General features: G+C 69.1%; 38 protein-coding genes and 1 tRNA gene (1 of these 39 running past the window's edge). 18 read left to right on the top strand and 21 right to left on the bottom strand.

What is annotated here, in order from left to right:
- The 6 genes from AC3EO7_RS29695 to AC3EO7_RS29720 all read right to left on the bottom strand — a co-directional run.
- Window positions 1–13,806, bottom strand: a 13,806-nt coding sequence (locus AC3EO7_RS29695) for an amino acid adenylation domain-containing protein (protein ID WP_435593032.1), incomplete at its 3' end; no start/stop codon positions are given.
- Window positions 13,807–13,840: 34 nt separating this feature from the next.
- Entirely contained in the window at window positions 13,841–14,590 is a 750-nt protein-coding gene (locus tag AC3EO7_RS29700) for a DUF6875 domain-containing protein (protein ID WP_431964501.1), read from the bottom strand.
- 398 nt (window positions 14,591–14,988) lie between these two features.
- Complete coding sequence (locus AC3EO7_RS29705; protein WP_431964499.1) at window positions 14,989–16,149, bottom strand: acyl-CoA dehydrogenase; 1,161 nt, start codon at window positions 16,147–16,149, stop codon at window positions 14,989–14,991.
- A gap of 157 nt (window positions 16,150–16,306) precedes the next feature.
- Window positions 16,307–16,996 (bottom strand): TetR family transcriptional regulator, encoded by a 690-nt coding sequence (locus AC3EO7_RS29710; protein ID WP_435593033.1) that lies wholly within the window; start codon window positions 16,994–16,996, stop codon window positions 16,307–16,309.
- Window positions 16,997–17,064: 68 nt separating this feature from the next.
- A complete protein-coding gene (purE, locus tag AC3EO7_RS29715; protein ID WP_431964495.1) occupies window positions 17,065–17,565 on the bottom strand; it encodes a 5-(carboxyamino)imidazole ribonucleotide mutase in 501 nt (166 codons plus the stop codon).
- Window positions 17,558–18,730 carry a 5-(carboxyamino)imidazole ribonucleotide synthase gene (locus AC3EO7_RS29720; RefSeq protein ID WP_431964550.1) on the bottom strand — a complete coding sequence of 391 codons (1,173 nt, stop codon included), beginning with the start codon at window positions 18,728–18,730 and terminating at the stop codon, window positions 17,558–17,560. Before AC3EO7_RS29720 ends, purE begins: the two co-directional genes overlap by 8 nt.
- An 87-nt stretch (window positions 18,731–18,817) precedes the next feature.
- Between AC3EO7_RS29720 and AC3EO7_RS29725 the strand changes: the two genes are divergently transcribed.
- Window positions 18,818–19,360 (top strand): GtrA family protein, encoded by a 543-nt coding sequence (locus tag AC3EO7_RS29725; RefSeq protein ID WP_431964493.1) that lies wholly within the window; start codon window positions 18,818–18,820, stop codon window positions 19,358–19,360.
- Window positions 19,361–19,364: 4 nt separating this feature from the next.
- Here AC3EO7_RS29725 and AC3EO7_RS29730 read toward each other — a convergent pair whose 3' ends face one another.
- Genes AC3EO7_RS29730 through AC3EO7_RS29740 form a run of 3 tightly spaced genes read right to left on the bottom strand, consistent with a single transcriptional unit; the run spans window position 19,365 to window position 21,928 of the window.
- Window positions 19,365–20,672, bottom strand: a complete 1,308-nt coding sequence (locus tag AC3EO7_RS29730) for an ATP-binding protein (protein ID WP_431964491.1) — start codon at window positions 20,670–20,672, stop codon at window positions 19,365–19,367.
- Window position 20,673: 1 nt separating this feature from the next.
- A complete protein-coding gene (locus AC3EO7_RS29735) occupies window positions 20,674–21,351 on the bottom strand; it encodes a response regulator transcription factor (protein WP_431955974.1) in 678 nt (225 codons plus the stop codon).
- A 37-nt stretch (window positions 21,352–21,388) separates the two neighbouring features.
- The gene (locus AC3EO7_RS29740) at window positions 21,389–21,928 is read right to left on the bottom strand and encodes a PH domain-containing protein (protein WP_431964489.1); all 540 of its coding nucleotides are present in this window, start codon (window positions 21,926–21,928) and stop codon (window positions 21,389–21,391) included.
- A gap of 202 nt (window positions 21,929–22,130) precedes the next feature.
- On the opposite strand from AC3EO7_RS29740, the gene AC3EO7_RS29745 reads away from it, so the two are divergent.
- The gene (locus AC3EO7_RS29745; protein WP_431964487.1) at window positions 22,131–23,084 is read left to right on the top strand and encodes an acyl-ACP desaturase; all 954 of its coding nucleotides are present in this window, start codon (window positions 22,131–22,133) and stop codon (window positions 23,082–23,084) included.
- An 8-nt stretch (window positions 23,085–23,092) separates the two neighbouring features.
- On the opposite strand, the gene AC3EO7_RS29750 is transcribed toward AC3EO7_RS29745, so the two are convergent.
- Both AC3EO7_RS29750 and AC3EO7_RS29755 read right to left on the bottom strand, forming a co-directional pair.
- A complete protein-coding gene (locus tag AC3EO7_RS29750; protein ID WP_431964485.1) occupies window positions 23,093–23,914 on the bottom strand; it encodes a biotin--[acetyl-CoA-carboxylase] ligase in 822 nt (273 codons plus the stop codon).
- Window positions 23,915–23,965: 51 nt separating this feature from the next.
- Window positions 23,966–24,154: a hypothetical protein gene (locus AC3EO7_RS29755; protein ID WP_431964483.1), complete on the bottom strand. Its 189-nt coding sequence runs from the start codon at window positions 24,152–24,154 to the stop codon at window positions 23,966–23,968.
- Between the two features lie 257 nt (window positions 24,155–24,411).
- Here AC3EO7_RS29755 and AC3EO7_RS29760 point away from each other — a divergent pair, with 257 nt between their 5' ends.
- The 3 genes from AC3EO7_RS29760 to AC3EO7_RS29770 all read left to right on the top strand — a co-directional run bounded on the left by AC3EO7_RS29760 (window position 24,412) and on the right by AC3EO7_RS29770 (window position 27,144).
- Window positions 24,412–26,052, top strand: coding sequence for an acyl-CoA carboxylase subunit beta (locus AC3EO7_RS29760; RefSeq protein ID WP_431964481.1), 1,641 nt, complete (start codon window positions 24,412–24,414; stop codon window positions 26,050–26,052).
- 133 nt (window positions 26,053–26,185) lie between these two features.
- The gene (locus AC3EO7_RS29765) at window positions 26,186–26,509 is read left to right on the top strand and encodes an acyl-CoA carboxylase subunit epsilon (protein ID WP_431964479.1); all 324 of its coding nucleotides are present in this window, start codon (window positions 26,186–26,188) and stop codon (window positions 26,507–26,509) included.
- On the top strand, window positions 26,506–27,144 hold the full coding sequence (locus tag AC3EO7_RS29770; RefSeq protein ID WP_435593034.1) for a nucleoside triphosphate pyrophosphatase: 639 nt from the start codon (window positions 26,506–26,508) through the stop codon (window positions 27,142–27,144). Before AC3EO7_RS29765 ends, AC3EO7_RS29770 begins: the two co-directional genes overlap by 4 nt.
- Here the strand turns inward: AC3EO7_RS29770 and AC3EO7_RS29775 are convergent.
- Window positions 27,070–27,861 carry a helix-turn-helix transcriptional regulator gene (locus AC3EO7_RS29775; protein ID WP_435593035.1) on the bottom strand — a complete coding sequence of 264 codons (792 nt, stop codon included), beginning with the start codon at window positions 27,859–27,861 and terminating at the stop codon, window positions 27,070–27,072. The genes AC3EO7_RS29770 and AC3EO7_RS29775 overlap by 75 nt on opposite strands.
- 166 nt (window positions 27,862–28,027) lie before the next feature.
- Here AC3EO7_RS29775 and AC3EO7_RS29780 point away from each other — a divergent pair, with 166 nt between their 5' ends.
- The 3 genes from AC3EO7_RS29780 (at window position 28,028) to AC3EO7_RS29790 (ending at window position 32,167) form a co-directional block, all read left to right on the top strand.
- Window positions 28,028–28,936: a sulfurtransferase gene (locus AC3EO7_RS29780; protein ID WP_431964473.1), complete on the top strand. Its 909-nt coding sequence runs from the start codon at window positions 28,028–28,030 to the stop codon at window positions 28,934–28,936.
- A gap of 365 nt (window positions 28,937–29,301) precedes the next feature.
- Window positions 29,302–31,107, top strand: coding sequence for an acetyl/propionyl/methylcrotonyl-CoA carboxylase subunit alpha (locus AC3EO7_RS29785; RefSeq protein ID WP_431964471.1), 1,806 nt, complete (start codon window positions 29,302–29,304; stop codon window positions 31,105–31,107).
- Window positions 31,108–31,243: 136 nt separating this feature from the next.
- Entirely contained in the window at window positions 31,244–32,167 is a 924-nt protein-coding gene (locus AC3EO7_RS29790) for a patatin-like phospholipase family protein (protein WP_431964469.1), read from the top strand.
- 126 nt (window positions 32,168–32,293) lie between these two features.
- On the opposite strand, the gene AC3EO7_RS29795 is transcribed toward AC3EO7_RS29790, so the two are convergent.
- Entirely contained in the window at window positions 32,294–34,237 is a 1,944-nt protein-coding gene (locus tag AC3EO7_RS29795; RefSeq protein WP_435593036.1) for a serine/threonine-protein kinase, read from the bottom strand.
- A 312-nt stretch (window positions 34,238–34,549) separates the two neighbouring features.
- Between AC3EO7_RS29795 and AC3EO7_RS29800 the strand changes: the two genes are divergently transcribed.
- Window positions 34,550–34,897, top strand: coding sequence for a hypothetical protein (locus AC3EO7_RS29800; RefSeq protein ID WP_431964465.1), 348 nt, complete (start codon window positions 34,550–34,552; stop codon window positions 34,895–34,897).
- Window positions 34,898–34,975: 78 nt separating this feature from the next.
- On the opposite strand, the gene AC3EO7_RS29805 is transcribed toward AC3EO7_RS29800, so the two are convergent.
- The 3 genes from AC3EO7_RS29805 to AC3EO7_RS29815 all read right to left on the bottom strand — a co-directional run bounded on the left by AC3EO7_RS29805 (window position 34,976) and on the right by AC3EO7_RS29815 (window position 38,151).
- Window positions 34,976–36,181, bottom strand: a complete 1,206-nt coding sequence (locus tag AC3EO7_RS29805; RefSeq protein WP_435593037.1) for a YncE family protein — start codon at window positions 36,179–36,181, stop codon at window positions 34,976–34,978.
- 103 nt (window positions 36,182–36,284) lie between these two features.
- A complete protein-coding gene (gene lat / locus AC3EO7_RS29810; protein WP_431964461.1) occupies window positions 36,285–37,634 on the bottom strand; it encodes an L-lysine 6-transaminase in 1,350 nt (449 codons plus the stop codon).
- A gap of 64 nt (window positions 37,635–37,698) precedes the next feature.
- Entirely contained in the window at window positions 37,699–38,151 is a 453-nt protein-coding gene (locus AC3EO7_RS29815; RefSeq protein ID WP_040686931.1) for an Lrp/AsnC family transcriptional regulator, read from the bottom strand.
- A 121-nt stretch (window positions 38,152–38,272) separates the two neighbouring features.
- Between AC3EO7_RS29815 and amaB the strand changes: the two genes are divergently transcribed.
- Window positions 38,273–39,802 carry an L-piperidine-6-carboxylate dehydrogenase gene (gene amaB / locus AC3EO7_RS29820; RefSeq protein ID WP_435593038.1) on the top strand — a complete coding sequence of 510 codons (1,530 nt, stop codon included), beginning with the start codon at window positions 38,273–38,275 and terminating at the stop codon, window positions 39,800–39,802.
- 63 nt (window positions 39,803–39,865) lie between these two features.
- A tRNA-Met gene (locus AC3EO7_RS29825) sits at window positions 39,866–39,939 on the top strand.
- Window positions 39,940–39,980: 41 nt separating this feature from the next.
- Here the strand turns inward: AC3EO7_RS29825 and AC3EO7_RS29830 are convergent.
- Window positions 39,981–40,592 carry a site-specific integrase gene (locus AC3EO7_RS29830; protein ID WP_435593039.1) on the bottom strand — a complete coding sequence of 204 codons (612 nt, stop codon included), beginning with the start codon at window positions 40,590–40,592 and terminating at the stop codon, window positions 39,981–39,983.
- Window positions 40,593–40,859: 267 nt separating this feature from the next.
- Between AC3EO7_RS29830 and AC3EO7_RS29835 the strand changes: the two genes are divergently transcribed.
- On the top strand, window positions 40,860–43,487 hold the full coding sequence (locus AC3EO7_RS29835) for a GmrSD restriction endonuclease domain-containing protein (RefSeq protein ID WP_435593040.1): 2,628 nt from the start codon (window positions 40,860–40,862) through the stop codon (window positions 43,485–43,487).
- A gap of 64 nt (window positions 43,488–43,551) precedes the next feature.
- On the opposite strand, the gene AC3EO7_RS29840 is transcribed toward AC3EO7_RS29835, so the two are convergent.
- Entirely contained in the window at window positions 43,552–44,274 is a 723-nt protein-coding gene (locus tag AC3EO7_RS29840) for an NUDIX hydrolase (RefSeq protein ID WP_431964454.1), read from the bottom strand.
- A gap of 117 nt (window positions 44,275–44,391) precedes the next feature.
- On the opposite strand from AC3EO7_RS29840, the gene AC3EO7_RS29845 reads away from it, so the two are divergent.
- Complete coding sequence (locus AC3EO7_RS29845) at window positions 44,392–45,267, top strand: 5'-methylthioadenosine/S-adenosylhomocysteine nucleosidase family protein (protein WP_435593041.1); 876 nt, start codon at window positions 44,392–44,394, stop codon at window positions 45,265–45,267.
- A complete protein-coding gene (locus AC3EO7_RS29850; protein WP_435593042.1) occupies window positions 45,264–47,312 on the top strand; it encodes a hypothetical protein in 2,049 nt (682 codons plus the stop codon). The genes AC3EO7_RS29845 and AC3EO7_RS29850 overlap by 4 nt, the downstream gene beginning before the upstream one ends.
- A 549-nt stretch (window positions 47,313–47,861) precedes the next feature.
- Here AC3EO7_RS29850 and AC3EO7_RS29855 read toward each other — a convergent pair.
- Entirely contained in the window at window positions 47,862–49,052 is a 1,191-nt protein-coding gene (locus AC3EO7_RS29855) for a hypothetical protein (protein WP_431964448.1), read from the bottom strand.
- A gap of 185 nt (window positions 49,053–49,237) precedes the next feature.
- On the opposite strand from AC3EO7_RS29855, the gene AC3EO7_RS29860 reads away from it, so the two are divergent.
- On the top strand, window positions 49,238–49,462 hold the full coding sequence (locus AC3EO7_RS29860; protein WP_431964446.1) for a hypothetical protein: 225 nt from the start codon (window positions 49,238–49,240) through the stop codon (window positions 49,460–49,462).
- A gap of 23 nt (window positions 49,463–49,485) precedes the next feature.
- Here the strand turns inward: AC3EO7_RS29860 and AC3EO7_RS29865 are convergent, their stop codons facing one another.
- Entirely contained in the window at window positions 49,486–52,959 is a 3,474-nt protein-coding gene (locus tag AC3EO7_RS29865; RefSeq protein ID WP_435593043.1) for an indolepyruvate ferredoxin oxidoreductase family protein, read from the bottom strand.
- A 797-nt stretch (window positions 52,960–53,756) separates the two neighbouring features.
- Here AC3EO7_RS29865 and AC3EO7_RS29870 point away from each other — a divergent pair.
- The 3 genes from AC3EO7_RS29870 to AC3EO7_RS29880 are packed head-to-tail and all read left to right on the top strand — an operon-like array spanning window position 53,757 to window position 56,891.
- Window positions 53,757–56,117, top strand: a complete 2,361-nt coding sequence (locus AC3EO7_RS29870; protein WP_431964442.1) for a sensor histidine kinase — start codon at window positions 53,757–53,759, stop codon at window positions 56,115–56,117.
- Window positions 56,095–56,520, top strand: coding sequence for a roadblock/LC7 domain-containing protein (locus AC3EO7_RS29875; protein ID WP_068061101.1), 426 nt, complete (start codon window positions 56,095–56,097; stop codon window positions 56,518–56,520). Before AC3EO7_RS29870 ends, AC3EO7_RS29875 begins: the two co-directional genes overlap by 23 nt.
- On the top strand, window positions 56,517–56,891 hold the full coding sequence (locus AC3EO7_RS29880; protein WP_431964439.1) for a DUF742 domain-containing protein: 375 nt from the start codon (window positions 56,517–56,519) through the stop codon (window positions 56,889–56,891). Before AC3EO7_RS29875 ends, AC3EO7_RS29880 begins: the two co-directional genes overlap by 4 nt.
- 9 nt (window positions 56,892–56,900) lie before the next feature.
- Here the strand turns inward: AC3EO7_RS29880 and AC3EO7_RS29885 are convergent, their stop codons facing one another.
- A protein-coding gene (locus tag AC3EO7_RS29885) for an FAD-dependent oxidoreductase (RefSeq protein WP_435593044.1) crosses the window boundary here: on the bottom strand, window positions 56,901–57,671 show its 3' end. It continues 1,185 nt past the right edge of the window; 771 of the gene's 1,956 nt are visible here — the last part of the coding sequence; the start codon falls outside the window, past its right edge — the gene reads right to left on this strand; it ends in the stop codon at window positions 56,901–56,903.

The raw sequence follows: 57,671 nt of genomic DNA on the forward strand, positions 1-57,671 counted from the left end.
CAGCGCGCCATCCGGCCCAGCGCCCAGCGCGCCATCCGGCCCAGCGCCCAGCGCGCCATCCGGCTCAACGCCGAGGGCGCCATCGGGCGGCGCGCCCACCATGCCATCCGGCCCAGCACCCGAAGCGCCATCCGGCCCGGCGGCCGAGCCGCCATCCGCCACGGCGGCCAAGCCGCCACCTGTCATTGCGCCCAAGGCGTTCTCGCCACCGCGTAGAAGTTCGGCGGCGCGCTCGGCCAGCGGCTGCTCTCCGGCGAGCAGGTCTGGATCGATGCCGCCGAACTCGGCGAGCAGAACCTCCGGCGGCGGCATCTCCGTGGCGCTCTCGGGTTCCACGTCGGCGCGACCGTCGATGATGACCAGTGCCGATACCGTCGCGCCGCGGCGCTGGAGTTCCACGGCAACCGCGTGCGCGAGCGGTCCGCCCGCCGAGTAGCCGAGCACCCGGTACGGACCGTCGGGCTGGACGGCCTGCATCTCGTCGGCGTAGCGCGCCGCGCGTTCGGTCAGCGACATGTCCGGCTGCTCGGCGGCGACGCCGGGCGATTGCAGACCGTACACCGGATGGCCGGGATCCAGATGACGCACCAATCCCGCATAGCCCCAAGCCAATCCGATCGCCGGATGCACGCAGAACAGCGCGGGTCCGCTGCCCGAGGGCCGCAACGGCAGCAGCGGAAGCAGCGCGGGATCCACGGCGTCCGGCCCGGCCTCCCGCTGTTCGACGATGCGCTGGGCGAGCGCCCCCGGCGTGGGATCGCCGAACATCCACTGCACCGGCACGGCGCAGTCGAGTCGTTCCCGAAGCTCGGCGCACAGGCGGATCGCCACCATGGAGGTGCCGCCGAGCTCGAAGAAGTTGTCGTCCAAGCCGACCCGGTCGGCGCCGAGCACGGTCTCGAAGGCGCTGACCACCTCCTGTTCGGTCCGGGTGACGGGCGGCCGGTAGGGCAGGTCGGTGCGCCGCTGGGTCAGGTTCGGCGGCGGCTCGTAGACGACCGTTCCCGGCGGGGCCGTGACGTCCAGTTCACCGAGCAGCAGACCCGGGTTCGCGGTGACGGCGTCGAGCACCTCGACGTATCGGTCGGCGAAGGTCTGCGCGGTGGACGCTTCGAACAGATCGAGGGCGAAGGTGAGGCTGCCGCGCATACCCGCGGGCGCGCCCTCCTCGTCGAAGCGCTCGGCGAGCATCCACTCCAGATCGAACTTCGCTCCCACCGTGGGCATTTCGAGCGGACGGATGTCGAGGCCGGGCAGCGCCCCCGGTTCGCGCTCGAAGTTCTGGAAGACGAGCAGCACCTGGAACAGCGGATGGTGGGCCGTGGAGCGAGCCGGGGCGAGCAGCTCGACCAGCCGCTCGAACGGCAGGTCGGCGTTGCCGAAGGCGTCCAGATCGCTGTCTTTCGTTGCGCCGAGCAGGCTTTCGAAGGTGTCCTCGGGACGCACCCGGCTGCGCAGCACCAGTGTGTTGACGAACATGCCGACCAGCTCGTCGAGTTCGCCGTCGCCGCGCCCGGCGATGACCGAGCCGATCGCCACGTCCTGCTCTTCGGAGAGCCTGCCGAGCAGCACGGCGAGCGCGGCGTGCGCGACCATGAAGATGCTGACTCCGTGCCACCGGCACATCTGCTGAATTCGTTGCTGCACAGCGGCATCGATGTCGAACTCGACCACGCCCGCGCGGTGGGTGGACACCGCGGGCCGCGGATGGTCGCTCGGCAGGGTCGAGACCTCGGGCAATCCGTCCAGCGCGGCGCGCCAGTACTCGAGCTGCCGGTGCGCGACGCTGTCGGGATCGTCGTCGGCGCCGAGCAGTTCGTGCTGCCACAGGGCGTAGTCGGCGTATTGCAGTGACAGCGGCGACCAGAACGGCGCGGCGCCCGCGCGGCGGGCCACGAAGGCCATCATCACGTCGCGGGTCAGCGGCGCCAGCGACCAGCCGTCGGAGGCGATGTGGTGCATGACCACCACCAGTACCGCCCGCCGCGCGTCGAGCCGCAGCAGCGAGACGCGGATCGGGAGCTCGGTGGTGAGATCGAAGCCCTGCGCGATGGCCGCGGCGACGCGCCCCGGCACCGTGTCCGGGTCGACGTCGGAAATACGCACCGGCACATAGGCTTCCGCGAGACCGCGGACGTCCTGGTACGGCTCGCCTTCGGCGTCCACCGGATACACGGTGCGCAGCGACTCGTGGCGAGCCAGCACGTCCATCAACGCCGTCTGCAGGACCGCCGGATCCAGTTCGCCTTCGACCTCGACCGCGATCGGCACGTTGTGCGCCGGTGACGCGGGGTCGTACCGATTGAGGAACCACATCCGCCGCTGCGCCGCCGAGAGCGGAATACGGGCGGGGCGATGACGCGGACCCGGCCGCGGACCGGGAGCCGCGGCCGCGGTACGCACCGCCTCGGCCAGTTCGACGACGGTCGGGGCGTCGAAGACCATCCGCACCGGAACGCGGGTGTCCAGCGCGGCGCCGAGACGGGCCGCGATGCGGGTCGCGATCAGCGAATTGCCGCCGAGCGCGAAGAAGTTGTCGTCCAGGCCGACCCGTGGCACACCGAGCAATTCACCGAAGGTGTCGGCGACGACGCGCTCGGCGGGCGTGTTCGGCTCGCGGAACCGCCCCGCCCTGATGTCAGGGGCCGGGAGGGCGCTCCGGTCGAGCTTGCCGTTCGCGGTGCGCGGCAGGGCGTCGAGCACGACGAGCGCCGACGGCACCATGTACGACGGAAGCCGCTGGGCGATCGAGGTTTTCAGCGCCTCGAGGTCGATCGTGGAGAGGTTGGACGGCTCGCCGTCGTGCGGTTGCGCGGCGTGCGCCTCAGCCTCGAATGCCGCAGACTCCTGTACCTCCGTGTCAACTGCCGCAGCTCTGTGCGCCTCTGCCTCAGCCTCGCGCACCCCAGCGTCAACTGCCGCAGCCTTGTGCGCCTCTGCCTCAGCCTCGCGCACCCCAGCGTCAACTGCCGCAGCCTTGTGCGCCTCTGTCTCAGCCTCGTGCACGCCGTCCTCGAGCGCCTCAGCGCCGAGCGGCTTCGCCCCACGCGCTTCTGTCTCAGCGTGCACCTCGGCCTCGAGCGCCTCAGCGTCGAGCGGCTTCGCCCCACGCGCCCCTGCATCGACTGTCTCCGCCGTACGTGCCTCCACTCCGAGCGTCTTCGCGTCGTCGGTCTCCGCCTCGCGCGTCGCGGCGTCGGCTGCCTTCGCCTCGAGCGTCTCCATGCCGTGCGCCTCCGCATCGCGCACCTCGGCGTCCAGAGCCTTCGCCTCGTTCGACCCGGCCCCGTGCGGCACTACGTAGCCGACCAGCAGCTCGCCCACGGCCGGATCGGTGTACACCGTGACAGTCGCCTGGTGCACCGCGGGATCGCTGGCCAGCGCGGACTCGATCTCGCCGAGCTCGATGCGCAGCCCGCGCAGCTTGACTTGCAGGTCGCCGCGGCCCAGGTAGTCCAGTGCGCCGTCGCGCCTGCGCACCAGGTCGCCGGTGCGGTACATGCGTTCGCCCGGCGCGCCGTAGGGATCGGGGACGAATCGGGCGGCGCTCAGCGCGGGTCGGCCGTGGTAGCCGCGCGCGAGGGCACGGCCGGACAGATACAGTTCGCCGGCGACGCCGTCGGGCACCGGGTGCAGCCGCTCGTCGAGCACGCGGGCCGCGAGGCCGGGGGCCGGGCCGCCGATGGTGATCTCGTCGCCGGGACGCAGGGCCTCGCTGCCCGTCGCCCAGATCGTGGTCTCGGTGGGGCCGTAGTCGTTGAAGTGCAGGCGATCCGGCGCGGCCCACCGCTCGACCAGTTCTGGCGGGCACGGCTCGCCGCCGGTGATGATGGCGCGCAGCGCGGGCTCGGGGCCGAGCGCGGCGGCATCGACCGAGCCCAGCGCCGACGGCGTCAGCGCGATGTGCGAAACACGTTCGCGGGCAAGCAGTTCACCGAGTTCCGGCCCGCCGAACGCGGTGGAACCCGCGATCACGAGCGTGGCCCCTGAGCCGACGGCCATGAGCAGTTCGAGCACCGCGGCGTCGAAGCTCGGTGACGCCACGTTGAGCACGCGCGAGTCCGCCGTAATGCGCATCCGATCGCGTTGGGCGGCGGTGAGATTCGCCAGGCCCTCGTGGGTGACGACGACGCCCTTCGGCCGTCCGGTGGACCCCGAGGTGAAGATGACGTAGGCCGGGTTCTGCCAGCGCACCGGCGCCGTGCGTTCGGCGGCGTCGATCGGCGCACCGGCGGCCGAGTTCACCAGCTCGGTCGTCGCCGGATCGTCGAGCGCGAGCCAGTGCACCTGCGGCTCGCCGGAGGTCTCCGCGGATTCGTCGAATCCCGAGCCCGGCAGCGACGGCGCGACGGCGCGGACCGTCACCCCGAGCCGCGCCCCGGAATCGTCCAGGATCTGGGCGATCCGCTCGGCCGGGTAGGCGGGGTCGATCGGCACGAACGCGGCGCCGGTCTTGGCCACCGCCCACACCCCGAGCACCGCGTCCAGCGAGCGCCGGATGGCGACCGCGACCAGCCCTTCCGGGCCCGCTCCCGCGCCGATGAGCACCCGGGCCAGCCGGTTGGCGTGCTCGTCGAGTTCGCGATAGGTGAGCCGGGTGACGCCGTCGACCACCGCGACGCCGTCCGGATTGGCGGCCACCGCGTCGGCCAGCAACCGCGGCAGCACGGTCGGTTCGGCCACCGAAGGGCGAGCCGGGATCGCGAGGGCCGTGCGCTCTTCCGGGTCGAGCAGGTCGACATCGCCGACGGGTGCTTCGGGATCGGCGGCGACGGCGCGCAGCAGCCGCAGCCAGCGGTCCGCGAAACGCTCGACGGTCTCGTGGTCGAACAGATCGGTGGCGTAGCCGAAGCGGATCGTCAGGCCGGACGTCTCGTCCGCCGCCACCGTGACGCTGAGGTCGAAACGCAGGCTCTGCTGTTCCAGTTCCATCGCGGCCACGTGCAGATCGGGCAGGGTGAGTTCCACCGGCGCGAGATTCTGGAACACCAGCATCACCTGGACCAGCGGGTGCCGCGCCGCCGAGCGGGCCGGATCGAGCACGTCGACGAGGCTCTCGAACGGAATGTCGGCATGCGCGAAGGCGTCCAGATCGGTGCGCCGGATCCCGGCCAGCAGTTCGGCGAACGACGCGGCGGAGTCGATCTCGGTGCGCAGCACGACGGTGTTGACGAACATGCCGACCACGTCGTCCAATTCGGCCGCGCCGCGACCGGCGACCGGCGTGCCGATCGCGATGTCCGGTGTGCCGCTGAGCCTGGCGAACAGGGCCGCGAGCGCGGCGTGCAGCACCATGAACAACGAACTCTGGTGCGTCCGGCCGAGTTCGTCCAGCGCGGCGGCCGATTCGGCGTCGAGGGTGCGCAGCACGGTGCCCGCGCGCAGCGACGGGATGGCCGGACGCGGCCGGTCGGCGGGCAGCTCGAGGCGGTCGGGCAGGCCCTTCAGCGTGGTGGTCCAGTAGTCCAGCTGGGCGGTGAGCAGGGATTCCGGGTCGTCGGGGGAACCGAGCCGTTCCCGTTGCCAGAGTGTGTAATCCGCGTACTGCACGGGCAATTCGGTCCAGTCGGGAACGACGCCGTGGGACCGCGCCGCGTAGGCCGCGAGCACGTCCCTGGCGAGCGGGCCCATGGAGAAGCCGTCCGCGCCGATGTGGTGCACCACCACGACGAGGACGTGCTCGTCGGCGGCGATGCGGAACAGGCGCAGCCGCAACGGGACCTCCGACGCCACGTCGAAACCCTTGGTGACGCAGTCGAGTACCGCGGCGGGCAGCTCGTCGGCCGCGATCGCGGTCGGCTCCGGATCCAGTTCGAGCGCGTCCGGCGGCAGCACGACCTGGTAACCGACGCCGTCGCGCGCCGGGTACACGGTGCGCAACGCCTCGTGCCTGGCCAGCACATCGGACAGCGCCGCGCGCAGTGCGGCCACGTCCAGGGCGCCGCGCAGGCGGAGCACCGCGGGGATGTTGTACGCGCCCGATTCCGGGTCGTACTGGTTGACGAACCACATCCGCTGCTGGGCGGGCGCGAGCGGAATCCGCTCGGGTCGCGGCCCGGAGCGGGGTCCGATGCTCGGCCGCGCGCCGTCGCCCGCCGCGGGCAACCGAGCGGCCAGCGCACGCACCGTCGGCGCCTCGAACAGCAGCCGGACCGGCACCTGGATGTCCAGTGCGGCGCCGAGCCTGGCGGTCACCCTGGTCGCGGACAGCGAATCGCCGCCGAGTGCGAAGAAATCGTCGAACGCGCCGACGCCGGGACGATCGAGCACCGCACCGAAGACCTCCGCGACGACGCGCTCGACGCCGATCGGGGCCACGTATTCCACGGCGACGCTCTCGGGTTCGGGCAGCGCGCGCACGTCGACCTTGCCGTTGCCGGTCACCGGCAGGACGTCCAGCACGGTCACCGCCGCGGGCACCAGGTGGCGGGGCAGGCGGCGCACCAGATGGTCGCGCAGGCGCGCGGCGTCCAGTTCGGCGCCCGCCGTCGGTGCCACGTAGGCCGCGAGCGCCAGATCGCCGGTGGGGCCGCGCCGCGGCACGGTGACCGCGAGCCCGACGCCGGGCAGGTCGCGTAGCGCCGCGTCGACCTCGCCCGGCTCGACCCGGATGCCGTGCAGCTTCACCTGGGAGTCGTTGCGGCCCACGTATTCCAGGCCGCTGTGCGAGACGCGCCGGACCAGGTCGCCGGTGCGGTACATCCGGTCGCCGGGGGCTCCGAACGGGTTGGGCACGAACCGCGCGGCCGTGAGCCCCGCACGACCGTTGTAACCGCGCGCCAGGCCGGGACCCATCAGGTACAGCTCACCGACCGTCCCGACCGGTGCGGGCCGCAGCCAGCGGTCGAGCGCGACCAGCCCGAATCCGGGCATCGGCGCGCCGAGACCCGCGACCTCGCCGGGAACGAGCGCCCCGCTGAAGGTCGCGGCGACGGTCGCCTCGGCCGGGCCGTAGGAGTTCATCATCGACCGCCCGGCGCCGACCCGGGCGGTGAGCTCGGGCGGACAGACCTCGCCGCCGGTGACCACGGTGCGCACGCCGTTCCACGACGCGGTGGAGAGCGTGGCCAGCACGGCGGGGGGCGCGATGACGTGGGTCACCTCGTTCGACACGATCACGGACGTCAGCTCGTCGCCCGCGGTCGCCGCCGCGGGCGCGACCACCAGTGTGGCGCCGTTGTAGAAGGTGGACAGCCACACCAGCATCGCGGCGTCGAAGTTCGGGTTCATGCTGAGCAGGACGCGATCGCCCGGCCTGGCCCGCATGCGCGCCGAGGTCCCCACCGCGAGTCCGGCGAGTCCGACGTGGGTGACCATGACGCCCTTGGGCGTTCCGGTGGATCCCGAGGTGTAGATCAGGTAGGCCGGGTGTTCCGCGCGCAGCGGACGCGACCGGTCGGCGTCGGTGACCGGCGCGTCGGAATGCTCCGGCAGCTCGGCGACCAGCGCCGGATCGTCGAGCAGCAGCCAAGACACGGTGCCGGGCAGTCGATCTCGGTGTTCCGCAGTGGTGATGCCGAGCGGCGCGGCGCTGTCGGCGGCGAGCGTCGCGAGGCGATCCTCGGGATGGTCGACGTCGACGGGGACGAACGCGGCGCCGGATTTCGCGATCGCCCAAACCGCCACGAACCAGTCGACGGACCGCGGCAGCGCGAGCAGCACCCTGGTCTCGGGGCCGGCCCCGGCGGCGATGAGCTTGCGGGCCAGGCGATTCGAGCGGGCATCGAGTTCCACGTAGTCCAGTGACGCGCCGTCCTCGATCGCGACCCGTCCCGGGCGCACGCCGCAGCGCAGCAGATCGGGCAGCAGCCGCGCCGGCTGCGGGCGGGAGCGCAGCACCTCGGCGCGATCCACGCCGGACACCGCGGCGACCTGCCGCGCCGGGTCGGTGGCCATGCGGTCGAGCATCCGCACCAGGCGCGCGCCGATCGCGCGCGCCTCGTCGGCGTCGAAGAACCCGGTGGCGCAGTTCAGGATCAGCCGCAGGGTGTCGCGCGCGTGGGCGGCCAGGGAGAGCGGATAGTGGGTGCCGTCGCGGCCGCGGAAGTCGCGGACCCGCAGTGCCGCGTGCTCGGCGGCGCCGCGCAGCGCCGCCGCGTCCACCGGATACGACTCGTAGACGATGGCGGTGTCGAACAGTACGCCGAGCCCGGCGGCGGATTGGATCTCGGTGAGCCCCGCGGTGTGGTGGTCGAGCAGTGCGCCCTGCTCGCGCTGGACCCGGCGCAGCAGGTCACCGACCGACTCGGCCGGATCGAGGGCGATGCGCACCGGAAGGGTGTTGACCATCATGCCGACGATCCGCTCCGCGCCGGGCAGATCGGCCGGGCGACCGGAAACCGTTGCGCCGAAGACGATGTCGGTCTCGCCGGTCAGCTCGGCGAGCAGCATGCCCCATGCGCACTGCACCACCGTGTTGAGGGTGACGCCCTGGTCTGCCGCCATGCGCTGGAGGACGAGGGCGCTCGCGGGCGCGAGCGGCAGCTCCAGATCCAGCTTCCCCGCGCCGGTGCGCAGCGGGGTGCGGCCCGCGGTGACCAGCGTCGGGCCGGACAGTCCGGACAGCGCGTCCGTCCACGCCGCCATCGCCGCGGCGCGGTCCCGGCGCGTCAGCCATTCCAGATAGTTGCGGTAGGAGACCGACGGCGGGAAACCCGCTCCGTCCCCGCCGCTTTCGTATCGCGCGAGCAGCTCGGCGAGCAGCAGCGGCATGGACCAGCCGTCGAGCACCAGGTGGTGGTTGGTGACGAGCAGCCGGATGTCGTCGTCGCCGCACCGCGTGCACACGAACCGAACCAGCGGCGGCCGCGCCGTGTCGAACGGCGCCGCCAGCTCGCGCGCCGCGAACGCGTCGAATTCGGCGGGATCGACGTCCACCGTGCGCCACGGCACCTCGACGTCGGCGAGCACGATCTGCACCGGCTCGTCGGCTCCCGCCACGAACGCGGTGCGCAGCGCCTCGTGTGCCCGCACGGTCGCGGTGGCGGCGGCCGCCAAGCGCTCGATGTCCACGGCGCCGTCGAATTCGAACACGGCCTGCACCGCGTACTCGTCGGTGTGGCCCGCGGACAGTTGCGCGTGGAAGAGCAGACCCTGCTGCAGCGGGGCCAGCGGCCACACGTCCGTCATGTCGGGATACCGTGCGGCCCAGGCGTCCAGCTGTCGCTGACCGACCGCGACCAGGGGCAGATCGGAGGCCGTCAGCTTGCCCGCATCGGGCTCGGCCAGCGCGCCCGCCAGCTCCTCGAGCGCGGAGATCCATTTCCCGGCAAGGGCTTCCATCTCCGCACCGTCGACGATCCCCGAGGCGTAGCGCCACACCGCGTGCAGCACCGAACCTTGCGGGCCCTCGACGACCACCGCGTCGATCGCCAGGACCGCCGAGGCGGGCAGTTCGGCGCCGCCGCCACCGCCCAGGCTCGCCGCGAGCGAGACCGGAAGCCACGGCACCGCGTTCTCCGTCGCGTCGGATTCGCCCTCGGCCACCTGGCCGAGATAGTTGAATCCGAGCTGCGGATGCGGGGCCGCGCCGAGGACGGCGGCGGTCTGCGGGTTCGAGTGGCGCAGCAGGCCGAAGCCGATGCCGCCGCGCGGGACGGCGCGCAGCTGTTCCTTCACGGTGGCGAGCGCGTCCAGCGGACCGGTGTCGCCGATCTCGAGCCGGACGGGGAACTGGCTGGTGAACCAGCCGACGGTGCGGGAGAGGTCGGCGCCGGGGACGGCGGCCTCGTCGCGGCCGTGCCGCTCCAGCATGACGAGCGCGGGACCGGTCGCCGCGCGGTGTTCGGCGAGCGCCGTGGCCAGCGCGGCGAGCAGCGCCTCTTCCATGCCACAGCGGTAGGTCGCGGGCAGCCGGTCGAGCAGCGTCGCCGTGGTCGCCGCGGGCAGGCGCAGCTCCAGCCGGTCGAGGGTGTCGCCGGTGTCGACGACCGGGTCGAGCGCGCGGCGGCCGAGCGGCGGATCGGGAGTGGTGAGCACGGCGGCCCAGTAGTCGGCCTCGGCGGTCCACGTCTCGGTCGTCGCCGCCTCGGTGAGGGCGTGCGCCCACGTGCGCATGGAGGTGCCGACGGACGGCAGCTCGGGCGTCTCGTCGGCGCGCACCTGCGCCCAGGCGGAGATCAGATCGGCGATCAGGATGCGCCAGGACACCGCGTCGACCGCCAGGTGATGGACGACGAGCACGAGCAGGCCCGCGCCATCCCGGCCCGGATCCAGCCAGGTCGCCGCGACCATGACGCCCGCGTCGGGCGCCAGCCGCGCGGCGACCGCCTCGACCGCGGATTCGGTATCGACGCTGTCGATTTCGTGGCACGGGACGCGAACGAGCACCGACTCGGGCGCGATCGTCGCGGGCGGCGCGACCTCCAGGCCGCCGCGAACGACCCTGGCGCGCAACATGTCGTGCCGATCGAGCACCGCGCCCAGGGTGCGCACGAGTTCCGACTCGCTCAGCCCGGCGGGCAGCGCGAGCACCATGGATTGACTGAACCGCTGCCACCCCGGCTGCTCGAGCAGCCAGTCCACGATCGGCGTCCGAGGCAGGAAACCCACGCCGCCGCCGGGCAGTTCGGCCAGTACCGTCCGCTCGCCGGGCGCGGTGACCACCGACGCCAGCGCGGCGGGCGTCGGATGCTCGAACACGTCACGCGCGGAGAACACCAGACCGGCGGCCCGGCCGCGGGCGACCAGCTGGATGGACAGGATCGAATCGCCGCCGAGCGCGAAGAACGAGACGTCCGCTCCGACCGCGGGCACGCCGAGTACCTCGGCGAACAGCGCGCACAGTGCGCCCTCGGCTTCCGTCGCCGCCGCGCGCGGCGCCGTGTCGGCCGTCGGCTCGGGCAGCGCCCGCCGATCGACCTTGCCGTTGCTGGTGAGCGGCAGGGCGTCGAGCACGGTGATGGTGCCGGGCACCATGTGGCCGGGCAGCCTGCGCATGCAGAATTCCCGCAGCCGGGGCACGTCCAGCTCGGTGAGCTGCGAATCACGGTGCACCGGAACGATATACGACGCCAGCATGGCACGGCCGGACGCACCGGTGCGTACGACCGTGACGGCGATCTCCACCTCGGGATGCGAATCGAGCACCGCGTCGACTTCCCCCGGCTCGACGCGCATTCCGCGCAGCTTGACCTGGAAATCGCTGCGGCCCAGGTAGTCCAGCACCACACCGTCGGAACTCGCCCGCGCCGTGTCATCGAACGGTTCGACCGAACGCCAGCGGACCAGGTCACCCGTGCGGTACATCCGGCTTCCCCACGGGCCGAACGGATCGGCGACCAACCGGTCCGCCGTCAAGCCGGGGCGTCCCGCGTAACCGCGGGCCACGCCGGGTCCGGCGATGTAGAGCTCTCCCGGCGTGCCGATCGGCACCGGGCGCAGCCTGCGGTCGAGCACCATCAGCCGGGCGCCGGGCACCGGCCTGCCGATGCCGGAGGGGCGCTCCGGGTCCATCGCGTCGGTGAAGGTGGCCGCGACGGTGGTCTCGGACGGGCCGTAGGAGTTCACCAGCCTGCGGCCGGGACCGAAGCGCGCCACCAATTCCGGCGGACAGATCTCGCCGCCGGTGGAGACGGCGACCACGCCGTCCAGCGCACCCTCCGGCAGCGTCGCGAGCACGGCGGGCGTCGAGCACACCTGGGTGATCCCGAAATCGGCGACAGCGGTGGACAATTCGACGCCCGCCATGGACTCGCCGCGGCCGATCACCATCGTCGCGCCGTTGCCGAAGGCGATGAGCAGTTCGAGCATGGATGCGTCGAAGCTCGGGTTCAGACAGTGCAGCACGCGCGAGCCGACCTCCGGCCGGTAGGCCTCGCGCACGGCGTCGGCCAGGCCCGCGATGCCCGCGTGGGTGACGACGACGCCCTTCGGCACGCCGGTCGACCCGGAGGTGAAGACGATGTAGGCGGTGTGGTCGAGGCGGACGTCGGCACGCGGCCGGAATCCGGTCGAATCCTCCCCTGCGGCTTCACCTTCCCCAGCTTCTCGCGCACCGTCGCCGGGTTCGAGGGCCGCGAGAACCGCCGCATCCGTATCGATCTCGAGCCACTGCACCCCATCGGGCAGCAGGGACGCCTGATCACTGGTCGTAATACCAATGCGCGCACCGCATTCCGCCGCCATCTTGGCGACCCTCTCGGCTGGATTCCCGGTGCCGACGGGCACATACGCCGCGCCGGAACGCACCACGCCCCAGAACGCGAGCACCGATTCCACCGAGCGCGGCAGGGCGACGAGCACGGCGTCGTCCGGTCCCGCGCCCAGCTCGGCCAGCCGTCCGGCCAGCACCGCCGCGGCACGGTCGAGCGCGCCGTACGTCACGGTGCGGGCGCCGTCCACCACGGCAGCGGTGTCCGGACCCGCCGCGCGCAGCCCCTCGTCGAGCACATCGGAGAGCAGCCTGGGAACGGACGGCATCGGCCCGTGCGCGCCCGTGCGCAGTGCGAGTTCGTCGTCGAGGAAGTACTCGACGTCCCTGACCGCGGCGTCGGGCTCGGCCTCGAGCAGACCCTCGAACAGCTTCACGAACCGCAGGTGATGGCGGGCCAGCGTCTCCTCGTCGTAGAGATCGGGATTGGCGGTGAAATCGAGGTGGACCGGCGCCTGCGCGCCGTGCTGGTAGATGTTGACGAACAGGTCCTCGATCGGGCCCGAGGTGAGCACGTGCAGGCTGGTCTCGATGCCGGTGAACTCGACCTCGCCGGGGAACAGCATGATGTTGACCACCGGGCCGACGAGATTGCGTCCGCCCGTCGCCTCGACCTCGCCCGTCGCCTGCCGGATCTCCTCGTGCCGGTACCGCTGGTGGCGCAGCGCGCCGGAGACCTCGATGCGGATCGCGTTCACGATCTCGGCCAGCGTGGTCCGCTCTCCGACCGTGACGTGCAGTGGAACGACATTGGCCAGCATGCCGCTCGACCGGCGCAGCATCGCGGTGGTGCGCCCGGAGACCGGCAGGCTCAGCACCACGTCGTGCGCACCGGTGGCCTGCGCGTAGTAGACCGCCAGCGCCGCCATCACCAGCCCGGGGGCACCGACGCCGAAACGCGTTGCCGCGGCGTCGAGTCGAGCCTTCACCTCGTCGGACAGCTGGTGCCGGTGATCACGCCCGAGCGCGTGGGCGGGCGCGACGCCCGTCACCAGGCTGCATCGCTGCGGCATCTCCGCGATGCGCTGCTCCCAGTACTCCGCGTCGGCGGTGAACCGGCTGGACTCCCGATAGCTCATCTCCGAGTCGTAGATCTCGCGCAGCGTGGCCGCCTTGTTCGGCTTCGGCTCCTCGCCCGCCAGCGCCGCGTTGTACAGCTCGGCCACGCGGTACAAGCCCGTCACGGAGGCGAACCCGTCCACCGCGATGTGGTGCGCGCGCCCGTACCACAGCACCCGATCGGGTGCGACGCGGATCAACACCGATGCTCCTGGCCGCTCACCCAACAGGTCCACCGGTGCGGCGAGGTCCGCCCGCATCCACCGCATGGCCTCGGCGTCCGGATCCGCGGAATCGCTGAGATCCACGTAGGACAGCGTGGTGTCGAGGCTGTGGTCGACGACCTGATAGGGACGCGAGTCGCGCTCACCGAAGCGCAGCAGCACCGATTCGAACTCGCGCGCGGCGCGGCCCGCGACCTCGACGAGGGTGTCGACGTCCAGCGGGCCGCGCATCTCGATGTACTGGGCCTCGTTGAGCGGCACGGAAGGATCGAGCTGCTGGGCGTACCACATGCCCAGCTGCGCGGGCGAGAGCGGGAACTCCCCGTTCTGGCCCGTGTCGATCCCCCGCGCGGCCGAAAGTCCGTGCGTCATAAGTCGATCCCTTGGTCGTCGATCGCTGTCTGTCTCAGCTGGCTTTCCGCGGCCCCAGATGGACCGGCCTGCCGTTCTTGGTTGCCGTCGCCGGGCCGCCCTGCTCCGATTGCAGCTGGTAGGCGGGCACATCGAGGTTCGAGCTCGCGGTCAACCGGCCGACCACCACGTGCCGGACGTGGGCGGGCAGACCTGGCGCGAACTTCTTGACGTACGCGGCCATCCACTCCGGCCGCCCCAGCAGGAACGGGAAGTCGGTGGCCATCATGGTGCGCACCACGATCATCGGAATCGGCGAATCGAGCGGGTGGAAGTCCTTGTTCCACAACCCAGGCTCCTTGCACCCGGGGTAGAACTGCCCGAGCATGAAGCCGCGCTCGACGAATCGCGTCTTGAGTTCCGCGTGCAGGTTGTCGATCAGCGAGAACTCCCGCAGATCAGGCAGCGCGGTGACGAGGGCGCGCAGGACGGCCCCGCCGCCGTCTTCCGGTGGCAGACGCTCGAATACCTCGAGCGCGTCCTCGATGACCAGTCGCACGTACGACGGCCACGGACGCACGCCGGATACCCGGCCCACCCACATCAGATCGCGGCGCAGCGACGGTCCGACATAAGGACAGACCGGCCCGTCGCGGCCGAGCTCCGGCTCGGTACCGGTCAAATAGTCCTCGGACCAGGTCCGCACAGCGTCCACCGTGGACTTGGTGTGCGGACACGGGATCTCGGTGTCGGACAACGGGAACCATTCCATCCCCGACCGCGGTCCGATTACGATCTCGGACATGACTCACCTCGTCGCGATACGAGGTCGTGCATCGCTCCGCGAGTCTGCGCGGTCGGCGATCGACGAATCACCCCATTTTCTTCTACTCGAGTGACTCTCAACAGTGAATTCAGTATGGCGTAACATGCCGTCAACTCCTGCCGACGTACCGTCGAAACGCCTGTTCAGACGCTTCCTATCAGCGAGGATCGACGTCAGCCACAAACAAAGCCCCGACCGGCTTCCGCAAAATCCAGCTATCAATGTTTATGGCGCTGGAGGTCTCGAATCGAGCTGTGGCATGGACACGATGAGGCAACCGATCGAACTCGAATGGATTTCGCCGGACGGCCGCTCGTAGAAAAGAAGGGACGGCCGGGTAACAACCCGGCCGTCCCTGAATTCGCAGTGCGCAGGCGTCAGCCGCGCAGCAACGCCCTGGACATCACCACGCGCTGGATCTGGTTGGTGCCCTCGTAGATCTGGGTGATCTTCGCGTCGCGCATCATCCGCTCGACCGGGAAGTCGGTGGTGTAGCCCGCTCCGCCGAACAGCTGGACGGCGTTGGTGGTGACCTCCATGGCCACGTCCGAGGCGAAGCACTTGGCGGCGGCGGAGATGAAGCCGAGGTTCTTCTCACCGCGCTCGGCGCGGGCGGCCGAGGTGTAGACCATGAGGCGGGCGGCCTCGATCTTCATCGCCATGTCGGCCAGCATGAACTGGGTGTTCTGGAAGTCGGCGATGGCGGTGCCGAACTGCTTGCGGTCCTTGGTGTAGGCGATGGCCGCGTCCAGCGCGCCCTGGGCGAGGCCGACGGCCTGCGCGCCGATGGTGGGGCGGGTGTGGTCGAGGGTCTGCAACGCGGTCTTGAAGCCGGTGCCGGGCTCGCCGATGATGCGGTCGCCGGGGACGCGGCAGTTCTCGAAGTACAGCTCCGCGGTGGGCGAGCCCTTGATGCCGAGCTTGTGTTCGAGCGGGCCGACCACGAAGCCCTCGTCGTCCTTGTGCACCATGAACGCGGAGATGCCGTTGGCGCCCTTCTCGGCGTCGGTCACGGCCATCACGGTGTACCAGGAGGACTTGCCACCGTTGGTGATCCAGCACTTGGAGCCGTTGATGACCCAGTCGTCGCCGTCCCGCTTGGCGCGGGTGCGCATGGAGCCGGCGTCGGAGCCCGCCTCGCGCTCGGACAGCGCGTAGGAGGCCATCTCGCCGTTGACGATGTCGGCAAGCACCTTCTGCTTCAGCTCCTCGGAGCCGTTCAGGATCAGACCCATGGTGCCGAGCTTGTTGACCGCGGGGATGAGCGAGGAGGAACCACAGACGCGGGCGACCTCTTCGATCACGATGCAGGTGGCGACCGAGTCGGCGCCCTGGCCGCCGTAGGCCTCCGGCACGTGCACGGCGTTGAAGCCGGCGGCGTTCAGCGCGGTGAGCGCCTCCTCAGGGAAGCGGGAGTTACCGTCGACGTCCTTGGCGTACGGCGCGATTTCCTTCTCCGCCAGACCGCGGATGGCCGCCCGCAGTTCGTCGTGGAAGTCCTCGAGCTTGAACAGGTCGAAATCGGGGTTTCCCGCCATGGGACACGCTCCTGGGTGATGGTCTTAGGCCGCGGTCGGCGGCTTTCAACAGGTCGGCACTGAGTGCCACTTCGAGTGCCAGTATACGCACGAGATTCGCCACAACATGCGGATACCTACTGGCACTGAGTGTCAGACGGTGGCACTGTAGGCCAAATCACAGACTGCCCAGCTTGCGGGTCAGCAGATCGACCACCTGGCGCGACGACATGTCCCTCGGGAAGACCGCGACCACCATCTCCTCCGCGTCGCAGATCCGGCCGTGGCCGCGGGGAATGGCCGCCAGCTCGACCCGCAGATCCGCCGCGCCCGCGTCCGACTCGCCGCGCACCATGCGGCGCAGCAGATAGTTGTGCGTCGCGGTGACCGCCGCGGCGAACTGCACCCTGGCGAGGTCGGGCACCTCGGGCAGGCGCTCGCGCAGATAGTCGGTGAACAGGCGCTCGTACCGGAACACCGTGACGATCTCGCGCTCGCGCAGCGCCGGCACCCGGCGGACCACCTGGTAGCGGCGCGCCGCGATCTCCCGCCACTGCGTGAATCGCTCGAAGACCTGCACGACGGCCGCGCACACGGCCTCCCACGGATCGTCGTCCCGCGCGCCGGCGAGATAGGCCGCCGCCTGCGCCAACTGCGACTCGTGATCGGCGAAGATCACGTCCTCCTTCGACCGGAACTGCCGAAAGAACGTCCGCCGCGAAATCCCGGCCGCCTCCGCGATCTCGTCGACCGTCGTCGCCTCGTACCCCTTGTCCGCGAACAACCGCAGCGCCTGATCCACCACCGTCAGCCGAAACCGCGCCGGATCCTCCCCGGCCCGGGCCCGCGCGTTCTCCTCAGTTGCCACGGCAGTCACCGTAGTAGCGACCGACGCGAGACGACCGACGCCCGCGCGCCGGGTGATACGGCCGCACGTCAGCCGAGGAGTTTGGTGCGGAGAGCTTCGTCCTTCTCGAGGACCAGCTTTTCCAGGTCGGACTGGAACTGGGTCATGCGGGTGCGCAGGGCCGGGTCCGCGGCGGCGAGGATGCGGACGGCGAGCAGGCCCGCGTTGCGGGCGCCGCCGATGGAGACGGTCGCGACCGGGACGCCCGCCGGCATCTGCACGATCGACAGCAGCGAGTCCATGCCGTCGAGATACTTCAACGGGACGGGGACGCCGATCACCGGCAGCGGGGTCGCGGAGGCGACCATGCCCGGCAGATGGGCCGCGCCGCCCGCGCCCGCGATGATCACCTGGATGCCGCGGTCGGCCGCGTCGCGCGCGTAGTCGAGCATGCGCTGCGGCGTGCGGTGCGCGGAGACGACGCCCACCTCGAAGGGCACGCCGAACTCGGCCAGCGCCTCGGCGGCCGCCTCCATGGTCGGCCAGTCGGAGTCGCTGCCCATGATCAGGCCAACTCGAGGATTACTCATGGGGGTCCCATCCGTCGGTCCACACCGCGTGCGACATCCAGTGCGCCGCCCGCTCTGCCTTCTCGCGCACCTCGGCCACGTCGTCGCCGAGGATGTTGATGTGCCCGATCTTGCGATCGAGGCGCTCGCCCTTGCCGTACAGGTGCACCTTCGCCTCCGGCAGCCTGGCGAAGAGGTGATGCAGCCGCTCGTCCATCGACATCTCGGGCGCCTGCGCCGCACCGAGGATGTTGGCCATCACGGTGACCGGAGCCAGCGGACTGGTGTCGCCGAGCGGATAGTCCAGCACCGCGCGCAGATGCTGCTCGAACTGCCCGGTGCGCGCGCCGTCCATGCCCCAGTGGCCGGAGTTGTGCGGGCGCATCGCCAGCTCGTTCACCAGCAGCGCGCCGTCGTGGGTCTCGAAGAGCTCGACGGCCATGGCGCCGACCACGCCGAGCTGGGCGGCCAGGTTCAGCGCCAGGGTCTCGGCCTCGGCGGCCTGCGCGTCGGCCAGATCGGGCGCGGGCGCGATCACCACCGCGCACTGACCGTTGCGCTGCACGGTCTCCACCACCGGCCAGGTCGCGGCCTGACCGAACGGCGAACGGGCCACCATCGCCGAGAGCTCGCGCTTCAGATCGACCTTCGCCTCGGCGAGCAGCCGCACCCCGTGCGCGAGCTGATCGGTGACGATCCGCTCGGTCTCGTCGGCATCGGCGGGCATCCAGACGCCGCGGCCGTCGTAACCGCCGCTCACCGCCTTCAGCACGAACGGCCAGCCGTGCTCGTCGCCGAAGCGCACCGCGTCGGCCGCCTCGGCGACCGTGGTGAACGCGGGCACCGGAACGCCGAGCTCGGCGAGCTTGGTGCGCATGGCCAGCTTGTCCTGGGCGTACACCAGGGCCTGCGGCGGCGGCTGCACGTTGACGCCCTCGGCGACCAGCGCCGCGAGGTGTTCGGTCGGCACGTGCTCGTGATCGAAGGTCAGCGCGTGCGAACCGACCGCGGCCTTGCGCAGCGCGGCGAGATCGGTGTGGCTGCCGAGCACCACGTCGGGACTGACCTGTGCGGCCGGGTCCTCTGGGTTCTCGGCCAGCACCCGTAGCCGCTGGCCGAGCGCGATTGCGGCCTGATGGGTCATCCGCGCCAACTGACCGCCACCGATCATGGTGACGGTGGGCATGGCGGCTTGGTCGAAGGAACGGGTGCTCACGTCGTGCAATCTTGTCATGTCCGGCCGCCATGACCGCTACCGGTACACTCGGCTCTCGTGTCTTTCGTCGACGGCGTGGTCAGCGTCCTCCCCCAGCCCCTGCGGGAGATGGCCTACCGCCATCACGAGCTGATCAAGTTCGCCATCGTCGGCGCGACGACCTTCGTGATCGACAGCGGCATCTTCTACGCGCTCAAATGGACGGTGCTGACCGAGAAACCGGTCACCGCGAAGATCATCTCGGGCGTCATCGCCGTGATCGCCTCCTACATCCTGAACCGGGAGTGGTCGTTCAAGAACCGCGGCGGCCGGGAACGCCACCATGAAGCCCTGCTGTTCTTCGTGGTCAGCGGCGTCGGGGTGGTGTTGAGCAACATCCCGCTGTGGATCTCCAGCTACGTGTTCGACCTGCGGCAGCCGAACGTCAGCTTCACCGTCGAGAACGTCGCCGACTTCGTCAGCGCCTTCGTCATCGGTAACTTCCTGCAGATGGCCTTCCGCTTCTGGTCGATGCGCCGCTGGGTCTTCCCAGACGAGATGACCGAGCTGGAGGCCGAGCTCGAGGAGCTCATCGAAGAGGAACAGCTGGGACGCAGCTGACGTCTCAGCGCGGCTCGGGGACCGTGCCCGCCGTCCGTGCGGACACCCACGACCCGAGGAACACCGCGAACAGCGCGGGCCTGCGGCGCTGCAATTCCAAGCGACCGCCGTCCGCCTCGATCAACGCGCGCGCCAAGGCCAGGCCGACACCCGTCGACCCGCCCGCCGAGAAGCCGCGATCGAAGATGTGCGGCGCCAACTCGTCGCGCACGCCTTCCCCCTCGTCGGCCACTTCCACGCACACCAGCGGCTCGCGGGCATTGCCTGGACGGACCGTGCGCACCGACACCGTGCAGGTGCCGCCGCCGTGCATGAGCGCGTTGTCGATGAGCACCGTCACCGCCTCCCGCAGGCGCGACGCGGTGATCGGCGCGCGCAGCGACGCGTCACCGGTCAGCACCAGGTTGCGGCCCGCCTCGGCGAACGGGTGCGTCCACTCGGTGACGATCCCGCACAGCTCGTCCATCACCGGGATCGGATCGCGGTCGGCGGCGTCCTCGTCGCGGGAGGCGCGGACCAGTTCGTCGATGGCGTCGGTGAGCCGGTCGACCTGCGCCATCGCCTCCTCGGCCTCGTGCACCACCTCGGGGTCGGCGTGCGCGGAGAGTTCGTCGAGCCGCAGCCGCACCGCCGTCAGACGGCTGCGCAGCTGATGGGAGACGTCGGCGACCAGCGCGTGCTCGCGTTGCAGCCTGCCCGCGATCTCGACGGTGGCCGAGTCGAGCACGTCGGAGACCCGGTCCAGTTCGGAGATGCCGTGGCGGCGCGGATCGGGGCGGAAATCGCCCATAGCCAGCCGCGCCGCGCGCGCCGCGACGTCGCGCAGCGGGTCGGCGACACGGCGCGCGGTCACCACCGCGACCGTGACGGCCGCGCCGAGCGAGGCGAGCACGGCCAGCGCCACGACCGCGACAGCCTGCCGCTGCCGCGCGTGCATCGGTCCCGCGGGCACCTCCAGGCGCAGCGATCCCGAGGTCCCCATGGACAGCGACTCCACCAGCGGGTCCGGCACCGAGTCCGCGCCGATGTCGAGACGCGAGGCGTTGTCCTGCGGGCTCGGGTAGACGATCGTGAGCTTGCCGTCCTCCGGCACCAGCGGGCGCACCACGCGCACGTCGAGGCCGCCGCGCACCAGGCCGTCGCCCTGCTCCTGGGTGATGACCTCGGTGGCGATCCGGTCCAGCCTGCTCTGCAGGTCGTTGCGGGTGATGTCCTCGACCCACAGCCAGGCCGTGTAGGTCAGCGGCACGCCGAGCACGACCGTCGTGATGGTCAGCACGGTCAGCATCGACCGCAGGATCCGGCGCCGCACGTCAGTCGGTGTTCAGCCGGAAGCCGACGCCGCGCACCGTGACGATGCGCCGCTCGGCCATCGGCCCCTCGTCACCGATCTTGCGGCGCAGCCAGGACATGTGCATGTCCAGCGTCTTGGAGCCGCGCAATTCGGCGTCGCCCCAGACCTCGCGCAGGATCGTCTCGCGCGGCACCACCTGACCGGCCCGGTCGATGAGCACCTTGAGCAGTTCGTACTCCTTGTTGGCCAGACCGACCTCGGCGCCGTTGACCAGCACCCGGCGCGCGGCGGGCTCCAGCCGAATGCCGCCGACCTCGACGGCCTCGTCACCGATTCCGCTGCGGCGCAACAACGCTCGCACGCGGGCCAGCAACTCGGCGAGCCGGAACGGCTTGCCGACGTAATCGTCGGCGCCCGCGTCCAGCCCGACCACGAAATCCACCTCGTCGGTGCGCGCGGTGAGCATCAACACGGCCAGATCGGCGCCGCGGGCGCGCACCTGCCTGCACACCTCCAGCCCGTCCATGCCGGGCAGGCCGAGGTCGAGAATCAGCAGGTCGTGGTTGCCCTCGAGCGCGCGGCGCAGCACGGCGGGGCCGAAGCTCTCCACGGTGACGTGATAACCCTCGCGCCCCAACGCGCGCGACAGCGGGGCGGCGATGGCCTCGTCGTCTTCGGCCAGGAGTACGGCGGTCATGCAAACAGATTACGGATCGTCGGCGACGACGCCGGACTCATCGATAGCCGCCCGCCTGACCGTACCCGTGCTGATTGCTCGATCGGCTCACCTCGAACACCTGGTGGTAGAGCAAGGCGTGCACCTCCTGCACGCCGGGGATGTCGTCGTATTCGAGCGGCTCCTCCGAGGACGAGCCGATGATCAGGGTGCCGGTGCCGAGCATCCTGTCGAACAGCCCGTGCCGGAACTGGACGCTGGAGATGCGGCTCATCGGAATGTCGATGCCGGTGTGGGTGAGCACGCCCTGACGGACGAGCACGCGCCGCTCGGTGACGATGAAGTGCGTCGTCTTCCAGCTGAGAATCGGTGCGACACAACGCCATAGGACGATCGCGAGCCAGATGGCGAAGACCACGACGAGCACCGCGGTCCTGGCGCTCTCCGGGGTGTTGCGGTATGCCAGACCCCCCGCGAAACCGGCCAGCGCCGTGGCCGCGATGAGCGTCACGATGGGCCAGAAGAGCATCTTCCAATGCGGATGGCGATGGAGTATCAACTGCTCGTCGGGTGCGAGCACATCCTCCGGATAACCCATGGAGGGAACCCTACCCCGGCAAGATGCCGAAATGCCTGACACCGGCCCCCGTGTGCTGCACAATCGTCAGCTTGCGGGAGACCGCGTCACTCGGCTGTTTTCGCACTGCGCTCGACCTGATTCGCCTGCTCTACCAGCTCGGCCCCGACCAGCAGACAACCGCTCGGCAAGACGTGCACCGACGACGACTGTGGAGGCGTGTGTGACCAGGGATCTGACTCAGCTCGAAATTCTGATCGAACTCGAACCGGTGGCCGAACAGAACGTGCACCGGCACCTGTCGATGGCGAAGGACTGGCACCCGCACGACTACGTACCGTGGAACGAAGGACGCAACTTCGCCGCGATGGGCGGCGTCGACTGGGATCCCGAACAGTCCACGCTGAGCGACGTGGCCAAGGCCTCGATGATCACCAACCTGCTCACCGAGGACAACCTGCCCTCCTACCACCGCCTGATCTCGGAGAACTTCAGCAGCGACGGCGCGTGGGGCACCTGGGTGGGCCGCTGGACCGCCGAGGAGAACCGGCACGGCATCGTCCTGCGCGACTACCTGGTGGTCACCCGCGGCGTGGACCCGGTCGCACTGGAACAGGCCAGGATGATCCACATGACCCAGGGCGTCCACGCGCCGGCGGATTGGGGCGGCTTCCTGGTCAACGTCGCGTACGTGACCTTTCAGGAGCTCGCGACCCGGGTCAGCCACCGCAACACCGGCAAGGTCTGCGACGACCCGGTCGCCGACCGCATGCTGCAGCGCATCGCCGCCGACGAGAACCTGCACATGATCTTCTACCGCAACATGTGCGGCGCGGCCCTCGACCTGGCTCCCGACCAGGCGATGATCGCACTGACCCAGGTGCTGACCAATTTCGTCATGCCGGGCGCCGGGATGCCGAACTTCCGCCGCAACGGCGTGCTCATGGCCAAGCACGGCATCTACGACCTGCGCCAGCACCTCGACGAGGTGGTGAACCCGGTGCTCAACAAGTGGGACGTCTTCGAACGCAACGATTTCGGGCCGCGCGGCGAGCAGGCGCGCGAGCGGCTCGCCGCGTTCGTCGAGAAGCTCGCCCGCGATGTGCTCAAGTTCGAGGAGCAGCGCGACCGCATGTTCGCCAGGGAGGCGGCGAAGGGGGACCTGCAGCGCGCCTGACGGCGATCTCAGTAGTCGGCGCGCAAATGGGTGACGTCGCCCGCGGACACCGCGTAGTCCCCGATCAGCAAGCGCCCGCCCGCGTCGATGCCGGTCGCGATACCCGTGCGGGTCTGCCCGCCGGGTAGTTCTGCGCGCACGTCCATGCCGAGCGTGGCGCAGCGCTCGCGGTAGGCGTCGGCCAGGTCGCCGGTCGCCCACGAGGCGTCGCGCCAGTCGGTGAAGCGGCGCGCGAACTCGGTCAGCAGCGACTGCGCGACCAGGGTACGGTCGGTCTGCGCGGCGCCGGCCAGCGTGAGCGAGATGGCATGCGGCACCGGCAATTCGGCTTCCGTGAGGCTCACGTTCACACCGACCCCGACCACCACCGTCGGAACGTCGCCGCTCGCGGCCACCTCGGCGAGGATGCCCGCCACCTTGCGACCGCCGATCAGGACGTCGTTGGGCCATTTCAGCATCGCGTCCACACCCGACGTCGCACGCAGCGCGTCCACCGCGGCCACGCCGGTGAGCAGCGGCAGCCAGCCCAGCGCCGCGGGCTCGATGCCGGGCAGTCGCACCAGCATCGACAGGGCGATCTGCGCCCGCGGCGGGCTCACCCAGGTGCGCGCGTGCCGACCGCGGCCCGCCTCCTGCGCTTCGGCGATCAAGACGCGGTGGTCGTCGGATGTCGCGGCCGCGGCGATGAGATCGGCGTTGGTGGAACCGGTGGACTCCACCACCTCCACGCGGGAGAAGAAGCCGGCGTAGTCGCTCTCGGCGAGACCCCGCCGCAACTGCTCGGCATCCAGAGGCGGTCGATGCGCTGTATCGGGCGGTGGCGTCTGCACGGACGTGCAGGCTACTAGCTCCCGTCCCGAGCCGGGACGGGAGCTGGTGTGTCAGCCCGCGAGGTCGTAGCCGGCCATGATCATGCCCGGCTCTCGTTCCCCGCGCGCCCCGTTGTCCGCGGCAGCCTCTTCCTCGTCGGTCTCCGGATCGAGGATGGTCGGCTCGGCCTCGCGAACTCCCCAATGCGTCCACGCCGCCGCCGTGGCGTACTCGGCGACGGTTCTACCCCACTCCCACATGTCTGGCTCCTCCCCATGAGCCGAAAAATGGACTCCCTGAGGGTATCCGGACGCCGCGCACCGGCGAAACCGATTTTCCGGCGGCGCCCGCGGACGGCGACCCGGCGCCTCGCCGGACCCGGTTTCGGGCACCCGGCGGCGCCTCGTATACGACCGTGGAATTTTCCCTCTGAGCCCTTGTCCACCTGGGCTTTTCTACTAGCGGGTAGCCCCTACTGGGTTAGAAAGACCAACTGCCACTGGTTACACTCCGAGCCATGACGAGTGTCCAGCAGCAGTCCGCATCCGGTTCGGCGGGCGAACCCGATATCCACACCACGGCCGGGAAACTGGCTGACCTGCGGAATCGGCTGGAAGAGGCCAAGCACCCGATGGGTGAGGCGGCGGTCGACAAGGTGCACGCCAAGGGCAAGATGACCGCCCGGGAACGCATCCTCGCGCTGCTGGACGAGGGCTCTTTCGTGGAACTCGACGCGCTCGCCCGCCACCGCAGCGTCAACTTCGGGCTGGAGAACAACCGCCCGCTCGGCGACGGCGTGGTGACCGGTTACGGCACCATCGACGGCCGCGACGTGTGCATCTTCAGCCAGGACGTCACCGTCTTCGGCGGCAGCCTCGGCGAGGTGTACGGCGAGAAGATCGTCAAGGTCATGGACCTGGCGCTCAAGACGGGCCGTCCGCTGATCGGCATCAACGAGGGCGCGGGCGCGCGCATCCAGGAGGGCGTCGTCTCGCTCGGCCTCTACGGCGAGATCTTCCACCGCAACATCCAGGCCTCCGGCGTGATCCCGCAGATCTCGCTGATCATGGGCCCGGCCGCGGGCGGCCACGTCTACTCCCCCGCGCTGACCGACTTCGTGGTGATGGTCGACGGCACCAGCCAGATGTTCGTCACCGGTCCGGACGTCATCAAGACGGTCACCGGCGAGGACGTCACCATGGAGGACCTGGGCGGCGCGCACACCCACATGACCAAGTCCGGTGTGGCGCACTACGTGGCCTCCGGCGAGCAGGACGCGCTGGACTACGTCAAGGATCTGCTGAGCTACCTGCCGAGCAACAACCGCGCCGAAGCCCCGCGCTTCGCGCCCACCGACCCGATCGACGGCGCCATCGAGGAGTCCCTCACCGAGGAAGACCTCGAGCTGGACACGATCATCCCCGACTCGCCGAACCAGCCGTACGACATGCACGAGGTGATCCGTCGCCTGCTCGACGACGACGAGTTCCTCGAGGTGCAGGCCGAGCGCGCGATGAACATCATCGTCGGTTTCGGGCGCGTCGACGGCCGCAGCGTCGGCATCGTGGCCAACCAGCCCACCCAGTTCGCGGGCTGCCTCGACATCGACGCCTCGGAGAAGGCCGCGCGCTTCGTGCGCACCTGCGACGCGTTCAACATCCCGATCATCACCCTTGTCGACGTTCCCGGCTTCCTGCCCGGCACCGGCCAGGAGTACAACGGCATCATCCGGCGCGGCGCGAAGCTGCTCTACGCCTACGGTGAGGCCACTGTGGGCAAAATCACGATCATCACCCGCAAGGCCTACGGCGGCGCCTACGACGTCATGGGTTCCAAGCACATGGGCGCCGACGTGAACCTCGCGTGGCCGACCGCTCAGATCGCCGTGATGGGCGCTTCCGGCGCCGTCGGATTCGTCTACCGCAAGCAGCTGCAGCAGGCCGCCAAGGACGGCAACGACGTCGATGCGCTGCGGCTCGAGCTGCAGAACGAGTACGAGGACACTCTCGTGAACCCCTACGTCGCCGCCGAGCGCGGCTACGTGGACGCGGTCATCCCGCCGTCGCACACCCGCGGTCAGATCGTGTCCGCGCTGCGACTGCTGGAGCGCAAGATGGTGACCCTTCCGCCCAAGAAGCACGGCAACATCCCGCTCTGATTCGGCGATAACCTCGGTGAGCCGCGCACACTGGTTGCAGAGACGCAATGAGTGAAACCGAGGATGATTATCGCGTCATCCCGTTTCGGGTGAGGGACTACGCCCGATCGAGCTAGAGGAAGGATCTGGCACTGTGACGACCGTGGCAGAGGAAGACGTGTTGACCGCCGCCGAGTTGGATCTCGCAGTCGACCCGATCGCGGAAGAGGTCGAGGCGGTCACCGTTGGCACGGCCGCCGCCGATGCGGGCGAGCAGCCGTTCATTCGAATCGTCAAGGGCGCTCCGAGCGACGAGGAGATCGCCGCGCTGGTGTGCGTGTTCTCCGCCGCCGCGAACGCCTCGGGCGCCGCGGCCTCGACCGGCCCCGCCGACGGGTGGGGACGCCCGACCATGTTGCACCGCGGCTCGTCGCCGTTCTCGCCGTACGCCTTCCCGCAGCTGTCGCACCTTCGGTGACGACGACGCTGGTTCTCGCGTCCGCGTCACCGGCCCGCCGAGAGGTGTTGCGCTCGGCGGGCATCGACCCGGTGGTCCGGGTCTCCGACGTGGACGAGGACGCGGTCGCGGCGGCGCTGCCCGCCGACACCACCCCGCAGACCGTCGTCGTCGAGCTGGCCAGGGCCAAGGCGGCCGCCGTCGCCGCCACCATCCCCGAATACGCCGCCGATTGCGTTGTCGTGGGCTGCGATTCGATGCTGCTGGTGGACGGCGTCCTGCAGGGCAAGCCGCACACCCCCGAGGTGGCGCGGGCCCGCTGGGCCGACATGGCCGGGCGCAGCGCCGATCTGATCACCGGGCACTGTGTGCTGCGGATGCGTGACGGTGAGATCGTCACCGAGGCGGTGGACTGCAGTGCCACCACGGTGCACTTCGCGAAGCCGGAACCCGGCGAGCTGGACGCCTACATCGCCACGGGCGAGCCGCTGCAGGTGGCGGGCGCGTTCACGTTGGACGGGCTCGGCGGCTGGTTCGTCGACCGGATCGACGGCGATCCGTCGAGCGTCATCGGTATCGGTCTACCACTGCTGCGCCGACTGCTTGGCGACGTTGGGGTCGGCATTGCGCAGTTGTGGCGCCACACGGCCCAGTAGCGGCGGCGTGAGGGGCGGTTCCGCACCGCCCGGCTCGGCCCCGACGGGCACCGACGCCGTCTCGCGATTCTCCTGATTCCGGCGGGCCAGGTGTTCGAGCCGGGTCAGGCAAAGCTCCGGTTCCACGAACGGGTGCAGCCGGACGTTCACCTCGCCGCGCACGCCGTTGCGGTCCAGCACTTCTCTGATCAACCCGAGATGCACGCCGCATACCACCTCGGAGTGCGTGCGGGCCAGCTCGCGGAGGGGGCAGGCGGTCATCCGGATCAGGATCTCGTCGTCGTTCTCGGCGGCCGGATCGCGTTCCGGCGCGAACCCGAGTTCCGAGAGCAAGGTCAGCGTGACGTCTCTGGCGTCCTCCAGTGACTCCACGGGGTGATCACCGGCGTCGAGCTTGCCGCCCCAGGCGCGCCCGGCCGCGACGGCTGCCTCCGAGCGGCGGCGCGGGTCGAGACCGAGCTGGTCGGCGAGCACCTGCGCCAGTTCCTGATACCCGACCGAGCGCTGGACCGCGCTGTAGCCGATGCGCGGGCGGCCGCGGCCGCGCGGAGGTTGCTGGAATTGCCGAACGAGGGATTCCTTGGTGAGCACATCCAGGTGAAATCGCACCGTCGTGACGTGCTGTCCGGTGATTCTGGCCAGTTCTTGGGCATCGAGAGGCTCGCTTGCGCCACGTAGGATCGCGAGCAGTCGCCGCCGCGGCCAGGAATCCGACATAGCTCACCCCTCCTCCCGGGAGACTTTATCGGATGAGGGTGCGATTTATTCGCCCAATCAGCCGATTCGTGATCTGAAACGAGTTTCACTATCGCCTCACATTTAACATCGCAGTGAGACCCGAACCGCTGTAACCACCGTCTACCTCGTGTGAAGGACCCATATCGTGCCCGTTGCCCCGGACGCCCATCCCTCATTCGGAACGTACGCACATCCTCACCGACTAGTAACCACAGAGTGGCTGTCGGCAAACATAGGCGCGCCGGGACTCAGGATCGTGGAGTCCAATGAGGACATCTTGCTCTACGACATCGGACACGTCCCCGGGGCCGTCAAGATCGATTGGCGCGGCGATCTCAACGATCCGGTCACGCGTGACTATATCGACGGGGCGCGTTTCACCGAACTGATGCGGGCCAAGGGCATCGCCCTCGACGACACGGTGGTCATCTACGGAGATCGGGGAAACGCACAGGCCGCGCACACGTTGTGGCTGTTCACGCTCTTCGGGCACGAGGACGTGCGGCTGCTCGACGGCGGACGCGAGGCGTGGATCTCGGAGGCACGGGACACCACCTTCGACACCCCCAACCTCCCGCCGAGCGACTACCCCGCGGTACACCGCGACGACGCGACCGAGCGCGCCTTCCGCGACGACGTGCTCGCCCACCTCGGCAAGCCGCTGCTCGACGTGCGCTCCCCCGAGGAGTACTCCGGCGAGCTCACCCCCAAGCCGGACAGTCCCGAGGACGCGGCGCTGCGCGGCGGCCACATCCCCACGGCGCTGAACATCCCGTGGGACCGTTCGCTCGGCTCGGACGGACGTTTCCGCTCGCGCGCCGAACTGGATACGATCTACGCGCCGGTCGGCGGCGCCGACGACCTGGTCGTCTACAGCCGCGTCGGCGAGCGCTCCAGCCACACCTGGTTCGTGCTGACCTACCTGCTCGGCTACGGTACGGTCCGCAACTACGACGGCTCGTGGACCGAATGGGGCAATTCGGTTCGGATGCCCATCGCCAAGGGGACTGAACCGGGCGAGGTTCCGACCGCCCCTCGGCGAGGCCGCAAGTAGGCGTACCTCCGCCTTCGCTCCGGCCGTGCGCGGGGCTGTGGACGGACTGCGTCCGGCGGCGTCTGATCGGCGTACCTCCGGCCTTCGGTCCGGCCGTGCGCGGAACTGTGGACGGACTGCGCCCGGTAACGCTCGCCGACCCGAATCGGGGCTGGATCACACCGGATGCGATTGTGTGATGCGCGACCTACTGTTCAGTAGGGCTATCCGAGTTCGGCGTCTGTTGGCAGACTGCCTACACTCGCCCCAGACGAAAACTGTCGTCACGGGCACGGGGCCTGCGCGGTGTTCCGACCCCTACCGGGAACGGGCCATCTGCGGCCCCATCCCGCGAAGCGACCAGAAGATTGCAACCAGGAGGCTCAGTGCCCAGCCATGCCAGCGCGCGGATCACGAAGGTACTCGTAGCTAATCGAGGCGAGATCGCCGTGCGTGTGATCCGGGCGGCCAAGGACGCCGGCATCGCCAGTGTCGCGGTGTACGCCGAGCCCGACGCCGATGCGCCCTTCGTGAAGCTCGCCGACGAGGCGTTCGCGCTGGGCGGTCAGACCTCGGCCGAGTCGTACCTCGTGTTCGACAAGATCCTCGACGCCGCCGCCAAGGCGGGCGCGGACGCGATCCACCCCGGCTACGGCTTCCTCTCGGAGAACGCCGACTTCGCCCAGGCCGTGATCGACGCCGGTTTGATCTGGATCGGCCCGTCGCCGCAGTCCATCCGCGATCTGGGTGACAAGGTGACCGCCCGGCACATCGCCGAGCGCGCGAACGCCCCGATGGCCGCGGGCACCAAGGACCCGGTGAAGAACGCCGACGAGGTCGTCGAGTTCGCCAAGCAGTACGGCGTGCCGGTCGCGATCAAGGCCGCGTTCGGCGGCGGCGGTCGCGGCATGAAGGTCGCGCACACCATCGAGGAGATCCCCGAGCTGTTCGAGTCGGCCACCCGCGAGGCGACCGCGGCGTTCGGCCGTGGTGAGTGCTTCGTCGAGCAGTACCTGGACAAGGCCCGCCACGTCGAGGCGCAGGTGATCGCCGACAAGCACGGCAACGTCGTGGTCGCGGGCACCCGCGACTGCTCGCTGCAGCGCCGGTTCCAGAAGCTGGTCGAGGAAGCGCCCGCGCCCTTCCTGTCGGACGAGGTGCGCGCCAAGATCCACGAGTCCGCCAAGCGGATCTGCCGCGAGGCCCACTACTACGGCGCGGGCACCGTGGAGTACCTGGTGCAGGGCGAGACGGTGTCGTTCCTCGAGGTGAACACCCGCCTGCAGGTCGAGCACCCGGTCACCGAGGAGACCGCGGGCATCGACCTGGTGCGTCAGCAGTTCCGCATCGCCAACGGCGAAGAGCTGGAGCTCGAGGAAGACCCGGCCCCGCGCGGCCACTCCTTCGAGTTCCGCATCAACGGCGAGGACGCGGGCCGCGGCTTCCTGCCCGCCCCCGGCCCGGTCGAGGTCTACCGCGAGCCGTCGGGCCCCGGCGTGCGCGTCGACTCCGGCGTGGTAGCGGGCAGCGTGATCGGCGGACAGTTCGACTCGATGCTGGCCAAGCTGATCGTCACCGGCGAGAACCGCACCCAGGCGCTGGAGCGCGCGCGCCGCGCCCTGGCCGAGTTCCAGGTCGAGGGCCTGGCCACGGTCATCCCGTTCCACCGCGCCATCGTCGAGGACCCCGCGTTCATCGGTGACGGCGAGAAGTTCGACGTCTACACCAAGTGGATCGAAACCGAGTGGACCAACAACATCGAGCCCTACACCGGTAGCGGCGCCCCGGCCGACGAGGACGAGGAGCTGCCCCGGCAGAAGGTCGTCGTCGAGGTCGGCGGTCGCCGTGTCGAGGTCTCGCTGCCCGGCAACTTCACCGTGGGTGCCGGCGCCGCAGGTGCGGCGAGCAACGGCGCCGGTGTGATCCGCAAGAAGCCGAAGCCGCGCAAGCGTGGCGGTGCGGGCGGCGGCGCTGCCTCCGGTGACGCGGTCACCGCGCCGATGCAGGGCACCGTGGTCAAGGTGGCCGTCGAAGAGGGCCAGTCCGTGGAAGCGGGCGACCTGATCGTGGTGCTCGAGGCCATGAAGATGGAGAACCCCGTCAACGCGCACAAGGCGGGCGTCGTCACCGGTCTCGCCGTCGAGGCGGGCGCCGCGATCACCCAGGGCACGGTGCTGGCCGAGATCAAGTAAGGCGTACCGCGCCTCCGCTGTTCGCAGCGCTGAGGACGGATTGCGTCCGGCCGTGCCCACCGGGCCCGGCCGACACCGCACGAGAGCGGGCGATGGACAACGGAGTCCACGCCCGCTCTTGTCGTATCGTGGACCGGTGATCAGCTCTACCGTGGCCGAGATCATCCGAGGCCGCAGCACCACCGGATCCCGCGCGGACGGCCATCGGCTCGCGCTCGTCATCGAGGGCGGCGGCAGTCGCGGGGTCTATTCCAGCGGCATGGTGCAGGCGCTCGAGGAGCTCGGCCTCTCCGGGGTGTTCGACGCGGTCTACGGCACCTCGGCGGGCGCGATCAACGGCGCCTGGCTGCTGTGCGGGCGGGCCGTGCCGGGAATGCGCTCCTGGTCCGATCCCGAGATCATGCGGCGGGTGATCGATCCGAGCCGGCTGTTGCGCGGTGGCGCCGCCTTCGACGTGCGGTACCTGGTGCACCGGGTCTACGACGGCCTGGAACCCATGGATTTTCCCGCGATCCTGAACAACCCCACCACCTTCCATCCGATCGGCACCGACATCCGGACCGGCAACGCCATCGACCTGCGCCCGCACATCTACGACAAGCCGACCCTGATGCGGGCGCTGCGGGCCAGCGCGAATCTGCCGATCCTGGCCGGTCCGCCCGTCGTCTTGGACGGCGTGCCCTATCTCGACGGCGGCATCGCCGAGCCGATCCCCATCCACACCGCGGTCCGCGGCGGCGCGACCCATTGCCTGGTGCTGCGCACTCGCCGTGCCGACGAGGCCCGTCCGCCCGCCTCCCGCGTTCACCAGCTGGTCGGCGGCAACTATCTTCGCCTGCGGGCCCCCGGCGCCTACCGCGCCTGGCTGCGCCGCCCAGAGCAGGAACAGGCGGAGGTCGCCCTCTTGGCTTCCCTCGGCGAGACGGTCCTGCAAATCCACCCGCCCGCCGGGGCGCCCACCGTCGAAGGCACCGCCCGCGACACCGACCTGCTCACCAAGGCTCTGGAACTCGGCCGCCAAGCGGTCTACACCGCCTTCGCCCGCGTCGACGCCGCCTGAACGCGCCCGTGGTCGGGTCACGATGCGGACAACGCGGCCGATCCGCGAGCAACGGGCCGTTATCCGGCAGACGAGCGGAAATCGCGCCTCGATCCACGCTTCGAGTGCCGACAGCGGCTCGGCTCCTCAGTCGAGCGCGACGGTGACGCCGTTCGACAGCACGAAGTCGTGCAGTTCGAGGTGGTCAGGCGTGCTGCCTGGTGGCACGTCGAACACCAGCACGGTGGTGGCCGAGGCGCCGGGGCGCAGCTCGAAGGAGTAGCCGAGGCGCGACTGCATGGCTTGCCAGGCGGTGGCCGTGGTGTCGTGATCGAGCGCGTTGCCTTGGGCGTCCACGAGCTTCTGGCCGAAGGGCAGGAACCACTTCACCTCGTCGGAGATGTTCCGGACGGCGAGCGTGACGACCAGGTACGCGCCGCGCGCCGACTGTAGACCGACGCGCGAGACTCCCGACTTCACGTCGGTCACCGCGAATTCGAACTTGCCGTCCCGCACCGCGCTGTACGCCGGGGCGGGCGCGCCCGGATTCGGCGCGGGCTCAGGATGATCCTCGACCATCGCGGTCGGCGGAGGCGCGGTCGCCGACTCGTCCCCGCCGACCGCGGCGATCAACGCCAGGCACCCCGCGGCGAAGACGAAGGGCGCCAAGAAGATCACGACCAACGCCCCGATCACCTTGCGCAGCACCCCGCCTCGCTTGCGCCGGGGCGGCGGTTGCTGAGGACGGGGCGGCGCGACGTACGCGGGCCCGCGCGACGGCCACACCGGCCCGGGCGACCGCGAACGACGAATCGCGGGAACCGGTTTGCGCCGCAGGTACCACCGCTTGCCATAGGGATGCGCGACGGGCAGCACCGGCCGGGCCGCGGCCGACGGCGGCATCGCGGGCGCGTAGCCGATCGGCACGAGGCCCGGCGCGACGCCTGACGGTGCCGGGCCCTGTGGCACGACACCGGGCGGCGCGGAGCGCGGGGGCACGACACCCGCCGAATAGCCCTGCGGCGCGACTCTGGTCTGCACCAGCGTCGGAGTGGGTCCCGGCGCGGGCATCACCTTCGTCGGAGGAAGAACCCCCGAGGCCTTCGAGCCGGCCAGTTGCGCAGGCGCTTCCGTCGATGTCGGCGCACCGGTCCCGGCGGCGATCGGAGTCCGAGCATCATCGGCGGGCAGATCGGGCCCGACCGTCTCGACCCGCGTCGGCGGGAGCCCCGGCTGCTGGAGCACACGGGGCGGGTGCGGAGAACCGGGTGCGCCGGGCATCGGCGCGACGATCTCGCAGGCCGCCCGCACGAACTCTCCCGCGCTGGCGTACCGATCCCCCGGCTCTTTCGCCATCCCCCGCGCGATGACCGCGTCGAGGCCGGCCGGAACGTCCGGGTTCGCCGACGACGCGCTCGGCGGATCGGTCATCAGGTGCCCGTGCATCTGCCGGGCCGGGTCGGTGTCGCCGTAGGGGCGACGACCGGTGAGGGTCTCGTACAGGACGCAGGCGAGGGAGTAGACGTCCGCGCGCGCGTCGGCGTGACCGCTGAAGCGCTCCGGCGCCATGTAGGCCCAGGTGCCGATCGCCAGACCCGTTGTCGTGACCGAGGTCTGACCGGTGCCGCGGGCGATGCCGAAGTCGATCAGATAGGTGAACCCGCCGGGCGCCACCAGGATGTTGGACGGCTTGACGTCGCGATGGACCAGCCCGGCGCGGTGCGCCGCGTCCAGGGCGGCGGCGACCTGCCCGAGGATGTCGAGCGCCGCGCCCGCCGTGAGCGGTCCGCCCTCGGAGAGCCGCGCGGCCAAGTCGGTGCCTTCGACGAAGGCCATCTCGATGAACAGCCGCCCGTCCACGGCGCCGTGCCGGTGGATGGGCACGATGTGCGGATCGCGCAGCGCGGCGGCGACCTGGGCCTCGCGTTCGAAACGCTTCCGGTAGACCTCGTCCGCCGCGAGCTCGGCGGGCAGCAGCTTCAGCGCGACGTGTCTGTGGTCGGTGGTGTCGTAGGCCAGCCAGACCTGTCCCATGCCGCCCTTGCCGAGCAGCCGTTCCAGCCGATAACGACCGAACCGCGCCGCTGTCATCGCGAACCTCCCAGTCACCATCGACATCCGCCGCGCCGACGCGGACTCCCGAATGCCGGGGTACATCACCGAAAGTCCAGCTCACGACTGTCGTCGCGGGCCCAGCCTTACAGGGAGCGTACCCCCCGCGGACCGTCGTGAATGGTGTGAGCTACCCGACTTCCGCGCCCGCCGCCCGCCCCGCGGTGGCCGCGGCCGGTCACGCTAGCCTTTTCCCGTGGACGAGCTGCCCGGCCTCCGGATCGGCGCTCCCGTGCGGGAGCGCGCGATGGGCCGCGCCCTGCCGTTCGGCGACCGACAGGGAGAGCACTGATGGAACCCATCGAGATCAACGCGGGCAGCTGGTACCTGCGCGCACTGCGCGCCGACGAACGGATCGACGACCGCCCCGCGCTCGCCGCCGGCGGCATCACCGATCCCGAGTACGTCACCCGGCGAACCACCCAGTGGGACAAGGAAACCCACTACTCCTGGGCGGTCTGCGAACCCACCACGGCGGAAATGGTCGCCGAGATCGTCGTCACCCCCGCCCCGGACGGCACCGCCGAGCTCACCGGTTGGTCGCGCGCGGGTTTCGAACCCGCGCTCGACGCTGGGCGCACGGCGGTCGGCCGATTCGTCGAGGGCGGCCTCGGCCTGCGCCTGACCGAGACCAGCTGATCGGTCGCCGTCGATCGGACCCGTCGTGGCCGGGTCGACGAGGACGAGCGCACGGCCGCAGCGGACGCCGAGCTACGGCTAACGCATGACGCCGGTGTGGCCGGTCGAGTAGCGCCCCGGCTGCGGCCAGATGGTGAGGCCGTGCGGTCCGCGCCCGACCGGGATGCGGGCCAGCAGCTTCCACTCGACGATGTCGATCGCGTAGACCTCGCCGTGGTGGCGGCCCGAGGCCCAGAACACCCGGCCGTCGGCGGAGATGTTGCCCATGTCGGGACTGCCGCCGCCGGGCACGGACCACTTGTGCACCAGGCGGTTCTCCGCGAAGTCCCACACCGAGATGCTGCCCTCGTGCCGGTTGGTGATGAGCATCTGCTTGGAGTCGCGGGTGATGTAGAGCCCGTGCGCGCCGTCGCCGGTGGGCACGAAGCCCTTGCTCTCGAAGGTGAGCGCGTCGAAGACGTAGAGCCCGCCCGCCGCCATGTCGGCGACGTAGAAGGTGAGGCCGTCCGGAGAGAGCTTCACGTCCTGCGGCTTGCCCGAGCGTCCGCCCGCGAGATCGATGGTCTTGACCAGTTTGCGGTCCGCGACGTCGAAAACCTGCATGCGGCCGATGAATTCGCAGCTGGCCAGGGCGAAGCGGCCGTCGGCCGTGAAGTCCATGTGGTCGACGCCCGCGCAATCGGGCACCGAGAGGGCGTGCACTTTCTGCCAGGTCCGCGGATCGTAGAAGTCCAGCGACCTGTCCGCCTCGGCGACGACGAGGGCGAACTGGCCGTCGGGTGTGTAGTACATGTTGTAGGGGTCGCGGACCGGGAACGGCTCGCCGGGCAGACCGGTGCGGGGGTCGATCGGCCGCAAGCTGCCGCCGCCGATCGGAAGGTCGTTGGTGATGTAGAGCGTCTGCATGTCGTAGGACGGCACCACGTGCTGGGGCTCCTGCCCGCCCGCGGGAAAGGTGTCGATCACCTGGAAGGTGTTCGGGTCGATCACCGAGACGGTGTGGGACTGGCTGTTGGGCACGTACACCAGCGGCCGGTGATCGGCCACCGAGGGGCTCAGCTCCCGGTTGGCCGCGTACACGTCGGTCGGAGACAGCGGCGGTGGCATGCCTGGCAACAGATTGGCGATCTGCGAGGGCGGCGCGTCCGGGCTCGGCGCCGCCGCGACGGCCGAGCTCGTCGATTCGGTGACGACGGTGCCAGCCTCGCTCGTCGTACAGCTGGTCACCGCCGCCACAGCGGCCAAGGCCGCGAAGTATCCGCGAGGTGCGCCACGTCGGTTCACGCGTCTGCACCGTACCTGGGAGGAGTGAGACGACATGTGAGCGAAGCCTACGGGCCGGACAGCGATTTCCGGGCTATCCACGCCAGCAGCGCCGCGCGCCGTGTCAGTCGACCGAACCCAGCACCCTCTCCACGGCGTCGACGGCGGCGTCGAGCTGCGCCGCGCTGACCGTGAGCGGCGGCCGGAAGCGGATGCCGCGCTCGCCGGTGCCGATGATCAGCACGTGCTCGCGTTCCCGCAGCCCGGTCAGCACCGCGTCGCGCAGTTCCACCGTCGCCAGGGTGATCGCGCACATGAGGCCGCGCCCGCGCGGCTCGGTGACGCGCGGGTGCTCCGCCGCCAGCCCCTCCAGCCTGCGCAGCAGGTGCTCGCCGAGCGGCTTGGACCGCTCGATGAGCTCGTCGCGCTCGATCACCTCGAGGATGCGGCGGGCGCGGACCATATCGGCCAGGTTGCCGCCCCAGGTGGAGTTGAGCCGCGAGCCGACCGTGAATACGTTGTCGGCGATCTCGTCGACTCGCCCGCCCGCCATCACGCCGCACACCTGGGTCTTCTTACCGAAGGCGACGACGTCGGGCGACAGACCGAGTTGCTGGTAGGCCCAGGTGGTTCCGGTCATCCCGACGCCGGTCTGCACCTCGTCCAGGACGAACAGCGCGTCGTTCTCGTGGCAGAGCCGCTGCACGGCGAGCAGGAACTCCCCGCGCAGGTGCCGGTCGCCGCCCTCGCCCTGGATCGGCTCGGCGATGAAACACGCTATGTCGTGCGGATTCTCGGCGAACGCGCGGCGCACCTGGTCCAGCGCGTGCGCCTCGGCGGCCTCGATGTCGCGTCCGACCGCCAGGTACGGCGTGTCGACGCGGGGCCAATCGAACTTCGGGAAGCGGTCGGTCTTCACCGGGTCGGTGTTGGTCAGCGACATGGTGTAGCCGGTCCGGCCGTGGAACGCTCCGGTCAGATGCAGCACCTTCGTGCCGAGATCCCTTGACCTACCCTGCGATTCGTTGTGCCTGCTCTTCCAGTCGAACGCGACCTTGAGCGCGTTCTCCACGGCGGCGGCGCCGCCGTCGATGAAGAACAGGTGCGGTAGTCGCGGATCGCCGAGCACACGCGCGAACGTCTCGACGAACCGCGCCATCTCCACGGTGTAGATGTCGGAGTTGGAGGGCTTGTTCAGCGCGGCCGTCGCCAGCTCCGCGCAGAAGTCCGGATCGTCGGCCAACGCGGGATGGTTCATGCCCAGCGCGTTGGACGCGAAGAAGCCGAACATGTCGAGGTAGGTGCTGCCGTCGCGTTCGTCGACGAGGCGGCAGCCGCGGGAGTTGGTCAGGTCCAGCACCAATTCGAAGCCGTCGGCGAGGAGGTGCGCCGACAGGATCTCGTGTACCCGGGTCGCGGGGGTGACCGGTGCCGTGTCACCACCCGATCGGGTGCGCTCCAGTTCGAGGGTCACACCTGTAGGGTACGAAAATATTTACGGAATCTCTACAATATTGCGGAGTAATTACTCCGAATTGCTACCTGTCATAGAATGTCTGCAGGATGATGGTGCTGCGCGTCCGGACGTTGGCGGTCGCCCTGATCTCCTGGAGCAGCTGCTCCAAGTGGCGCGGCGAAGCGACCCGCACCAGCAACACGTAGCTCTCGTCACCCGCCACCGAGTGGCATGCCTCGATACCCGGGATATGTTGCAACACAGCGGGGGCGTCATCCGGCTGCGACGGGTCGAGAGGAGTGATCGCGACGAATGCCGAGAGCAGCTGTCCAAGGGCCTCCGGGTCGACGTGCGCGGTGTAGCCGCGGATCACGCCGCGCGCTTCCAGCCTGCGCACCCGCGACTGCACAGCGGAGACCGATAGGCTCGCCTTCTCGGCCAGGTTCGACAGGGTGGCGCGACCATCGGCCATCAGTTCACGAATCAGCAGGCGATCGATGTCATCGAGTACGGGTCTTGCCGGTGTATCCGCCATCAGTGGAGGCTAACCCAGTGAACGCTGCTCGTGTCGAAAACCCCGACTCGTTCACTTCTGGCAACCTGACAGCACCGCGTGCACGCCCGAAGCAGAGCCCAAAGCCGAAGCGGAGCAATCGATGACGAACACCTTGAGCGACCAGCTGACCCGCGATCTCGCCGACCGCGCGGCAACCCTGTTACGCGGTCTCGGCGCCGAGCCGCCCCAGACGGGTGAGCTGACCGCCCGCACTCCCATTACGGGCGGCGCGCTCGCCACCCTGCCCGCCGACCCGCCCGAGGCAGTCGACGCCGCGATCGGACGCGCCGCCGCCGCGTTCGGCGCCTGGCGCACGGTGCCCGCGCCCGCGCGGGCCGCCGTGGTGCGCAGGCTCGCCGAGCTGCTCACCGCGCACAAGTCCGAGCTGGCCGAGCTGGTCACCCTGGAGGCGGGCAAGATCGGCCCGGAGGCGGTCGGCGAGGTGCAGGAGATGATCGACATCTGCGAGTTCGCCATCGGGCTCTCCCGCCAGCTGTACGGGCGCACCATGCCCTCCGAACGGCCTGGTCACCGGCTGATGGAGACCTGGCATCCGCTCGGCGTGGTCGGCGTGATCTCGGCCTTCAACTTCCCGGTCGCGGTCTGGGCGTGGAACACCGCGATCGCGCTGGTGTGCGGCGACACGGTGGTGTGGAAGCCCTCCGAGACCACCCCGCTCACCGCGCTGGCCTGTCACACGCTGCTTCGGCGGGCCGCCGCCGACGTGGGCGCGGATCCGCAAGTGCACCAACTGATCCAGGGCGGTTCCGAGGTCGGCGCCCGGCTGGTGGACGACGAGCGGGTCGCGCTGCTCAGCGCGACCGGCTCGGTGCGGATGGGCCGCATCGTCGCGCCGCGGGTGGCCGCGCGGTTCGGCCGCTGCCTGCTGGAACTCGGCGGCAACAACGGCGCCATCGTCACGCCCTCTGCCGATCTGGAGCTGGCCGCGCGCGCCATCGTGTTCGCGGCGGCGGGCACCGCCGGGCAGCGGTGCACCACCCTGCGGCGGCTGATCGTGCACGTCGACGTGGTCGGGCCGCTGCTCGACCGGGTCTCGAACGCGTATCGGCAATTGCGCGTGGGCAATCCGCTCGACGAGGGGGTGCTGGTCGGGCCGCTGATCAACGAATCCGCGCGCACCGGCATGCGCGCGGCGATCGATCGCGCACTCGCCGACGGCGGCGAACTGGTCTGCGGCGGCGAGCCGGTGCCCGGCTTCGGCGAGCACGCCCACTACGTGCGCCCGGCCATCGTGCGGATGCCCGCGCAGACCGCCGTGGTGCGCGAGGAGACCTTCGCGCCGATCCTGTACGTGCTGACCTACCACGACTTCGAGCACGCCGTCGCGCTGCACAACGCGGTGCCGCAAGGACTTTCGTCCGCGATCTTCACCGGCGACCAGCGCGAGGCCGAACGCTTCCTCGCCGCCGACGGCTCCGACTGCGGCATCGCCAACGTCAACATCGGCACCTCCGGCGCCGAGATCGGCGGCGCGTTCGGTGGCGAGAAGCACACCGGCGGCGGCCGCGAATCCGGATCGGACTCGTGGAAGGCCTACATGCGCCGCGCCACCAACACCGTCAACTACTCCACCGAACTGCCCCTCGCCCAAGGCATCCAGTTCGGCTGAAACCGCCTCCGACCAGCCGATTAGGCGCCACGCCCGCCGCATGTGTAAGGTTGAGATCACCGACGCGGGGTGGAGCAGCTCGGTAGCTCGCTGGGCTCATAACCCAGAGGTCGCAGGTTCAAATCCTGTCCCCGCTACTAGGGAGAATGGCCCGGAACAGCATGTTCCGGGCCATTCTTCATTGACGGATGGGAGCGGGTTTGGGAACCTTAGCCAGGCTCACGACTGGTAACCCCGTCGACAGGGCCGGTGCCGCCCAGTAAATAGGTTGCACCGCGGACCGCCGCCTCCTCGTCCATGCCGGGGTCTTCAGGGTGAACACCACATCGGCGTCCCCCACCCGTTCGCCGACCACCTTGGGGCTGATCCCGGCAGCCAACGCTGCTCCAGTGACGTACGAGTGCCGCAGATCGTAGAAGCGAATCTCCGACAACCCCGCCTCAGCTGCCAGACGCTTGAACCGCGCCCGGATCGAATCCGGGTGGACCGGCTGCCCGTCCTCCCACGTGAACACTCCGCCGGTGTCCTGGTAGTCCTCACCGAAGAACTTTCGCTCAGCGTCCCGGACTTTCCTTCCAATCCCGCAGCACTGGACAGCGTCCGGGTCGAGTGAGTTTTGACGTGCGTAATCATCCGACTTCACCTGACCGTCGGCCCCGCGACCGGCGACGACCACGCGGCTCTTGTGGATCGACTGCATGGCACTGTCGAGATCGAGAGATGACCAGCGGACTCCACATATTTCGCCGCGCCACTGACCAGTGGCGAGTTCGAGCGCCTCACGGTCCATCTACTCTCGGGAACCTGCTACGCGGTGGTCAGCGACCGCATGTACAAGATCGCAGTGCTCGTCGCCGAGTGCTGGGGCCAAAGACTGGCAGAACATGAAATCGGTTCTCCTCGTATCCAGCATCTTTCTTCGTTTGGGGGTGCGGTTCAGCGCGGGGTTTCGTGATCGTTTTATCGAAGGTAGGATCCTGTCGATCTTTGACTGAAAGACGTTGGCACACAGCGCAAGTGGGGGAAGATGAAGGCTGGCGAGACAACACTTCGGAGCTTGTTGCAGGGCGAGCGGCAGTATGTAGTGCCGCTCTACCAGCGTCGGTACAGCTGGGAGAGGAAGCATCTGCGGAAGCTGTGGGACGACCTTATCGGGGTTATCGACGCAGGAGACGGCGCTTCGCATTTTCTGGGGTCGGTGGTGCTGGCACCGAGTCCTGCGAACACGCCGGCCGGTGTGCAGGTCTGGCTTGTGGTGGATGGCCAGCAGCGGCTGACGACGTTGAGCATTCTGCTGTGCGCTATCCGTGATCATGTTCGCGCAACAGACGGTCGCCTGGCCGCGAAGATCGATGATCTTTACCTGGTCAACCGGTATGCCAATGGCCTCGAGCGCTACACGTTGCTGCCGACGCAGGCGGATCGAGCCTCGTGGCAGGCGCTGGTGGAAGGATCTCCGGACGCTGGCGGAGAGGACCCGATCGGGGAGGCGTACCAGTACTTTTGTCGCGAACTGGCCTCAGCCGCTGACTCGGAGAACCCGCACGAGATCGCGCGTATCGAGCAAGCTATCGCGTCCCAGTTGAGCATCGTGGAGATCGCGGCGCATCCCGGCGACAATGTGCATCGGATCTTCGAGTCGCTCAATCACACCGGCCAGCCACTGACCCAGGCTGACTTGCTGCGCAACTACGTGTTCATGTGTCTACCCACCCGCGCTGAATTCGTCTACGAGCAGCAGTGGCGGCCGCTTCAGGGCCTGCTCACCAATGATCAGCTGGAGACGCTGATCTGGCTCGATCTGGTCATGCGTGGCGATGACCGGGCTACCCAGGCGGCGGCCTATCACGCGCAGCAGCAACGCCTCGCGGCATTCGGCGAGGCTGAGATCGAATCCTGGATCATTGAGCTGCACCATAAGGCGCGGCTGTTCCGCACAATTCTCAACCCGGACAGCGAACCGGACGATGCGCTGCGCCGCGGGCTGGACCGCCTCGATAGGTGGGGCGCGCAGGTCGTGCATCCGGTGGCGTTACGGATTCTGCTTGCCCGCGATGCCGGGGAACTCGATGGTGCCGCTGCTGCGCGTGCAATGCGGGCGGTGGAGAGCTACCTGGTGCGCAGAATGATCGCCGGTATCGGCAGTACGGGTAGTAATCGTGTGCTGATGACCTTGGTCAAGGAGCTCGGCGACGCAGTGCCCACCGCTGAGGAGATCACAAAGATCCTGTCCGGCAACCGCAAACGATTTCCGACCGATCAACATATTCGAGAAGCTGTGCTGGCCAACAACTTCTACTGGAGCGGCAGGGGCCCGCAGCGGGCTTATATCCTGCGCTGCTTGGAAGAAGATCTCCGGCACGGCGAGCAGGTGGATTTCGACCGAGCCAAACTCACCATCGAGCACGTACTTCCACAGTCGCCGACCGAGGAATGGTGGGCCATGCTCGCCGACGAGGTGGACGGCAACGACAGTCCGCAGGATTTGCACCAAGCCGTCGTGCATACGCTGGGCAACTTGAGTCTCACCGCCTACAACGGGAAGCTCGGCAACGACGGGTTCTCTACCAAACAACAGATCCTGCGCGACAGTGGTTTGGCGATGAACCGGGAGATCGCCAAGGCGGCACGATGGGGAGGCCAGGAGATCCGCGCCCGCGGCAAGTCGCTGGCCGAGCGCATCGTCAAGATCTGGCCAGGACCGGATGATTCGGTCGGTACGTTGCCGCCAGAGCCGAGGTGGCGCTTGATGATCGAAGTGCTCGCCTCGATCCCCTCCGGGCGGTGGACAACCTACGGCGACGTTGCGGAGGTGATCGGGTGTGCACCGGTCGCCGTGGGTGCCCGGTTGGCTTCCGTCCCGGCTCCCAATGCTCATCGGGTTCTGAAGTCGACCGGCCAGATCTCGCCCGATTTCAGGTGGCCCGACCCGGCTCGCACCGAGGATCCCCGCACGATCCTGGAAAAGGAAGGGATTCGATTTGACGCCGTTGGCCGTGCCGCGGCTCGCCAACGCATCACCGCCGCCGAGCTCGCTCGACGCACCGATCTCGACGTCGACGTTCCGGAAGTGGTCGATCCGGAACACCCGCTGCCCGCCCTCCTCGAGGGCAGCCTTACTGGAAAACCCGGGGGCCCAACCGAACCTGCGCCACAAGCCCACCTGGATGAGGTGCGCCGAAGCAATTCCGCCGAGGGCAAGGCTGGCGACCTGGTCTGCTATTGGATCATGTCTCCAGGCCCAACCCATACCGGGCGCAACCAGATTCGCGATTTCATCGAGCGCGGCGAGTGGCGAATGGACCCGAACCCCCGCTTCGAAAGCAAAGTCGCCGACATGCTGTCAGGGGAACGCATCGCCGTACGCACCCGCCGCACCACCGTAGACGACGTCCCGTTCGACCGGCGCGACGAACGCGTATCGGTCATGGATTTCGAACTGACCGGAACCATCACAGAAAATCCCGGCAACGGGTGCTCGGTGCGGGTCGACTGGGACCCCGAACCGCCCGCGCCGCGACGCTATTACCTGTACACGAGTCAGGACACCGTCTGGGCGCTGGTACGCGGGAAGACTCCGGTCTGGGATGACCTGATCGACTTCGCATTTGAAGGCAAAACTCAGCAGAACATCGACTTCCTCCGAAACCATCCGTACTGGAGAGACCGCTTCGGCGATAGGTGACGTATCGGGGCGGTCCCAGCACCTACGTCCTCGAAGGCGCGACAGATCCGGATCGCGGATCGGCTCAATTCGCGCTGGAGTGGGTGGTTGTGCGCGGTATCGCTGGATACAGGATGGATTCGGAGCCAGCACGGTAAAGGGCGGCGGGGCGGCCTCCGTGGCGGTTGGTCTGTTTTCCGGTGGGAATCAACGCACCCTTCGCGGCGGTGATCTTGCGGTGAAAATTCCGCTGGTCGAGAGCTTGGCCCCAGACGATCTCATACACCCTGCGCAGCTCGGTGATGGTGAACTCCGGTGCGCAGAATCGGGTGGCGAGCATTGTGTACTCGAGTTTGCTTCTGGTGCGCTCGACAGCGTCGGCGACGATTCGCTTGTGGTCGAAGGCGAGCTCGGTGTGTGCGTTCAGTAATGATTTGACGGGCATCCATCCCGCCTCACGTGCATCGCCACCGGCTACCGGTGCCGGCAGGTCGGGAATGAAGGCGAGGTAGCAGACGGTCACGACCCGTCTGCGTGGGTCCCGGTTCGGTGAGCCGTAGGTGCGTAGCTGCTCGAGATGTGCACGGTCCAGGTCCAGGCCGGTCTCTTCGGCCAGTTCGCGTTCTGCCGCTGTGTCCAGGTCCTCGCGGGTGTCGTCGAGGAATCCGCCGGGCAGGGCCAGCAACCCCTGCCATGGATCGGTCCCTCGTTCCACCATCAGGATCTGCAAGGTGTCATCGCGCACGGTCAGGACTGCAAGGTCCACCGCGATGGCGACTTCGGTCGTTGGCCAGTTACGTTCGGGCATAACGTATCTCCTCTCCACGGCTACTTTACGTCTTATTGACGTAAAAGGATCCGGCGGATAGCGTCAGTCCACGGAGGTCTCAGGTGACGCTCCGTTCCGATCACGTTGGGGAGAAATATGATCGTGATTCTGACCGCTCTGAACATCGAGCAGGACGCCGTGCTGGAGCATCTGGTCGACACCACCGTGTATGAGCACGACAAGGGCACGTTGTTCGATGTAGGCACCATCGCCGGGTACCCCGGGCATCATGTAGCGGTGGGGGTCACCGGCGCTGGCACTACCACCGCGGCGGCGCTCACCGAACGCGCCCGAGCCGAATTCTCGCCTGCGGTCATGATGTTCGTCGGCATCGCCGGTGGCTTGCGTGGCAAGCTGTCCATCGGTGATGTCGTAGTGGCGACCAAGGTCCACTCGTATCAGGGCGGGCGCAGCGAAGATGACGAATTTCTGGTGCGGCCACGTTCCTGGGAATTATCGCACCGGCTCGACCAGAAAGCCCGGCGGCTATGCCGGGGCAATCGTTGGCACGACTGGCTGCCCGAGCAAGCGCGCACGACCGAACCGAAGGTGTCCTTCGCGCCGATCGCGGTGGGGGACGTGGTCTTGGACTCCACCACATCGGAGCTCGCTCGCCGCATCCGCGCGTCGTTCAACGACGCGGTCGCCGTGGAGATGGAGGGTTCGGGATTCGCGCATGCGGCGGCCCTCGCCGATCAAGTGCCTGCCGTGGTCGTCCGCGGCATAAGCGACCGTGCCGACGGAGGGAAGGCGGAGGCGGACCGGGATGGCGGTCAGCTCATCGCTGCGCGGAATGCTGCTGCGTTCGCGGTTGCGCTGGCGGTTTCCCTCGAGCCGAAACCCGATTCAACGGCAGGGTCTGCTGCGCCGACGCCTCCGTCGTTGCCGCCGATCCACAATACGATGACCGCACGGGACCACGCAAAGGTCGGCGAGCAGATCGGTGTGCAATTCAACTCGGAGGCGAGATGATCCCCGACTCCACAGCGGCCGGTATGTCGGTGCACAACCATCTCAACGCGACCGGCCGCGCCCACGTCGGGCAGCAGATCGGTGCCCAATACAACAGATTCGTGGAGCACAACGAGACGATATACCACACCTCGCCCGACGACTCGCTGGACCGCAGGCACAAGGTGGCCAGAGATTTCCTCGCCGGCGGCAATCCCCGTCAGGCCGAGGAAATCCTGCGCCGCCTGCACCACACGGGCCACGCCACCACTGAACGCGCCTACCTGTACGTGCTGTCGGTGCTCAGCGACCGCTCGTTCACCGAAATCACCAATGAGCTGTCCGACGAGATCCACCACGCCATGAACGCGGTGCCGGGAGAAACCCGAGACGAGTGGCGGGAAGCGCTCGAGGTTGTCAACGAACTGCTGCGCTACGCTCATGCCGAGTTCAGCGAGGGGGCCATCGAGAACGAACTCGCGACCCCGCTGAAGATGTTCGGCGCCCTGAGCGTGGATCGGCAGGACGAGATCGTCACACACCTGAGCCGGATTCTCAGCGGTGCCGAGCAGGAGTGGCTCACCGCTGCGCGCAAACACCAGGTCGCAGTGCAACGGATGAGCGGCGATCGCGTCGGACGGGCGTGGAAGTTCTTCGAAGCCGATCCACGACCGCCCGGGAGATGGGTAACAGCGCCTGCTCCCGCCACCGCCACCGACTGGCGCGATGCCGTCCTCGGCTCGGTGGCAACGGTTTCGGCGATCGTGACCATGCTGATCGGTGAGGTCACGGCCAGCGCCCTGGCCGGAGTGGCACTCGTCGTGGCCGGGGGCTACGTGGCGGTGCGTTGCACGACCGTCTGGCAGACCCACACAAGGCATGTGCACAACGTGTGGGCCCATCGCCAGCCACAGCCCTACCAGCAGGAAGGTAAGTTCGACAAACTGGTCGACCAGTGCTTCCGGGCGTGGAATCCCGAAGGCCTATGGGAAACCACAGAGGGCTATCGAGGGTATCTCAAGCGCAGGTTGCAACAGCAGTACGGCCACTACGAATGCCACCCTTTCGAGTTGCAATGGCTGATCCGGTGGCATGTCCTTCGCATCGGCCAAGGATTCGACTATCCACCGGCGCGGCCAGCCGAAGCGCAGCGGGCGGCTAACTTTCGGACCGTCGGCGCAATAGTGTGGGTGGCAGTTTTGGGTGTGTTGGTGCTCGTCGGAGAGTACGGGGCGTTCCTGCTTGGTGTCGGCGGCTGGTGGGGTATCGGCGGCGTCGCCCGGATCGTCTCGGTGTCTCGGACGCAGCGTCTTCTCGCACAGGATGCCGAGATGGTGTTCGACGGCGAGCAGGCCGAGCATCACCGATGGCGCGGGGTTCTTGCCGACCGGCCCAGTGATTTGGAGATGGAGCGCTGGCTGGCCCTGGACAAGGCCCATCTCAAGAACGAGGCGCTGCGGCGGGCGAATCTTCGTGAGCGTGACCTGGTCACGTATGTGGTGCTGACCGAGCGGGCTCCCTTCGCGCGCAGGAGCAGGATCATCGGCGGGCCGCCGCGATACGAGGCGTATATGGTCTACATCTTCCTGTTGACCAAGTTCGGAATGCGAACCACACGAACCTATTTGAACCTCACCACAGGCGACGTCCGGAACGAGCAGCACCAGATGTGCACCTACGATGCTGTGGCTTCGGCCTCGGTCACCGAGAAAGGTGTCCGCACTTTCCGGGCCGACGGCAGCCCATCGGTGGGTAACCGCGCTGGCCGGGTCTTTCGGCTGATTCTGCTCAACGGCACCTGTATCGCCGAAGTCCGGGAGAACGGCCGAGCGATAGGCGATGAACCGCCCGGGGAGGACGACGAGCTCGAGGACGTGGCGTTCGTGCCGGCCGCGGGGTTCGACAGCGCGCTACGGGTATTGGAAGCAGTGGCCACCGAGGGCCGGGATTGGATCAACCGTGACCGCGAGCGCAAACAGCGTTGGGCACGAAACTGGTGCACGAGTCCTCTGTCAGGTGACACGATCGGATTCGGGAGGAACTCCGGCCGGACAAACCTCCGATGATCTGACAGCAAGTTGTAGCTCGCCCCTTCGGGCAACGCTGACTTGAAGATTCCGATCAACATGAGAGTTGATGGGGCCGCGTCCGGATTCGTACCATGAATCGACAGGCCAACACAGCTGCGCCGTTCGGGGACAGCTACGCGAGTCCAGGCCCCGATTGCGCCGGATGCCGCCGGACAGCGCGTGCAGCATTCCAGTGGGCGACATGCGCATCGACGCACGGCAGCGCCGTAGCGAAGTCACTTGTTCCGGCAACCGCAGATAGGCCGCGATCCCGATTCCGGCGCGCCGGATGGGAACGGATTGGAATGAAACGCATAGATACGCGGCCGAGACATGTAGAACCGAGCGGATGCCGATCTCGCGCCCGGACCCGCTGACCAGCGCATACGGGACGAGGCGTGACTCAGAGACCGCAATCCGGTTGGCAAATAACCCAGAGGTCGCAGGTTCAAATCCTGTCCCCGCTACAAACGGCTCAGGCCAGAGAGATTCGATCTCTCTGGCCTGACCCTTTCTCGTATTGTCCTCGGCGCGCGACGTCGACTCCTACCCCGATCCGGCGAGCCACCGCACGGTGTTGACGTAGCACGTCCCGAGATCGGCGAGCACGCTTCCCGGTACGGGTGGGTGGTAGGGCACACCGAACCCGCGGCGACGGTCGGGTGTCGAGCCGCAGGGGTCACCGATGAGGTTCACGTCGACGTAGTGATGGAACGAGGAGTCGGTGACGATCCGGCCCACCCCCGCCGGAAGACCGTCGTAGGCGCACAGGATGCCGAGGGTCATCGCGACCGAGGGCGCCGGGTCGCCGGGCGGATCGGCGGACAGACACGGGTCGGCGGTGAGGGCGACCGAGTGGCCCGCTGTCGCGGTCCCGGTGGCGATGACGCGCGGCGCGGGTCGCACACCGTCGGCCGAGGGGTACTCCGGCACCGGGGTGTCGCGCGGTGCGACGACCGCTTCGAGATCGGCCGGCGTCACCACTTCACCCTCGTGCATGTGATCAGGGAACCGGGTGATGGGCGCGCCGTCCGCACGCCGCAGGATGTCGTGGACGGGTGCGTCGAGGACGAGAGTCTGGGCGATGTCGTCGGACTGGTTGTCGAACTGGTACAGCGACTCCGTGTCCCGCACCAGGGTGCCGTCCGCGGCGATCCCGCCGCGCGGATTGAAGACCAGCGTGTCGGCGCGGTCCAGACCACCCGGCACCGACTTGGCGGGCCAATTGGCCGCCGTCACGACCTCGCCGCGCCAATCGAGCGCGTGCGTCGGCGCGTCGATGGGCCGATATTCCACACCGAACCACTTGCGCATGGTGCGCACCCGAGGTATCCGGCCGCACATGAACGAGCCCATGCCGGAATGGTCACCGGTCGCGAAGACCCCTCCGCCCGCGTTCATGAAATCGAAGACGGCCGCGACCTCGCCGTCGGCGATCGGCGTCCCGTGCACGGCGCCATCGTTGTTGCCCTCGAATCCGAACAGCCACAACACGTCGTAGTCGCGCAGACGCTCCGATCGGAAGTCGAAGTTCGGGAAGGCGGCATTCGGGTCGTCGCTTCGATGCGCGGTCTGCACCGAAATGTCCTGTGCCGGAGCGTGCTCCAAGAGGTAGACGAACTCCGTGACGGTGAAGGCATCGCGGTTGCGATCGACTCCGCCGGCGAAGCTGATGCCCTTTCGCGCTCGCGCGGACGATCGCCCGTCCCCTACCACCAGAACCTTGATCGGCGCCATGATATCCGTCCCCCGGATAGTCCCCGCCCGCCGCAGCGGCGAACGCTGACCGGCGGTGTTCGCTACAAGTAGACCACGAATATCGCAGTTCACGAGGCGTATTTCCCGGCACGAAAGGGGTTGCGGACCGACCGCCCGGGCCGCTACGCGACGGCTCGGATCGGAGCCGAACGATTTCCGGCGCCTTGTGTCGCACAACGGATTTCATCAAGATCGAAGTTGCGGGCGCACTTTCGCGCCGGCGGCCCAAGACCGTCAACGGCGACACCGTCACGCCGACGTGGACCCTGAATTCTACCGGGGCCCACGTCCTTACAGCGAAGCTGGTCGTCGGCGACTACGAGGAGACCAGCCTGACCATCCAGGTGGGCAACGGCATCAACGTCGGAAGCGCCTGCCTGGTGCAGTGATACCGGCGCGGCCGGCACGAGCCTCAGATCCTTGGCGGCTCGATGCCGAGTTCGCGCAGCCGCTCGGCGTAGGTCGCGACATTGGCGAGCTTGACGTCCTCGTAGCCGCGCACGACCTCGGCGAGGCCCGCCGCGCGAACGGCTCGGTCGTAGCCCGCTGCGTCCAAGGTGGTGGCCAGGTCGGTCACCATGCCGAGGTAGTGCGCGCGCAGTTCTCGCTCGACGCGGCGCACATGCGCGTAGCCGAAGGGGTCGAACTTGGTGCCGCGCAGGCGCTTTCCCTTGGCGAGCAACCGCAGCGCGAAGTGGCTGCGCGGACCCATGCCGATCTTCTTCTGCCTGCCGAGCGCCCGCAGCGCGGGCGGGTGCAGGCGGTAGGTGAGATTCGCGCCCTCGGGCATCTGCTCGGCGACCTCGGCCAGGAACGCCGGGTCGGTCAGCCGCCGCGCCACCTCGTACTCGTCCTTGTAGGCCGTGAACTTGTACAGACCGCGCGCCACCTGCTCGCTGAACTCAGTGCGGTCGGTGACTCGTCGTTCGGTCTCCCAGACGTGCTGCACGGTGCCTACGTAGTCGCGGGCCACCGCGACGCTCTGGAATCCGATCAGCTCGGCCGCCCGCAGCTCCACCAGCCGCCGCGTCTCGCCGGTCGCGGTCAGTCCGTCGAACAGGTTCGCGGGCGGCGTCACCCGCGCCGCCGCGGGCTTGCTGCGCGTGGTGGCGGCGGCGAACTCCGCGGGCCGTGCGATCGCCAGCCTGCCCCAACGGAAGGCGGCGATATTCGCGGCGACGGCGACGCCGTTGATCTCGATGGCCTCCTCGATCGACGCCGCGGGCAGCCGCAGTCCCCCGCTCTGGTACGCCGCGCCGACCAGCAGGAAATTGGCGGCCGCGGTAGTGCCGAAGAGCGCCTCGGCGGCGGCGAGCGCGTCGAAGGAACCCGCCACCCTGGCCGCCCGCGCCAGCCGGGCCAGCAGCGAGGCCTCGTCGGGGTAGGCGACGGACTTGTCGTAGACCATGTCGCCGGTCGGGGTCTTGCTGGTCGAGGCCACCGCGACGGTCGCGGTCGGCGAGCCGTAGGCCAGGTTCTTGTCGTCGGTCGCGGCGAGCAGGTCGAAGGCGAGGATGCAGTCGGCGGAGGCCGGGGCGAGCCGGTTGGCGGGCTCCAGCGCGTCCGCCGCGAAGCGCAGGTGCGACACCACCGGTCCGGCCTTCTGGCTCAGGCCGATCTGATCGAGGCTCGCCACGTCGTATCCGGCGCGCAGCGCAGCGGTCGCGAGCACCTGGTTCACGGTGACGATGCCGGTGCCGCCGATCCCGGCCAGGAAGACGTTCTGCGTGCCCGTCGGCGCCTCGAACGCGAGCTCGGGCAGGCGCGGCGGCTCCGGACGACGAACCTCCTTGCGCCGCTTGCGATTCGCCGGGTCGGGCAGCTCGACGGTGACGAAGGACGGGCAGTCGCCGTCCAGGCAGCTGTAGTCGGTGTTGCACGAGGTCTGATCGATGCGCGTCTTGCGGCCGAACTCGGTGTCCACCGGCTGGACCGAAAGGCAGTTGCTCTTGACGCCGCAATCGCCGCAGCCCTCGCAGACCGCCTCGTTGACGATCACCCTGGTCCGGCGCACCGGCAGCGCGCCGCGCTTGCGCTTGCGGCGGGCGTCGGCCGCGCAGTGCTGGTCGTAGACGAGCACGGTGACGCCGGGAATCTCGCGCAGCATGCGCTGGGCCTCGTCGAGCCGGTCGCGGTGCCACAGCAGGGTGCCCGGCGCGAGATCGCGCTTTCGGTAGCGCTTGGGCTCGTCGGCGCAGACGATGATCCGCCGCACGCCCTCGACGCTGAGCTTGTGGGTGAGTTTCGGAACGCCGAGCGAGCCCTCCGCGTCCTGCGCGCCGGTCATCGCGACGACGTCGTTGTGCAGCAGCTTGAAGGTGATGTTCACGCCGGCGGCGACGCAGGCCTGCACCGCCAGCTGGCCGGAGTGGAAATAGGTTCCGTCGCCGATGTTCTGGAACAGGTGGCCCACGTCGGTGAAGGGCGCCTGCCCGATCCACTGCGCGCCTTCGCCGCCCATCTGAGTCAGGCCGGTGACCGCGCTGTCGGTGCGGCCGGACATGGTCACCAGGGTGTGGCAGCCGATGCCGCCACCGGCCAGCGAGCCCTCCGGCACCGCGGTGGACCGATTGTGCGGGCAACCGCTACAGAAGTACGCCGCGCGCTTGGCGGGCAGGACGGACAGCGACAGCGGCTGCGGCAGTGGCCTCTTCGTCTCCAGATATCCGGCGAGCGCCCGGCGCAGCGGCCCGGCGATGCGACCCGAGGTGAGCTCGCCGTTGGGACTGAACAGCGTGCGACCCTCGGCATCGGCCTTGCCGACGATCTCCGGGGCACCCGCGCGGCCGTAGAGGATCTCGCGGATCTGCGTCTCGACGAACGCGGTCTTGTCCTCCACCACGACGATCCGCTCCAGCCCGTCGGCGAACTCCCGCACCCGCTCGGGCGCGATCGGATACGGCATGCCGATGCGCAGCAATCGGACGCCTGCCCGCGACAGCGCGGCGTCGTCCACGCCGAGATCGAGCAGGGCCTGGCGCATCGCGTCGAAGTCGGTTCCGGTGGCGGCGACGCCGACCCTGGCGCGCGCCGGATTCACCTCGATCACGTCCAGCTCGTTGACGGTGCTGTAGGCCTTCACCAGTTCCCAGCGCGGCCCGTACAGGTCCGCCTCGGCGATGACGCTGTCGGTCGGCGCCGCCATCGGCCGCTGCCGATAGGTGAACGGACTGCCCTCCCAGTCGATCTCGGGCACCGTGATGGCGATGTCGCCGACCGAGCCGTCCACCGTCCAGGCGCCGTCGGCCACATCGGCGACGATCTTCAGCGCCACCAGGCACCCGGACGCCCGGGACAGCGCGACGCCGTGCAGGCCCATGGTGATGATCTCGCGCGCGTTGCGGGGAAAGAGCACAGGGATGTTCATCGCGGCCAGCGACCGTTCGCTCACCGCGGGCACGGTCGAGGATTTCGCGGCCGGATCGTCGCCGACCAGCAGCAGCACGCCGCCGCGCGCATTCGCGCCGTACATATTCGCGTGACGCAACGCGTCGGTCGCGCGATCGAGGCCGGGTCCCTTTCCGTACCAGACCCCGACGACGCCGTCGTGCGTCGCGTTCCCGGCGGGCAATTCCGCCTGGCTCCCCCACACCGAGGTCGCGGCGAGTTCCTCGTTGAGGCCCGGCACGAAGGAGATGTCGTGTTCGGCGAGCACGGTGGGCATTCCGTTGAGCAGCTTGTCCACGCCGCCGAGCGGGCTGCCCTGATAACCGGAGACGAAGGTGCCGACCCGCAGACCCGCCCGCAGATCGCGCACGTGCTGTTCCACCAGTTGTCGCGCGATCGCCTGCACTCCGGTGAGCACGACGGCGCCGGAGCCGACCCGATAGCGGTCGGCGAGGTCGTACGGCGCGGTGATCAGATCGCGGTCGGCGAGCTCGGTCATCGGTCCACCCATCCGCTCGGCGCCCGATCGGGGCGCTTCGCATCGTTGAGCACTTGGTGCCGACATACTGTCCACAAAGCGCTGAATGAACAATAGATGGATCAAAGGTTGAGCAATCTGCTCAATTGAAGCGCTCACTGCTGGGCATCCCCTATGCATGATGCGAGATCGATATGACCGCTATCACACTCTGCGACAAATCACCTGATCACGGCCGTCGCGCGTGTCGGGCCGACGTCGGACACCGGCGAATCCGCCATCCAGAAGGCACGGCCACCCGCTCCGCCATCCGGAAGGCACGGCCACCGGCAACGCCTGCTGAGTTCGATCACCACTCGGCACGCCGACCGGCTCCGGTAGCCGGTCTCGCGACGCCCTCGGCCCGAACCACCCGGAGACGCCGCGAACCCGGTGCCGACGCGCCTCGCGGTCAGAACATTCGGCGGTGGAGAAGCACGAATTCCCTCCCGCATAGCAGCGAGCGCTCGAATCCGCGTACGCGTGAGTTTTCCCGAAATACCCCGCGAAATGCATTGTGACCACCACATTCCCATTGGTAGCACTTGCGAATATATCCCGTGGTTACCCGAACTCCGCGATCGCCGATTACCCTGCTCTTTGCTCGACGAAAGTTATTGCGTCGCCGTTCTTTCAGTGACTAGGGTGACACGGGGTACTCGGCACCATGCCGGTTCTCGGCCTGGCACGAGCCGGTTCCGCACGGGGGCAGCGATGCCCAGAGGTAGGCAAGAACATCGGTGATAAGCAGCAGAATCAGACGCGTATTACCGACCGGCATGCGGTCCCGCCCCCTCGGCGTCCGAACCAGACTATTGGCGATCGTCCTCATTCCGAGCGTCGCCCTGCTCGCGCTCGGCATCGGCGCCACCGCGTACCTGGTGAAAACCGGTCGCAATGCGGCGTCTTGGGCCGAGATGGCCACTTCCGTGACCACCCCGGCGATCCTGATGATCGAGGCGTTCCAGGAGGAGCGTCGCGCCTCGCTGCTGCTGTTGGCGGGCGACGACGACGCGACCCACACCCTGCCTGCCGCACGCAAGAATTCCGACGACGCGCTGGCCACGCTGGATTCCCTGGGCGATACCGCCTCCGAACTGCGTCCCGACCTCGCGGGCGATATCGACAGCTACGACGTGCTCTACCGGCAGTTGCCCGCGCTGCGCGGCGGCATCGACGCGCACGCCTTGCCGTCGGCGCAGGTTTTCCTCGCCTTCAGCCAGATCATCGACACCATCGTGCAGGCCTCGCTGCTGGCCGCCGAGGTGGCGCCGGACGCCGAGATCGCCGTCGAGCTGTACAAGGCGGTGCACGCGCTGCGCGCCGCCGAAGCGGTGTCGCGGGCGAGCGCGCTCGGCACGGCGGCGCTCATCACCGAACAGCTCACCCCCGAACAGCTCACCGAGTTCAGCCGCTACGTCGGCGACGGCCGCGGTGAGGTCGCCTACGCGACCACCGTGCTGACCGGCAAGCGGCAGGCACAACTGCAAGAGATCACCGCGAGTCCCACCTGGCGGCAGCTGACCGCGATGGAGGACGCGATCATCCAGCGGGGCACCAAGACCGGCGATTCCGACGCCCCGAATACCTCGACCTCGAACAACTCCACCGGCGACAGTTCCGGCAGGCAGTCGACCTCCCGCACCACCCGCACGGCCGACATCCCGCCGCCGCTGCCGCTCGGCGTCGGCGAATGGCAGCAGTCCGCCACCGCCGTGCGCTCGCAGCTGCTGAAGCTGTGGGAGGACCAGAGCCGCGACGCCCACCGCACCGCGGAGGCCACCGGCGAGCAGATCGCGCGCAACTCCCTCTACGGCGGCCTCGGCGTGCTCGCGCTGACACTGCTCGCCTTCCTCGCCGCCCTGCTGCTGGCCAACCGCTTCATCGGCCGCATGCAGCGGCTGCGCCGCGACACTCTGGAGCTGGCCGACGAACGGCTGCCCGAGACCATCCGTCAGCTCGGCGAGGGCGCCGAGGTCGACGCGCGGGAAGTCGCGCGCCTCGACTACGGCGGTGACGAGATCGGCCAGGTGGCCGACGCGTTCAACCGCGCCCACCAATCGGCCGTCTCGGCCGCGGTCGCCGAGGCCAAGACGCGGGCGGGCGTGGCCGCGGTCTTCCTCAACATCGCGCACCGCAACCAGGTGATGGTGCACCGCCAGCTGGCGCTGCTGGACAAGGCCGAACGCCACGAGGAGGACCCGGAACGCCTGGACCTGCTCTTCCAGCTCGACCACCTGGCCACCAGGGCGCGGCGCAACGCCGAGAACCTCGTCATCCTCGGCGGCGAGCAGCCCGGCCGTCGCTGGCGCAATCCGGTGCCGCTGATCGAGGTGGTGCGCAGCGCGGTCGCGGAAAGCCTCGACTACACCAGGATTCAGATCGGCAAGCTGCCCGACGTGCGCGTCTCCGGCGCAGCGGTGGCCGACCTGATGCACCTGATCGCCGAGCTGACCGACAACGCGACGGCCTTCTCGCCACCGGAATCGCGGGTCGAGGTGTCCGGCACGCTGGTCGGCAAGGGCGTGGCTATCGAGATCATCGACCAGGGACTCGGCATGCCGGAAGCCGAACTGGCCGAACGCAACGCCGTGCTGGCGTCCCCGCCCGACTTCAGCGTCGCCACGCTCTCCAGTGATGCCAGGCTCGGCCTCTTCGTGGTCGGGAAGCTGGCCGTGCGACACGGTATCTCGGTGCGGCTGACCGAATCCGACTACGGCGGAGTGCGCGCCATCGTGTTGGTGCCGACGGCGGTGATCGCCACCGGCCAGGAACCACCCGTGCGGGGCAACCAGGCCGTCCAGCAACCGCACGCGTTGGCGAACAACGGGACATTCAACGGCTTCGCCCCCGTCCCTGTCCTCGCCGCTCCCAGCCCCGTCGAGATCGCACCCGCCGCGACCGGCGAGGGCGATCGACCGGCGCTGCCGCGACGCCGCCGCTCCGACGCCTCCGACGAACCGGCCGCTCGGCTCGGCGGCACAGCGGGCGCACGCCCGCGCAGCGCCGAGGAGGCGCGCACGCTGATGTCGGCCATCGAGAACGGCACTCGGCAGGGCCGCCTGAACCGCGTCGACGACCCGACCGCAACGAACCCCGACCCGCAGGAAGGCACCGGTGACGACCTCCAAGCCCCGTAGTCTCGACTGGCTGCTAGACGATCTCGTCGAACGGCTGCTCGATGTCCGCTACGCTGTCGTGCTGTCCACCGACGGGTTGCTCCTCGGCCACAGCACGGCGATGAATCGCTCGGACGCGGAACGCTTCTGCGCCATGGCCTCCACCCTGCACGGCGTGGCGCGCAGCGCGGGCAGCCATTTCGACGCGGGCGGGGTCTGCCAGACGGTGGTGGAGCTCGACCGCGCGGTGCTGTTCATCACCGCCGCGGGCGACAATGCCTGCCTGGCCGTGCTCACCGCGGAGAACGCGAACATGGGCATGGTCGCCTACGAGATGAACCAAACCGTGCAGCGCGTCGGCGCGCACCTCTCGGTCGACCCGCGTCCGCAACCGCTCGACGGGGTCGGTTCGCGACGGCCATGAACGACCGGCGGGAGTCCTGGTTCGACGAGGAGGCCGGTCCCCTCGTCCGCCTCTACGCGGTCACCAACGGGCGCGCGGGCGGCGGCCGCCCCGAGCTGAACATGCTCACCCTGGTGGTACGCGCCGGATCGCGGACACTGCGGCGCAACGAACCCGAGTACGCCGACATCATGCGGCTCGCCCGCGAACCGCAGTCCATCGCCGAGCTGGCCGCGCAGCTGAACCTGCCGTTGACCTCGACCAAGATCCTGGTCGGCGACCTCATCGACGACGGCCTGCTCAACTTCCGCGATCCCGAACCGACGCCCGAGGCGGGTCCGCGGGACATGGATGTGCTGCGCGCCGTGCTCAAGGGGATTCAGGCGCTCTGACCCGCGCGCTCAACTCAGCCGCGCGGCAAGACGTTTCGCGTTCATCAGAGCGATCGCCTCGATCGACACCATGGGGTTCACGCCGGACGCCGTCGGGAAGCAGGACGCGTCCGCGACGACGATATTGGGCACCTCCCAGGTCGCGCCGTCGGGATCGGTCGCCGACATGTCGCGCGAGCCGCCCATTCGCGCCGAGCCCATGATGTGCAGCGCGCCCATCCCGCAGCGACCCGGCTCGTATCCGGCCGCGAGGCAGGACGCGACGAATTCCGCGTGCGAGCCGCTGACGCCGGGCTCGTACGTCGCGCCCGCTTGATGGCCGGAGAAGACGCGTCGCGCGCCCGCCGCCTCGAGAATGCTTGCCGCGCCCGCGATTCCGGTGTGCAGGTGGGCGCGGTCGCGCTCGGAGAGCCGGTAGCGGACGATGGGCTCACCCGCCTGGTCCACCGTGACCCGCCCGTGGTCGCGGTCGCGGGTGATCACGCCGACGGCCGCGGTGCGGGCCAGATCCAGCATGGCGGCGCGGTGCTCCGCCCCGCCACGCCAGTTCATGAAGCCGACCAGCAGGCCGGGGTGCAGCGGGCCGGTCTCGTAGATCACGCCGTAGCCGTGCTCGTCGAGATCGCTGTGCCTGCGCGAGATCCGGGTCTGCAACCCGCCCTCCCACGGCCGGATCTCCTCGTCGAAGACGCCGAACACCGCCGAGGCCGGATGCAGCCGCAGGTAATCGCCGATGTTCTTGTTCCGCAACCCGGAACGACGCAGCAGCGCGGGCGTCTG

Source organism: Nocardia sp. bgisy118 (assembly GCF_057708605.1).

Coding starts and splice junctions, on each gene's coding strand:
- AC3EO7_RS29700 (WP_431964501.1), bottom strand. CDS start 14,590: ATGTCCGAGATCGTAATCGGACCGCGGTCGGGGATGGAATGGTTCCCG.
- AC3EO7_RS29705 (WP_431964499.1), bottom strand. CDS start 16,149: ATGGCGGGAAACCCCGATTTCGACCTGTTCAAGCTCGAGGACTTCCAC.
- purE (WP_431964495.1), bottom strand. CDS start 17,565: ATGAGTAATCCTCGAGTTGGCCTGATCATGGGCAGCGACTCCGACTGG.
- AC3EO7_RS29720 (WP_431964550.1), bottom strand. CDS start 18,730: ATGCCCACCGTCACCATGATCGGTGGCGGTCAGTTGGCGCGGATGACC.
- AC3EO7_RS29735 (WP_431955974.1), bottom strand. CDS start 21,351: ATGACCGCCGTACTCCTGGCCGAAGACGACGAGGCCATCGCCGCCCCG.
- AC3EO7_RS29740 (WP_431964489.1), bottom strand. CDS start 21,928: ATGGGTTATCCGGAGGATGTGCTCGCACCCGACGAGCAGTTGATACTC.
- AC3EO7_RS29755 (WP_431964483.1), bottom strand. CDS start 24,154: ATGTGGGAGTGGGGTAGAACCGTCGCCGAGTACGCCACGGCGGCGGCG.
- AC3EO7_RS29760 (WP_431964481.1), top strand. CDS start 24,412: ATGACGAGTGTCCAGCAGCAGTCCGCATCCGGTTCGGCGGGCGAACCC.
- AC3EO7_RS29775 (WP_435593035.1), bottom strand. CDS start 27,861: ATGTCGGATTCCTGGCCGCGGCGGCGACTGCTCGCGATCCTACGTGGC.
- AC3EO7_RS29795 (WP_435593036.1), bottom strand. CDS start 34,237: ATGACAGCGGCGCGGTTCGGTCGTTATCGGCTGGAACGGCTGCTCGGC.
- AC3EO7_RS29800 (WP_431964465.1), top strand. CDS start 34,550: ATGGAACCCATCGAGATCAACGCGGGCAGCTGGTACCTGCGCGCACTG.
- AC3EO7_RS29815 (WP_040686931.1), bottom strand. CDS start 38,151: ATGGCGGATACACCGGCAAGACCCGTACTCGATGACATCGATCGCCTG.
- amaB (WP_435593038.1), top strand. CDS start 38,273: ATGACGAACACCTTGAGCGACCAGCTGACCCGCGATCTCGCCGACCGC.
- AC3EO7_RS29830 (WP_435593039.1), bottom strand. CDS start 40,592: ATGGACCGTGAGGCGCTCGAACTCGCCACTGGTCAGTGGCGCGGCGAA.
- AC3EO7_RS29840 (WP_431964454.1), bottom strand. CDS start 44,274: ATGCCCGAACGTAACTGGCCAACGACCGAAGTCGCCATCGCGGTGGAC.
- AC3EO7_RS29845 (WP_435593041.1), top strand. CDS start 44,392: ATGATCGTGATTCTGACCGCTCTGAACATCGAGCAGGACGCCGTGCTG.
- AC3EO7_RS29850 (WP_435593042.1), top strand. CDS start 45,264: ATGATCCCCGACTCCACAGCGGCCGGTATGTCGGTGCACAACCATCTC.
- AC3EO7_RS29855 (WP_431964448.1), bottom strand. CDS start 49,052: ATGGCGCCGATCAAGGTTCTGGTGGTAGGGGACGGGCGATCGTCCGCG.
- AC3EO7_RS29865 (WP_435593043.1), bottom strand. CDS start 52,959: ATGACCGAGCTCGCCGACCGCGATCTGATCACCGCGCCGTACGACCTC.
- AC3EO7_RS29870 (WP_431964442.1), top strand. CDS start 53,757: ATGCGGTCCCGCCCCCTCGGCGTCCGAACCAGACTATTGGCGATCGTC.
- AC3EO7_RS29880 (WP_431964439.1), top strand. CDS start 56,517: ATGAACGACCGGCGGGAGTCCTGGTTCGACGAGGAGGCCGGTCCCCTC.